Raw genomic sequence first — 55,304 nt, 5'->3', positions numbered from 1 at the left:
CACCCTGCAGGATGTGGCTGCCCGACAGCCGGACGTGGACGCCGGACATACGGAGCAGCGGCGGCGCCTGCCCGCTCACAGCGACTCGCCCAGGTAGGCCTGCTGCACGGCCGGGTCGCTGGTCACGCGCTCCGGGGTGTCCAGCGCCAGGAGCTTGCCGTGGTGCATGACCGCGACCCTGTCGGCCAGGCCCAGCAGCACGTCCATGTGGTGCTCGACCATCAGCACCGTCTTGCCCTCCTCCCGGTGCACCGAGGCGATCACCTCGGTCAGCCCGGCGACGTCCTCGATGCTCACCCCGGCCATCGGCTCGTCGAGCAGGACGACAGCGGGGTCCGTGGCCAGCAGGATGGCCAGCTCGAGCTTGCGCTTGTCCCCGTGGGAGAGGGCTCCGGCGAGGTCCTCGCCGCGGCCGCCCAGCCCGACCCGCGCCAGCGAGCGCGTGGCGATCTCCTGCGCCGCATCGCCCGGCCGCACCAGCTGCCAGGGGCGCATGCTCCCGCCCAACCGGGCCTGCGCGGCCAGCCGGACGTTCTCGCGCACGCTCAGCCCGGCGAAGACCGATGACGCCTGGAACGTCCGCCCCAGACCCCGCCGGGCCCGGGCCGAGGGCGAGGCGCCGGTGATGTCCGCCCCCGAGAGGGTCACGGTGCCGCCGGTCACGGGGAGCAGCCCGGAGAGCAAGTTGAAGAGCGACGTCTTGCCCGCGCCGTTCGGGCCGATGACGGCGACGAACTCACCGGGGGCGACGTCGAAGGTGACGTCGCCGACGATCACCGCCCCGCCGATGGCGCAGCTGAGCCCGCGCACCTGCAGCACCGGCGCGCCCCCGGCGGGGTGGGCGGCCGGTGCCGCGGTGGCACTGGTGGACACCGGGTCCCCTCGCCGCGTCAGGAGGTGGCGACCGGAGGAGCGGTGTCCTCCGGAGCCAGCGTGTCGACCAGCACCGGGACGAACTCGCCGCCCTGCTGCTCGAGACGGGCCTGGAACATCGGCTGCAGGAGGGCGTGGTCCTCCGCGCGGATGGTCGTCTCACCCTTGACCCCGTCGAAGCTCCAGCCCTCGAGGGCGGAGATCATCCCGGCGACGTCGTCGGGGCTCTCCTCGACCGCGCGCACGATCATCTGGGCGGCGTTGCAGCCGTCGGGGGTGAAGATGTCCACTTCCCCACCGGCCGCCTCGACGCGCTCGGCCACGGCCTGGCTCATCTCGTTGTCGACCGCCTCGGCGAAGAAGTGCGACAGGAAGTTGAGGTCCGCGGCCTGCTCGCCGTAGGTGGGGTAGGAGGCGCGCAGGTCCAGGCCGGTGACGACGTTCGTCGCGTCGAACACGCCCTGCTGGCCCATGGCCTGCCACATCGCGGGCGCGGTCTCCCCGGCCCAGGCGACGAAGGTCAGGTCGGCGCCGGCATCCCGGGCCTGCGCGGCGAAGGGGGTGAGGTCGGTCGCGCTGGCCGGGACGAGCAGCGGCGTCACGGTGGCGCCGGCCTCGTCGCCCAGGACGGCGGTCACCGCGGCGACGTTCGCCTGGCCGAAGGCGCTGTCCTGGGCGAAGACGAGCACCTCCTTGCCGGCCGCCTCGCCGATGAAGGACTGCGCCGTGCGCACGTCCTGGTAGGTCTGCCGGCCGGACCGGAAGGTGTTGTCGTTGACCCCGGTCACGGCGTCGGTCGCCGCCGGGCCGGAGATGAACAGGACGTCGTTCTGCTCCGCCAGCGGCGCGACCTGGACCGCGACGCCGGAGGACGCCGAGCCGGCCAGGATCTGCACCCCCTGGCCGATCAGGTCGGTGGCCTCGGCGACGGCCTTGGCCGGGTCTCCGGCATCGTCGCGCTGGATCACCTCCACCGGCCGGCCGCCCACCTCACCGGTGCCGTCGGTCAGGTGGTCCAGGCACGCCTCGAAGCCCTGGAGGTACTGCGCGCCGTACGAGGCGAGCGGCCCGGACGTCGACGTGATCACGCCCACCTGGACCGGGGCCCCGTCCTCGCCGGCGCCGCCTCCGCTGCCCGCCCCGCCACCAGGGGCACCGGGGCTGCCGCACGCGGCCGTGAGCGCGAGGACACCTGCGGCCGCCGCGGTGCAAGCGGTCCGGGAACGGGTGCGGGACATGGCGATCTCCTCGGTGTGCGGGTGCACGAGTGGTCTGCACCACACCGTAGGGACGAGCTGATCACGTGCCCATGTGGACCGGACCCATACCGCCGGGTTGCATTGTGGGGCAGCGCACCACCCTTGCGGGGTCCGGTGCCCAGAGGCCACCGGCCGGGCTCAGGACGTACCGTCCCAGGCGTGACCTCCACGAACACCGACCGCTGGATCCGGCTCGACGGCACCACCAACATGCGGGACCTCGGGGGCCTGCCCACCACCGACGGCGGGCGAACGGCGGCCGGGCGGATCCTGCGCAGCGACAACCTGCAGACCCTCAGCGACGCCGACGTCCGGCGGTTGGTGCACGAGATCGGCCTGCGCCAGGTGATCGACCTGCGGACCACCGCGGAGATCGTGCTCGAGGGGCGCGGCCCGCTGCGCGGCGTCCCCGAGGTCACCCACCGGCACTTCACCCTGCTGCCGGAGCGCGGGCACTACACCGACGTCTTCGCGGTGGAGGAGGAGGAGCCGCAGCTGGAGCTCGGGGCCGGGTGGGCCGAGTCGCTGCTGCCCCGGCAGGTCGCGGCCCACGACGAGGTGGAGCCGCCGGCGGTGCGGTCCTACCTGGGCTACCTCGGCCAGCGGTCGGAGAACGTCGTCGGGGCGCTGCGCGCGCTCACCTCCGCCCCGGACGGCGCGTCGGTGGTGCACTGCGCAGCCGGCAAGGACCGCACCGGCGTGGTCTGCGCCCTCGCGCTGGCGGTCGCCGGGGTGCCGCACGAGGAGATCGTGGCCGACTACGCGCTGACCGCGGAGGTCATCGACGCGCTGGTGGCGAAGCTGGCCACCTCGCCCACGTACGCCGAGGACATGGTCACGCGCGACGTGGCCAGCCACACGCCGCGGGCCGAGACGATGGACCGGCTGCTGACCCTGCTCGACGAACGGTTCGACGGTCCGGCGGGATGGCTGGACGCCCACGGGTTCGGTGCCGACGAGCAGGCGGCGCTGCGCGCCCGGCTGCGCGACTGACGGTCAGCGGACGGCGCGGGCCGACCGGCTCCGCCGCTCCTTCTCCCGGTACATCGCCGCGTCCGCCTCGCGGAGCAGGGCGTCGGCGGTGCGCGCCCGCTCCGCGCCGAGCACGGCGACCCCGACGCTGGTCCCCACCCGCACCGGGGTGCCGTCGAGGCGGAACGGTTCCTCGAAGCAGGCCGTGATGCGGTCGGCGAGGGTCCGCGCCTGGTCGGCGTCAGCCAGGGCCGGCAGCACGATGGCGAACTCGTCGCCGCTGAGCCGACCCACCGTGTCGCCGGGGCGGACGGCGGCGCGCAGCCGTGCCGACACCTGCCGCAGGAGCTCGTCCCCGGCCGCGTGACCGAGCGAGTCGTTGACGTCCTTGAACCGGTCGAGGTCGCAGAAGAGCACCCCGAGCTGGCCGTCGGGGCCCGTCCCGGCGAGCGTCGCCTCCAGCCGCTCCAGGAAGAGCACGCGGTTGGGCAGCCCGGTCAGCGCGTCGTGCGTGGCCTGGTGGCGCACGGTCTCCAGCAGCCGGGCCTTCTGCAGCGCGGTGGCCGCCTGGTCACCGACACCCCGCAGCCGGGCGAGCACGTCGCCACCGAGCTCCTCGGGCGCCGTCCCGGACTCCCAGCTCGCCGTCGCGACGCCGAGGAAGGTGGCGCCGGCCAGGAGCGGCACCGCGACGACGTCGGAGACGCCGATGTCGGTCATGAACCGGCGCAGCACCGGGCTGCTGGTGGCGAGGCTGAGGATCCGGGGTTCGCGGTCGGTGAGCATGCCGACCAGCTCCGGGGTGTCCTCCGGCCGCAGCGGCGTCCTCAGGAAGTGCTCCCGCCGGAGCGGCTGGCTCCGGGCGGAGCTGCGGCCCTGCAGCTGCCCCGTCGCCGGATCCCAGAGCATCACCGAGGCACTGCTGCAGCCGATGACGCGCGGCAGGGCCTCCGCGACGACCTGGCTGACCGCCGTCGCGTCGCCGGCGCCGGCCAGCTCGTGGGCCAGCGCCAGCAGGGCGCCCGCCCGGTCGGCCTCCCGGCGCGCGTCCTCCAGGGCGATGAGCAGGTCCAGCGCCGCCGCCGCGTGCCCGGCGTAGGCGGCGAGCATCGCGTGCTCGTCGGCCATCTCGCCGTCACCGGAGGGGTAGATCGCGGCGAGCCGGCCGTGCCGGCGGCGGGCGGAGGCGACGTCGACGACCACGGCGGTGCGGCCCAGGTCGTCCCCGGACAGGATCCGCGCGGCCAGCTCCGGCAACTGGTCGTCGGGGATGCCGGCGCCGTGGACCAGGGGCGGACCGCCGTCCGGGTTGCCGACGACCAGCAGGTGCGCCGGGGCCAGCACGGCCTCACCGGCCCGCGCCACGATGCGGTGGAGGACGGTGTCGAGGTCGTCGCTGGCGACGAGGTCCCCGGCCGCGGACTGCAGCGTGCGCAACTGCCCCCGCAGCGCCGTCAGCTCAGGGTCGGCCGCGGCCCCGTCGGGCCGCCGGCGGCGGAATCGCGACCGCCGCTCCCAGGTGAGGCGGTAGACGCAGGTGCCGGTGCCGTCGACGCAGCACTCGGTGTGCGTGAGGACGCCGGGAGGCAGACCGAAGATGGCCGGGATCATCACCGCCAGCCCGCGGGCGTACGCGCAGTCCAGCGCCGAGTGGGTGTAGCCGTCGGCCAGGTGCAGGGCGACCGTCGCCGACGTCGCGGTGGTCTCGCGGACCTCCATGCGGGAGACGGTGGTGAACTTGGCCGCCGCCCGCGGCAGCTGGCGGAACACCTGGCGGGGCGTGCCCAGGGCGCGCAGGACCAGGAGCAGGGAGTGTCCCAGGCCGCTGCGCATCGCGGCCGTGCCCACGTGGAACATCGTGTCGGGGTCGCCCAGCACATCCGTCGCCGCGGCGAACAGCCGGATCCGGGTGGCGTAGCTCCACCAGCGGGCCTGGTCGGCGACCTGGTCGGCGACCTCGCCGAGCCCGGCCCGGTCGAGCACCGCGGCGACGGCGTCGTCCCCACCCGCGCGGCGGACGTAGGCGAGCACCCCGGCCATCGTGATGCCCGGGGTCTCCCGCGCCTCGGCCGGCGGCACGGCGGTCGCGCCGCCGCTGCCAGGTGATCCTGTGCCCACGGTCCGGTGATCGGCGCGCCACCACCCCCGCTTGAGCGGAACCGACCGGATCGGGTGAGGAACCCGCAGGTCGGACCGCGCCCTGCGGGACGAGCCCCCGGACGCACGCGACCCCGGTCTCGAGGGAGACCGGGGTCGGGGTGTTCCGGGGCCGCGCGCGCCGCGCGGCCAGGGCTCAGCGGCCGAGGAAGTGGCTGCCGTTCGCCATCGTCAGGAGCTCGTCGCGCATCGCCGGGCTGCTGCTGCGGGCCAGCGCCTTGTTCAGCGCCCGCCGGGTACGCGCCACCTGCCGACGCTGCCGCCAGCTGGTCGTCACGCTGCTCATCGTTACTGCCTCTTTCGTCGGAGTGATCTGCCTGCAGCCGTAGTAACGCAGGCGTGCACCACTCTAATCCGACGAAACGTCGGCAAACGTGAGACATGGCCGAAGGTTCCTCATTCTTTCGGGTGAGTCGCGCCACGTCGGAGCCCGAACGCACGACGGCGCCCACCCCGAGTGGGGTGGGCGCCGTCGTCGTGGCGGGGCGGGGGCTCAGCTCGGGCGCTGCACGTCACCCCGCCAGGCACCGGTCTCGGTGCCGCGGCTCTCGATGAACTCCTTGAACTTCTTCGCGTCGGCCTTGATCTGCCGGTCGTCGAAGCCGAGGACGGCACCGGCCTTCTCGACCAGCCCCTCGGGCTCCCAGTCGATCTGGATCATCACCCGGGTCTTGGCGTCGTCCAACCGGTGGAAGGTCACCACACCGGCGTGCTTGGCCTCACCGCTGGTGCTGGTCCAGGCCACGCGCTCCTCGGGGTGCTGCTCGGTGATCTCCGCATCGAACTCGCGCTTCACGCCGTCGATGTTGGTGACCCAGTGGGTGTGGGTGTCGTCGATCTGCGTGATCTTCTCGACGCCGCCCATGAACTGCGGGAAAGTCTCGAACTGCGTCCACTGGTCGTAGGCGACGCGGATCGGGACGTCGACGTCGACGGACTCCTGCACGCTGGCCACGTTCTCAGCTCCTCGTGTCGCTTGTTCGGTCGTGCGCCACCTACCCCGGGAGCGCCGGACCGACACGTGGAAGGAGCAGGTCAGCGCAGCGCGGCCGCGATGCTGCCGCGCACCGGCCGGTCCGTCACCAGCAGCATCTGCGCCAGGTGGTAGGCGTCGGGCTGCCCGGCCCAGGTGCCCTCGGCGACCTCCCCCGACGGCGTGAGCTCGTGGTGCCAGCTGCCGGTGGTGGGGTCGGCGAACCGCTCCTCGCCGTGCGCGCGCCAGCGGTCGGTCAGCGCCCGGTAGGCCGGCTCCCCGGTCACGCGGGCGAGCACCGCCGCCGCCGCCACCGCCTCGCACAGCACCCAGTGCATACGCGCACCGACCACGGGCCGGTCGTCCCAGTCGAGGGTGTACGGGAAGCCGTCCGCGCCGTCGGCCGCCCACCCGCGGGTCGCCGCGGCGTCGAACAGCGCGACGGCGTCGTCGAGCAGCCAGCGCGGCGGGTCGGGGAGGGCGGCGCGCAGGTGCACCGCGAGCCGCGCCCACTCGAACTGGTGCCCGATCGTGACCCCGTAGGGGCGGAACGGGTCGGCCGGGTGCGCCGCGTTGTGCTCGGGCAGCGGTTCCCAGTGGGACGTGAAGTGCTCGGGCAGCCGCCAGCCGCGCTCGCGGGCGAAACCGTGCACCACGCGCTCGACACTGCGCAGCGCCTGCCCGCGCAGCCTGGCGGCCAGGGCCGCGTCGTCGACCGCGTCGGCGGCGGCGAGCACCGCCTCGACGCCGTGCATGTTGGCGTTGGCACCGCGGTAAGGGTCCAGCCGCGACCAGGTGCGGTCCCACTCCTCCACCGCCAGGCCCGCGTCCTCGTCCCAGAACCGGTCCTGCCACACGTCGAGGGCGTCGTCGAGCAGCGCGCGCCCGCCCTCGATCCCGGCCGCGGTCGCCGTGGCACCGGCCAGGAGGACGAAGGCGTGCACGTAGGCGGCCTTCGTGCCGTCGGCGGCCGTCGCGCACCAGCCCCCGTGCACCGGGTCGTGGAGGGGCCCGCTGCGCAGCGCCTCGACGCCGTGCCCGGCCAGCTCGTCCGCCCCTGGCCGCCCCAGCAGGGCGGCCAGCCCGAAGACGTGGGTCATCCGCGCGACGATCCAGCCCTCCTGCGGCCGGTCCGCGAGCAGGTCACCGTCCGGGCCCAGGTACCCGAAGCCGTCCGGCAGCCGGGATCGGGCGGCGAAGTCCAGCAGCCGGTCGAGATCGATCACCCGGTCACGCTAGTGCGCGGCCCGCCGGTCGCCCACCACGCCGACGGCCAACCGGGCCGTCGCCACCCCGAGGACCGCGAGGCAGAGCACCCGGACGAACCCCGCGCCGATGTTCGCCCCGGCGTCACCCGTGGTCATCGCGTCGACGAGCACCATGACCACCGTCGCGGCGAGCACGACAAACCCGAGCCGCCGGCCGGCCGGGACTCCGGCCGCCAGGAGGACCCCGCCGGCGATCGCGCACACGTACCCGAGCACCTGGAGCAGCCACGGGGCCGTGCCCTGGTCCAGGTGCGGCCGCGAGCCGCCGATCCCGATCGAGACGCCGGTGAGCGCGACGAACAGCAGCAGGGCGACCAGCGCCTGGGCACGGCGGTCCACGACGGGCTCCCTCTCGAGCGACGAACCGGGCGGCTCGCCGTCAGTAGGCCAGCGCGCTCCCCGGATCGTGCAGCAACGCGCCGACGTCGGCCAAGAACCGTGACCCGAGTTCGCCGTCGATGATCCGGTGGTCGAAGGAGAGCGCCAGCTGGGTGACCAGGCGGGGCTTCACCTTCCCCTTGTGCACCCACGGCATCTCCCGGACGGCGCCGAAGGCCAGGATCGCCGACTCCCCCGGGTTGAGGATCGGGGTACCGGTGTCCACGCCGAACACGCCGACGTTGGTGATCGTCATCGTCCCGCCGGTCATGTCCGCCGGTGCCGTGCGCCCGGCCCGGGCGGTCTCGGTGAGCTCGCCGAGGGCCGCGGCCAGCGCGGGCAGGGACAGCCGCCCGGCGTCCTTGATGTTGGGCACGATCAGCCCGCGCGGGGTCGCCGCGGCGATGCCGAGGTTCACCTGCCCGTGGACGACGATCTCCTGCGCCGCCTCGTCCCACGAGCTGTTGACCATCGGGTGCCGCCGCGCCGCGAGCAGCAGCGCCTTGGCCACGAACAGCAGCGGGCTCACCTTGACCTCGGCGAATTCTGGCCGTGCGGCCAGCCTGCTGCGCAGCTTCATCATCCGGGTGACGTCGACGGTGAGGAACTCGGTGACGTGCGGCGCGGTGAAGGCGCTGGCCACCATCGCGGCCGCGGTGGCCTTGCGGACCCCCTTGACCGGGATGCGCTGCTCCCCGCCGGTGGTCGCCACGGACGCCGGGGCCCCGGCGCCGTCGGAGCGCGCGGCCCCGGCGCCGTCGGAGCGCGCGGCGACGGCGGCGTCGGAGCGCGCGGCGACGGCGGCGTCGACGTCGGCCCGGGTGATGCAGCCACCCGCGCCGGAGCCGGAGATGGTCGCCAGATCCACGCCGAGGTCCTTGGCGTACTTGCGCACCGGCGGCTTGGCCAGCGGGCGGGGCCCCCGCCGGCCGGGCGCGGAGCCCTGGGCCGGGGCGGCGTCCTCGCGTCGCGCCGCGGCCTCGGCCTGCCGGCCGACCTCCAGCCCGCCGTGGCGCACCGGCTTGCTGCGCATGTCGGGGGCGGTGGCCAGCAGCGGCGGGCCGTCGTCGGAGGGCAGCGGGGGACGGTCGGCCCCGCCGGAGCCGTAGTCCGCGCCGGGCAGCCCGGTCGCCCGAGCGGCGGCCGGGGCGCCCGACCGGCGCGGGCGGCGGCGCGCCTCGGTGGTGCGGGGCCCGTAGCCGACCAGGACGGCGGTCCGCCCACCGGGGGCCGCCCCGCCGATCAGCCCGGCGGCCGGCTCCTCGCCGGCCGCCGATCCCTCGTCGGCGGGCGCCGCCGCTGGGGCGCTCCCGGCGGCGTCTCCCCCACCCACCCCGCCGACGTCGATGGTGATGATCGGCGCACCGACGTCGACCATCGTGCCGGCCTCGTGGAGCAGCTCGACAACGGTGCCGGCCCACGGCGAGGGCAGCTCGACGGCGGCCTTCGCCGTCTCCACCTCGCACAGCGGCTGGTTGACCGTGATGGTGTCGCCGACCTGCACCAGCCACTGCAGGATCTCGCCCTCGGTGAGCCCCTCACCGACGTCGGGGAGCTTGAACTGACGCTGCGCCATCTCAGAACTCCATCGCGCGGTCGACGGCGTCCAGCACCCGGTCGAGGTCGGGGAGGTACTCCTCCTCGAGCTTCGACGGCGGGTAGGGGGTGTCGAAGCCCCCGACCCGCAGCACCGGCGCCTCCAGGGAGTGGAAGCAGGCCTCGGTCACCCGCGCGGCGATCTCCGCGCCGAGACCGAGGGTGACCGGCGCCTCGTGCACGACGACGCAGCGACCGGTCCGCCGCACGCTCTCGAACACCGGCTCCAGGTCCAGCGGCGACACCGTGCGCAGGTCGACGACCTCCAGCGACCGCCCCTCCTCCTCGACGGCCTTCGCCGCCTGCAGCGCCGTCTTCACCATCGGGCCGTAGGCCAGCACGGTGACGTCGTCGCCGCCACGGACGACGCGGGAGGCGAACAGCGGGTCCGGGGCGGCGTCGGTGTCGACCTCCGCCTTCTCCCAGTACCGCCGCTTGGGCTCGAGGAAGACGATCGGGTCGGGGTGGGCGATCGCCTGCTGGATGCCCCAGTAGGCGTCGACCGGGTTGCTGACCGCGACCACCTTGAGCCCCGCGGTGTGCGCGAAGTAGGCCTCGGGGCTCTCGCTGTGGTGCTCGACCGCCCCGATGCCGCCACCGAAGGGGATGCGGATGACGATCGGCATCGGCAGCCGGCCCTTCGAGCGGGCGTGCATCTTGGCGACCTGGGTGACGATCTGGTTGTAGGCGGGGAAGACGAAGCCGTCGAACTGGATCTCGCAGACCGGCCGGTAGCCGCGCATGGCCAGGCCGACCGCGGTGCCGAGGATCCCGGCCTCGGCGAGCGGCGTGTCGACGACGCGGGCCTCGCCGAAGTCCTTCTGCAGGCCGTCGGTGATGCGGAAGACCCCGCCGAGCTTGCCGATGTCCTCGCCCATGAGCACGACCTTGGCGTCGTCCTCCATGGCGCGGCGCAGGCCGAGGTTGAGCGCCTTGCCGATCGTGAGCGTCTCGGTGGCCATCAGTGCTCGCTCCCCTCGAAGCTCGCCTGGTACGCGACGAACTCCTCGCGCTGGGTGGCCAGCCACGGGGTCTGCTCGGCGTAGACGGAGTCGAACATCGCCGTCGGCTCGGGATCGGGCATGTCGACGGTGCCGCTGCGGATCCGCTCGGCCAGCTCGTCGGCCTCGCGCTCGACGGAGTCGAAGAACGCCGCGTCGGCCTTCTCCGAGCGGGACAGGTGCGCCTTCAGCCGCGCGATCGGGTCGCGCAGCTTCCACTCCTCCAGCTCGCTGGCCAGCCGGTAGCGGGTGGGGTCGTCGGAGGTGGTGTGCGCGCCCATGCGGTAGGTGAACGCCTCGATGAAGGTCGGGCCCTGCCCTTCGCGGGCGGCCTGCAGCGCCTGCCGGGTCACGGCCAGGACGGCGAGGACGTCGTTGCCGTCGACCCGGACGCCGGGGAAGCCGAAGCCGGCCGCGCGCTGGTACAGCGGCACCCGCGACTGCCGTTCCAGCGGGACGCTGATGGCGTACTGGTTGTTCTGGCAGAAGAAGACGACGGGGGCGGAGAAGCTGGCCGCCCAGATCATCGCCTCGTTGACCTCCCCCTGGCTGGTGGCGCCGTCACCGAGGAAGGCCAGCGCCGCGCTCTCGGCACCGTCGCGCTGCAGGCCCATGGCGTAGCCGGTGGCGTGCAGGGTCTGCGCGCCGATGACCACGGTGTAGAGGTTGAAGCCGGTGGCCACGGGGTCCCAGCCGCCGTTGTCGACGCCCCGGAACAGGCTGATGACGTGCAGCGGGTCGACACCGCGGGTCCAGGCGACGCCGTGCTCGCGGTAGGTCGGGAACGCCATGTCGGTGGCGGCCAGCGCGCGGCCGGCGCCGATCTGCGCGGCCTCCTGACCGAGCAGCGAGGCCCAGATGCCGAGCTCGCCCTGCCGCTGCAGCGCGGTGGCCTCGACGTCCCACCGGCGCACCAGGGCGAGATCGCGGTAGAGGTCCCGCAGCTCCTCGTCGGTGATCTCCAGGGAGTAGCCGGGGTGCTCGACCCGGTCGCCCTCCGGTGTGAGCAGCTGGACCAGCTCGGACCGCTGCGGCAGGTGGGGCGCGGCGGCCCCCGGGACGGGGTCGACCATCTCCGTGGTCTCTGGCAACGCTGTCACCGGTCGCACTCCTCGCCGTCGGCCACCGCCGCCGGGGTCACCGGCGACGCGGTGGTGCTGGACGTTCCAGCCGCCGGATGTGGCGGCCCTCACACATCCTGGCACGACCTGCCCGCCGATGACCAGCCCTGATGCGCATCGATCTGCGCAGGCGCAGTGAAGTAGATTGCGCAGAAAGCTCGCCCAGGGTGGCGTCCAGCTGTCAGACTGCGCAGCGTGCCCGAGATCGATGCCACCGATGCTCGGCTGCTGCTCGCGCTGACCGAGGACCCGCGGGCGAGCGTCATGGCGTTGTCGCAACGGCTGGGCCTGGCCCGGAACACGGTGCAGGCCCGGCTGGCCCGGCTGGAGAGCAACGGGGTGCTCGGCCCGCTGGACCAGCGGGTCCGCCCGGAGGCGCTGGGCCACCGGCTGGCCGCCTACATGTCGGTGCAGGTGGCGCAGCGCGGGCTGGCCGAGGTCAGCGACGCACTGGCCGCCCTGCCGGAGGTCCTCGAGGTGACCGGCCTGTCGGGCGCCACGGACCTGCTGGTGCACGTGGTGGCGACCGACGCCGACCACCTGTGGCGGATCACCGAGGCGGTCCTGGCCATCCCCGGCGTCCAGCGGGTGGACACCGCGCTCGCCATGCGCCGGTTCCTGGAGCGGCGCGTGGGCCCGCTGCTGCGCCGCGCCGCCGGCCCCCCGCCCGGCTGATCCGCCCGTACCGGCGGCCCGCCGGTGTGCCGCCGGGACGTGCGGGTACCGGGCGGCACATGACGAAGAAGACCCCGTTCGGCGTGGCGGGCAAGGGCAAGCGCGGCATCAGCACGCTGGGCTGGGCGCTGCGGGGAGCGGCCGCCGGCGCGGCGGGCACCACCGCGCTGAACGCCGTCACGTACCTGGACATGGTGGTGCGCGGCCGCGGCAGCAGCTCCACCCCCGAGCAGACCGTCGAGAAGCTCGCGGAGACGGCGCACGTGCTCATTCCCGGCGACGACCAGACCCGGCAGAACCGCCTCCAGGGACTCGGCCCGATGACGGGCATCGTGGCCGGCGTCGGGGTGGGCGTGGTCGGCGGGCTGGCCCGGGCGTCGGGCCTGCTGTCGTCGAAGCCGGTCGGCACGCTGCTGACCGGGCTGGGCGCGATGGTCGCGGGGAACGGGCCGATGACGGTGCTCGGCGTCACCGACCCCCGCACGTGGTCGACGACGGACTGGCTCAGCGACCTGGTGCCGCACCTGGCGTACGGCCTCGTCGTCAAGAACACCATCGACGCCTTCGACCGCCCGTGACAGGGTCCGGTCGTGGAGGAGATCACGACCGAGGCAGAGCTGCGCGCCCTCCTCGGGGAGCCGGCCCCCGCCGCCGTGGCCAAGGAACGCACGGCGCTGCACGAGTTCGACCGGCAGTGGCTGGCCGCCTCCCCCTTCTGCCTGGTCGCGACCAGCGCGGCGGACGGCACGTGCGACGTCTCGCCGAAGGGTGACCCGCCCGGCTTCACGCTCGTCCTCGACGACCGGACCATCGCGATCCCCGAGCGGGCCGGCAACCGCCGCGCGGACGGCTTCCGCAACATCCTGGCCAACCCGCACGTCGGCCTGGTCTACCTGCTGCCGGGGCGGGGCGACACCCTCCGGATCAACGGACGGGCCCGCCTCGTCCGCGACGACGTCCTGCTCGGGCGCATGGTGGTGCAGGGGCACCGCCCGGTGCTGGCCATGGTCGTCGAGGTCGAGCAGGTGTTCCACCACTGCGCCAAGGCGTTCCTCCGCTCCGGGCTCTGGGAACCGGACACCTGGGGAGCCCACGACGTGCCGTCCCGGCCCCGGATCGCGCAGGCCCTCGAGCGCCGCGGCGAGCGGCTGGAGGACATCGAGCGCTACTACGGGGAGCAGTACACGGCGGGCCTCTACCCGACCGGCTGATCCCCCCGGGCATAGGAAGCTCTACCTACGAATTCAGGACCAGAACCGTAGGCATAGCTTCCTTTGCCCGGTCAGCGCCAGCCGCGCTCGTCGACGCCCCCCGGCACCGGGGCGGCCGGGTCGTAGGGCGTGCGGGTGAAGACGAACGTGTCCAGGTCCAGGTGGTCGGCGGCGATGCGCAGCGTCTCCCCGGCGAAGTAGCCGTCCAGCCCGCGCCAGGTGCCGTCGGCCGCCGGGGCGAACCGGCTCGCCCGGCCGGACCGCCCGGGCAGCGGGCCCAGGTGCAGCAGGCCGCCGGCGACCGACCGGAGGACGTAGGGGGCAGGGCCCCAGAACCAGACGCCGAGGTCCTCAAGCGGCACCGGCGACGGCGCGGGTGCCCACGGCTCGACGATGCGCGGCTCGGCGGCACGCAGGTCGGCCAGGAGCCCGAACACCAGCGGATCGAGGCCGCTGGTGGTGTTGGCCAGCGACACCGCGCCCGCCTGCTCCTCCCGGTCGACGAACACCCCGGCGAGGAAGCCGGGCATCGAGCCGCCGTGCCCGACCAGCGTCCGCCCGTCCACGCGCAGCACCTGCACGCCCAGCCCGTAGGCCGACCAGCCCGGCGCGGAGGAGTCCACGCCGGCGGGCACCGTCATCTCCTCCAGCGTTGCCGGGTCGAGCACGTCGCCGGTGTCGCCGAGCAGGAACGCGGCGAACCGGCCCAGATCGGTCAGCGTCGCCCACAGCTGCCCCGCGGCGGCCATCACGCCGGCGTGGTGCTCGGGCTCGGGCAGCACGACGTCGGCCCACGGATGCACCGCACGGCCCTCGGCGGCCGGCGCGACCGGTCGCGGCGTGGTGCGGGCCATGCCGAGCGGGGCGAGCACCTCGGCGGTGACGGCGTCGTCCCAGCTGCGGCCGCGCAGCCGCGTGACGAGCTCACCGAGCAGGCCGAAACCGAGGTTGGAGTAGTGGAACCGCCGCGCGGCGCCGAGGACGACGTCGGTCTCCGCCAGGCCCAGGTCGTCGAGGGAGCCACCCGGGGTGCGCTCCCACCAGCCGCCGGGGCTCTCGGCCGAGGCGCCGGCGAGGTGGGAGAGCAGCTGGCCGACCGTGCGGTCGCCGAGCGGCGTCCCGGGCAGGTGCCGCTCCAGCGGGTCGTCCAGCCCCAGCCGGCCCTCGTCGCGCAGCCGCATGACCACGACCGCCGTCACCGTCTTGCTGATCGACCCGAGCCGGTACTGGACGTCGGTGTGCGGGCCGGGCACCTCGCCGCGGCCGGCCGACCAGGCCAGGCCGCCGTCGCGGACGACGCCCGCGACCAGGCCGGGGGCCCGGCCGTCGCGCTGGACCCGAGCGGTGCGGGCGAGCAGGAGTCGGGCGGTGCCGGGGAGGACGGGCTCGGGCATGCCGGCGACCGTAGCGACCGGCACCCGGCGCGGGATCAGGCGGTCAGTGCGTCCCGCGTGGGCAGCACACCGGAGCGGGTGGCCCACCGCTCGAACCAGACCGTGGCCAGCGGCGGCACCGACGCGGCGAGGGCCAGGACCGTGGTGGGCAGCGACCAGCGCAGCACCCGGGCCGTGACGAGCGCGACGAGGACGTAGACGACGAAGACCCCGCCGTGGATGGGCCCGAACACCTGCACGCCGACCTCGGAGGTCTGCAGCACCCACTTGACGAACATCCCGGCCAGCAGGCCGACCCAGGTGATCGCCTCGGCGATGGCGACGAGGCGGAAGGCGGTGGTGACGGTGCACGGGTTCAACGGACGTCCTCGGGTCGGCGGGCTCTGCGGTCGTCAACGACCGGGCGGGGCGCGGGGTCCCCGCGCCGGGTGTGACGTACGCGGCACCGGCCGCGGTGGCAGGGTCGGCGTCGTGCGCGGACTGGCCCGGCGGGAGTTCTGCCTGGTGCTGCTGCGCCGGATGGCCGATCTCCGCCCCGATCTCACCGCCGCGGCGCTGCCACGGCTGGGCGCGACCCGGGCGGAGGCGCACGCGGCGCACACCCGCTGGCAGGCGCTGCAGCACTCGCGCCGGGCACCCCGCGGGCTGGCCCTGCGCTCCGCGGTCCTCGGCCCGCCCGAGGAGCTGGAGGACCGCCGCGTCGGCGACCTCGACATCCAGGTGCGGCGCTGGCCGCTGCCGCTGTGGCCGCACCTGTGGTGGGAGGTGGTCAGCGGGCCCGGTGGCGCGGTGCTCCACGAGCAGCTCGCCCGCGCGCCGGGCTCACCGGTGCCGGCGGCCCGCCCGCACCGGCTGCTGGTGTGGGAGCACGTGCTCGACGACGTCGTCGGGCTGCCGGGTGCGCGCGGCCTCGACCCGGGGGTGCCGACCCGCGCGGAGGTGCGCCTCCCCGGCGGGGTGCGCGCGGTCTTCGTGTGGGGCCTGCTGCAGCAGGTCACCCGGCACGATCAGCCGGCGATGCGCCGGGCCCCGCTGTAGCCGCCCATCGAGTCGATGCTCGCCACCTTGACGACGTCGCCCGACGTGGGCGCATGCACCATCTGGCCGTCACCGATGTAGATACCCACGTGGCTGACCGGGCTGTAGAAGAACACGAGGTCACCCGGGCGCAGCTGGTCGCGGGAGACCGACTGGCCGGTGGCTGCCTGGTTCCGGCTGGCGCGCGGTAGCGAGATGCCGGCCGCCCGGTAGGCGTAGGAGGTGAGCCCCGAGCAGTCGAAGGCGCTGGGCCCCGTGGCCGCCCACACGTAGGGCTTCCCACGCTGGGCCATGGCGGTGTCCACGGCGATCTGCGCCGCCTCGCTGTCGGCCACCACGGGCGCGGACGGCGCCGGCGCAGCGGGCTCCCGGTCGTCGCGGCTGGCCCGCTGCGACTCGGTGCCGCGCTCCTCGGCGTGGTGCGCCTGGGCCACCGCCTGGCGCTCCTGGGCGCTGAGCTGGTCGAACTGCGCGCGGAACTCGTCGACCTGCGCCTGCAGGTCGGCCTGCTGCCCGGCGACGGCGTCGTAGGCGGCCTGCGCCTGGACCGCGGCCTCGTGCGCGGTGGCCTGGGCCTGCGCGGCGGCCACGTTGGCCTCGGCGGCGCGGGCGAGGACGACACCCTGGTGGCCGGAGATCGTCTCCAGCGTGGCCACGCGGGTGACGAACTCGTCGGCCGAGCTGCTGGTGAGCAGCGCCTGGAAGGAGCCCAGCCCCTCACCGGTCCAGGCGCTGCGCGCGATGCCGCGGACCGCCTCCTGGGCGCGGGCCAGGTCGGCGGTGGCCTGCGCCAGCTGTGCGGCAGCGGCCTCCGCGGCCGCCTGCTGGCCCGTCAGCGCGTCGCGCGCCTCGTTGAACCGCTCGGTGACGACCTCGAGCTGGTGGCCGCGCTCGGCGACCAGCCGGGCGGCCTCGGCCGAGGTTGCGGGGGAGCCGGGATCCGCGGCCGCCGGGACCGTGGCGAGGAGGATGCCGACGGTGCCGGCCAGGGCCAGCCCCACCCGTCCGGCGGTGCGGCGGCGAGCGGGCGTGCGCAGGGGGGTCGCCATGGTGCGGCGGCTCTCCGATCTCATCCACGGCCGCCTGCCGGGGGCCCGGCCGGGCACGCGCGGGCACGCCGGGACGGAGGGGTCCGTCCCACCTGCGTGCCGCAGCGTTGCCTGCCGGCACCCGCGCCTGTGCGGGTGCCCGGTTCGCTCGACGGCGCCCGGCGGAGGTCACTCGGTAGTGACAGAAAGCCCCGACGGACACACTCACCGTAGGCGGCGTGACCCGGTCGTGACAATGCCCGTAACGACATTCGTGTAGTTCTCCTGCGCGTCCTGTCACAACCGTCCCAGCCACCTGCGCGTTCGCTCCGCAGGGGCGGTGGACGCCCCGCCGGGTCCGTTTCGGCACGGCTCCGCGGGACCACTACCGGTGGATGGACATCCGGAAGCCCCTCCTACTGCTCGCGCTCGCCGGGTCGCTGGTCGCCTGCGGCGACAACACCGACATCCAGCGCGGGGAGACGAACTGCGACGCCAGCGGTGAGCAGGCGGACAACCCGCACGACGCCAGCTGCGAGGAGACCGGCTCCAACACCGGCACCGACTGACCCGCACGCGTGGGCTGGTTCTCCCGGGCCGTCGCCTGGCTGCGCGACCTGGCCCGGGGCGTACGCGCCCGGCTGCGGGGACGCGACCTCATGCTGATCGCCGCGGGGCTCACCTTCTACGCCGGCATCGCCGTCGTGCCGCTGCTGCTGCTGGCGTTCGGTCTGACCTCCTGGCTCACCTCCCCCGAGCGGGTGCACGCCCTCGGCGAGCGGCTGGCCGAGCTGCTGCCCGGCGCGCTCGACGCACCGACCGCCGTGACCCGCCTGGTCGACGCCGGCACGGGCCTGGACCCGCTCGGCGCGCTGCTGGCGCTGCTGCCCATGTCCTTCTACGGCGAGGGTCTCCGGCGCGCGCTGCTGCGCTTCGGCTCCCGGCACGAGGGGATGACCGGCTGGCGCGGCAGGCTGGCCGCTCTGCCGCTGCTGCTGATCACCCCGGTGCTGCTGTACCCGCTGCTGCTGGCGGCCGGGCAGATGGCCGACCTCGCCGACCGCGGCGGGGTGGCCGCCGTCGTCGGGCAGGTGGCCCTCGGCTACTACGCGGTACTGGCCGCCCTCACCCTGCCGCTGGCCTGGGGGTTCCGGGTCGTCGGGGGAGGTCGCGTGCGGTGGCCGGCGCTGATGGTGGGCGCGCTGTTCACCGCCGCCTGCCTGTCCGGCTTCCTGCAGGGCTTCGTGCTGTTCCTGGCGCTGCCGCTGGACCTGGGCGCGCCGTTCGGCGACATCGACGTCGTCGGTGGGGTCGCGGCGCTCGGCGTGTGGCTGTTCCTCCTGCACCTGGTGGTGCTGCTCGGCTGGCTGGCCACCCAGGAGCTCGACGAGCGGCTGAAGCGGCGGTCAGCGCCGCGGCGGGGACCGGTAGGGGGACCGGTCGAGCCAGGTCCCGGTCTCGCCTAGCGTCGGCTCGTCCGGGGTCGGGGATCCGCCGGTCCCGGTGTCCGGCTCCGCCACGACCGGCGGCGTGGACGGCGGGGGCGTGGACGGCGGGGACGTGGACGGCGGGGGCGTGGACGGCGGGGGCGCCGGCACCGGCTCGGGAGCGGGCGGGGGCGGGGGCGGCGGCACGTAGCGGGAGCCGTTGCTCACCAGGATCGAGACGACCTGCCCCCGCACCGCCCGGCCGCCGGCCGGCGGACTCGTGCTCACGAGCTCCCCGTCGGCCAGGTCGCTGTCCACCCGCACCACGACGTCGAGGAAACCGGCGTCGCCGAGCACCTCCTGGCAGGCGAACGGATCACCGCAGGACGGCACCCGGATCGTGTTGCCCCGCACCACCGCGGGATCCGCGGGCGGGAAGTCGCTGCTGCCCCGGGCGCCGAGCACCGGCGCCATGGCGTCGTGCCAGATGGTGGCGCCCTTGCCGCCCCCGAAGCCCCCGACGTCCTCGGCCTCCTTGGGGTTGAACACCATCACGCTGGCGGCGATCTCCGGGGTGTACCCGACGAACGCCACCGAGACGTTGTCCTGGGTGGTGCCGGTCTTCCCCGCGATCTGGTGGCCCGGCACGTACGCCCGCCGGCCGGTCTGGCCGCCGTAGCCCGGCTCGACGTCCTTGCGCAGCATCTGGTTGAGCGTGTTCGCCACCCCGGACGGGATCGCCTCGGGGGTGCAGCGGTCGCCGTCCACGAGCGGCTCGCCGTCCGCACCCAGGACGGGCTCCCCGTTCCGGTCGAGCAGCCCGGTGACCGGGACGACGTCGCACCGGGTGCCCGAGGCCGCGAGCGTCGAGTAGGCGCTGGCCAGCCCCAGCGGGCTCGTCGCGTCGGGCCCGAAGGCGAACGAGCCGTTGTTCTCGTCGATCGTGCGCTGCGCCAGGCCCCGGGGGCCGTGGGCGTAGAGACCCATGCGCTCGGCCATGCGCACCGGCTCCTCGACGCTGCCGAGGGCGTCCTCGAGGGCCAGGAAGTAGGTGTTGGAGGACTGGTAGAGCGCGGTCGTGAGGTCCAGCGAGGCCCGGTAGCTCCCGGCGTTCCGAACCCGGTAGGGCCCGCCGTCGGCCTGGTAGACGCGCGAGTAGTACGGGTTGGGGGCGGTCAGCGTGTACTCGGTCGAGTAGCCGCGGGCCAGCGCGGCGGCCGCCACGAACACCTTGTACGTGGACCCGGCGCCCCGACTGGGCAGCGCGTTGAGGTTGACCGACTCCTGCCGCTCGTCGTGCTCGTCGTGGCCGAAGATGCGGTTGACGCTCATCGCCAGCAGGTGGCCGGTGCCCGGCTCCACCGCGGTGAAGGTGGCCGCCAGCGAGCTCTCCAGCGGCTGGTTGGCCAGCACGGCGGCGTCGCCGGCGCGCTGCAGGTCGGCGTCCAGCGTGGTCTGGACGACGTAGCCGTTGCGCTCGAGATCGTCCTGGGTGAGCCCGAGCTCCTCGATCAGGTACCGCTGGACGAAGTCGCAGACGTAGGCGCCCACGGACGCCTCGACGCAGCCGCGGCGCGGCGCGGGAGCGGGAGCCAGGTCGAGCGGGGCGGCCTCGGCCTCGGCCTGCTGCTCCGGACTGATGTAGCCCTGCTCGGCCATACGGGCCAGCACCTGGTTGCGCCGGACGGTCGCGCCCTCGGGGTCGGTGAACGGGTCGTGGTCGGACGGGCTCTGCACCAGGCCGGCCAACAGGGCCGCCTGGGGCAGGGTCAGCTCGGCGGCGTCGACGCCGAAGAAGGCCTGGGCCGCGGGCTGCACGCCGTAGGCGTTGCGCCCGAAGTAGACGATGTTCAGGTAGCGGGTGAGCAGCTCGTCCTTGCTGTAGGTGGACTCCATCGCCAGCGCCAGCCGGGCCTCGCGCAGCTTGCGGCCGAAGGTCTTCTCGATGGCGGCGTCGCGGTCGGCCGGGGTCCGCGCGGACTGCAGCAGGGTCTGCTTCACCAGCTGCTGGGTGAGCGTGGACCCGCCTTCCTCCACCTCCCCGGCGGCGATGTTGGTGACCAGAGCACGCGCTGTGCCCTGCACGTCCAGACCGCCGTGGTCGTAGAAGCGCGCGTCCTCCACGGCCACCAGCGCCTGCCGCATCACCTCGGCGATCCGGTCGAACGTCACCGGGTCGCGGTTCTCCCGGTAGAACGAGGTGATCACCTCGCCGTTGGCCGCGAGCATCACGCTGTTGCGGGCCGGCACCTCGACGGAGAACTCCTCCGGCGGCTCGCCCAGCAGAGCCGAGGAGCTCTGCGCGGCCAGGGCAGGCCCGCCGACCCACGGCAGCAGCAACCCGGCCAGCAGCACCCCGGCCAGCAGGATGGCGCCCGCCAGCGTGAGCAGGGTGCGACCGGTCCCCGTGCGCGACTCCATGACCCTCCCCACGACAGAAAGCCCAGCTCAGCAGGGAAGATCACCGATGACAACCACCCGCGCGGGGGTACGGCCACCGGAACCGTCCCGTCCGTCACCGGGGACCCGCCCGCCCCACCGGCTCCTCCGGTCGCGGGGCGGGCCCGGTTCGTCGGCGCGGTGCCCACGGCGTTGGATGGGGGCATGCCTGATTCGATGCTGGCCGGCCGGCTGAACGTGCGCACCCGTGACTTCGTGGTCAAGGAGGTGCCCAAGCCGACGCCCGGCCCCGGCGAGGTGCTCATCCGGGTCGCCGCGGCCGGCATCTGCCTCTCCGACGTCCACCTCATCGAGGGGCAGCTGTCCCCGCTGTTCCTCGCCGGCGACGAGGTGACCCTCGGCCACGAGGTGGCCGGCACCGTCGCCGACCTGGGTGACGGGGTGAGCGGACTGGCCGAGGGCCAGCGGGTGCTGCTGCAGGCCGGGGAGGAGAAGGACGGCTGGGTGCACACCCGCGGCGTCGACTACGACGGCGGCTGGGCGCAGTACGCCCTGGCCACCGCCGGAACGGTCGTACCCATCCCGGACGACCTGCCGCTGGAGCAGGCGTGCATCGTGCCCGACGCGGTCTCCACCCCGTGGGCCTCGATCGTGCGGACGGCGCAGGTGCGGCCGGCCCAGCCCGTCGGCGTCTGGGGCATCGGCGGGCTGGGCGCGCACGCGGTGCAGCTGCTCCGCCTGGCCGGGGCCGCGCCGATCGTCGCCGTCGACCCCGTCCCGGCCGCCCGGCAGCGGGCCCTGGACTTCGGCGCTGACCTCGCGCTCTCCCCCGAGGACGACATCGCCGGCCGCGTCCGCGAACTCACCGGCGGGCCCGGCCTGGCGTACGCGTTCGACTTCGCCGGGGTGGAGGCGGTGCGCGAACAGGCGGTGCGCTGCCTCGAGCGCGACGGCGGCCTGGTGCTGGTGGGCCTCACCGACCAGCCGCTGTCCATCCGCAACGGCACCCAGTTCAGCTACTTCGGCCAGCGGATCCTCGGCCACTACGGCTCCGAGCCCGGTCACGTCGTCGAGCTGGTGAACCTGATCCGCCACCACCGGCTGGACCTGTCGCGGTCGATCTCCGGCACGCTGTCCCTCGCCGACGCCGCTGAGGGCGTGGAGCGGCTGGCGCACAAGCAGGGCGACCCCATCCGGCTGGTCATCACGCCCTGAGCACGGCTCAGCAGTCGGACGGACGAGTCCACCTGTCAGCGGCCGGGGAGCCGGCCCATGAGCTCGGGCACGTGCACCAGCCGGGTCCAGCCGCTCCGACGCACGTCCAGCCGGGTCACGGCGCGGCCAGACGTCCGGCGGTCCGGCTCAACCCAGGGGCGGAGACGGCTCGCGGATGACCACCTGCAACGCGCGGAACTGCTTGGGTGTCTCCAGCAGCACCGCCTTGGTCGGCTCCCCCACCTCCAGGGCGGGCTCCCGGCGCAGCGCGGCCAGCGGGCGCAGCCGGGGGTCGGCGAGCACGTCGTCGACGAGCCCCCGGTCGCCCCCGGTGAACAGCGCCGCCAGCCCGTCGGCGTGCGGCAGCAGGACCCGGGCGGCGGTTTCGACCGCGTGGTCGACGACGGCGTCGGTCTGGTGGGCGCGGCGGCGGGCGAACCGCTGCTGCGACCAGCCGCCGGCCGCCGTCCGGCCCTGAACCTGCCGCGCGTCGACCTTGGAGACGACCAGCTGGTCGCCGTCGAAGACGCCGACCGCCCACCGGCCGCGGCGCACCAGCAGCACCGCGGCGCGCCGGGGCCGACCGGCGGCGGCGGTGAAGCTGCCCAGCAGCGGCGGCTCGGGCACCCAGCCGAACGGGGCGCGCAGGACCACGCTCGTCGTGTCGGCGCAGGTGATCCGCAGCCCGTCGTCGGCCGGCTCGACCGCGGTGAAGGCGCCGTGCCGGGTGGCGACGCCGTCCAGCCAGCGGCCCAGCCGCTCGGGCGCCACCCCCAGCCGCCGGCCGCCCCCGGCGGCGGGCCGCGGGCGGGTCACCGGGACCGCAGGGTGAGCAGCCGGTCGAGCACGTCGCCCACGCGCAGGCCGTCGTGCTCGTGCTCGTTGGTCACCCAGGTGCGCACGTTGCCGACCGCCCCGGCCGTCTCCAGCGACAGGCCGGCGTCGACGTACATGTCGTCGAAGTAGACGGCGGCGTCGACCGGCACCTCGTTGGCGGCCAGCCGCGCCGGGTCGTAGAGGGCGGGGAACTCCTCCAGCTCGGCCAGCGCGTGCACGGCCGGCGCGAACGGCCGCAGCGCGGCGATCTCCTCGAACATCCACGGGTAGACCATCTCGCCGGTGAAGGGCAGCGGGCGGCGGCCGCCGTCGAACTCCGGCCCCCGCTCGTGCTGCGCCGCCCAGCCGACCGGGCCGGGCCCCTGCGCGTAGATGCTCTCGTGCAGCGCCGCGTAGAGCGGGTCGTCCCGGTAGGAGGTCCGCCGGGCCACCTGGTCGAGGAAGGTGTCGGACAGCTCGCCGTCGCCGTCGAACGCCTCCTCGAACAGCCAGTGCAGCTCCGTGGCGCCGTCCCGCATGCCCAGCGCCTGACCGACGGTCTGCAGGCGGCGCACGGTGAGCCGGTCGCCGTCGGGCAGGACTGCGGGTGCGGCGGCCAGCCGGTCGGCGACGGCGGCGACCTGCGCGACGTCGTCGGGGAACCGCTCGTAGAACCGTCGGGTGCGCGCGGCGACGCGGGGATAGGTGCGCCGGTAGACCTCGCGGGCGTCGGCGCGCAGGCCCGGCAGCCCTCCGGTGACCAGGCAGCGGGTGAGGCCCTCGGGCGCGCGCGAGAGATAGGTCAGGGTGACGAAGCCGCCGTAGCTCTGGCCCAGGGTGGTCCACGGCCGGCCGCCGTAGAGGGTGGCCCGCACGTGCTCGGCATCGGCCACGATCGAGTCCGCCCGGAACGCCAGCAGGTGGCGGGCGGCCGCGCCGGCGTCGGGGAACCGGCCGATCGTCGCGCCGGTGATGCGCGAGCTGCGCCCGGTGCCGCGCTGGTCGAGGAGGACGACCCGGAAGTCGCGGAGCGCGCGCTCGATCCAGCCACCACGGGTCGGTCGCGGCGACTTGCCGCCCGGGCCGCCCTGCAGGAAGAGCAGGAGGGGCAGGTCGTCGGCGCGCCTGTCGGGGTGGACGAGCTCGCGGACGAACACCGAGATCGTCGCGCCGTCGTCGCCGCCCCACCGCAGCGGCACCGTCACCGCCCGGTCGCGCACGTGCGCGCCGGGGAGCGTGTACTCCGGCACGGCGGGCCCGGTCAGCCGGCGAGCGCGGGCTCGGCGACGTGCTCGGCGGGGACGTGCAGCAGCCGCTGGAAGAGCGCGACGACGACGGCCGCGACCGCGGCCGCGACGATGGCCACCAGGAACGCCGTGTTCGCGCCCGCGACGTCGACGAGCTTGCCCGCCACCGACGCACCGAGGGCCACGCCCAGGCCCAGCGCGGTCCCGATCCAGGTGAACGCCTCGGTGACCGCGGCGCGCGGCACCAGCAGTTCGGCGAGGGTGAAGGAGCTGATCAGCGACGGCGAGACCGCGACGCCGGCGACGATCACGAACGGGACCATCAGCCACACGTCCTGGATCAGCGTGAGCGGGACGACGAGCACCGTCAGCACCGCGAGGGCCACGACCAGCCGCCGCCGCAGCGGGACGCGCCAGTGGACCATGCCCCAGCCGATGCCGCTGGCCATCGAGCCGAGCGCCAGCCCCGCGATGAGGACGCCGGACATCGACATGGCGCCCCGCTCGTCGGCGAACGCCACCAGCGCGATCTCCAGGGTGCCGAGGATCGCCCCCACCGCCGCGCCGACCACGAAGAGCACGCGCAGGCCGGTGGTGCGGATCGCCGAGGGCCCCTGCCGGCTGGCGTGCCCGTGCGGTTCGGGCTCGGTGCGGCGCTGCGCGGCGAACAGCAGGCTGCCCACGGTGGCGAGGGTGAACGCCGTGACGACACCGGAGGTGGCGTGGCCCGTCGTCGAGAGGAACGTGACCAGCACCGGGCCGATGATGAAGACGAACTCGTCGACGACGGACTCCATCGCCAGCGCCGTGGGCAGCCGGTGGCTCCCGCGCAGCAGATGGGTCCAGCGGACACGGATCATCGAGGAGACCGGCGGGATGCAGGCACCGGCCAGCCCCGCGGAGGTGAAGACGATCCAGAGCGGCCAGGCCTCCCGCACGGAGAACAGGAAGACCAGGCCGGAGAGGACGAAGACGACCAGCACCGGCAGCAGCACCCGGCGCTGACCGTGGGTGTCGGCCCAGCGGCCGAGCAGCGGACCGGCGATGGCCGTCGTCACCGCGCCCACCGCGGCGACCGCGCCGCCCAGGCCGTAGGAGCCGGTCTCCGACGCCACGAGCAGGACGCTGCCCAGCCCCACCATCGACAGCGGCAACCGGCCGATGAAGGCCGACAGGACCATGGGCAGGGCATGCGGGGTCCGGAGCACCTGCAGGTACGGATTCGCCACGGGCGGGGATGCCTCCGGGAGCAGGAAGGGGGCCACGCCACGCTAACCGACCGTGGCACACGGTGCCGCGACGACGCCCCAGACGCAGACGACCGGGGCCTGGGCCCGCTGGGCGGGAACGGCGAGGGCCCGGAACCGCGACGCTGCGGTTCCGGGCCCTGCCTCTGCCGGGCTTACGCCAGGCGGCTCTTGAGGATCTCCAGCTCGTCCCACATGGTGCTGGGGAGCTTGTCGCCGAACTTCTCGAACCACTCGGTGATCTGCGGGATCTCCTCGCGCCACTCCTCCGGCTTCACCGCGAGGGCCTGCTCGACCTGCTCGGTGGTCATGTCCAGGCCGGAGACGTCGAGGGAGTCCGCCGTCGGCACGTGGCCGACGGGGGTCTCGACGGCGGCCGCGGTGCCCTCGAGGCGCTCGATGACCCACTTGAGCACGCGGCTGTTCTCGCCGAAGCCCGGCCACAGGAAGCCGCCGTCGGCGTCCCGGCGGAACCAGTTGACGTAGAAGATCTTCGGCAGCTTGCTGGCGTCGTGCTGCTTGCCGGTCTCGACCCAGTGGCCGAAGTAGTCACCGGCGTTGTAGCCGATGAACGGCAGCATGGCGAACGGGTCGCGGCGGACGACGCCGACGGCGCCGGTCGCGGCGGCGGTGGTCTCCGAGGAGAGCGTCGCGCCCATGAACACGCCGTGGTTCCAGTCCCGGGCCTCGGTGACCAGCGGGATCGTGGTCTTGCGGCGGCCACCGAAGAGGATCGCCGAGATCGGCACACCCTTGGGGTCGTCGTACTCCGGCGCCAGGATCGGGCACTGGGTGATCGGGGTGCAGAACCGCGAGTTGGGGTGCGACGAGAGCTCGTCGGACTCCGGCGTCCAGTCCCGGCCCTTCCAGTCGGTCAGGTGGGCCGGCGGCTCGTCGGTCATCCCCTCCCACCAGATGTCGCCGTCGTCGGTGAGGGCGACGTTGGTGAAGACCGAGTTGCCCTTGTCGATCGTGCGCATGGCGTTGGGGTTGGTGTCCCAGCCGGTGCCGGGCGCGACGCCGAAGAGGCCGAACTCGGGGTTGAGGGCGTAGAGGCGCCCGTCCTCGCCGAAGCGCATCCAGGCGATGTCGTCGCCCAGGGTCTCGACCTTCCAGCCGGGGATGGTCGGCTCGAGCATCGCCAGGTTGGTCTTCCCGCAGGCCGAGGGGAAGGCGGCGGCGATGTAGTAGGTCTTCTGCTGCGGGTTGGTGAGCTTGAGGATCAGCATGTGCTCGGCCAGCCAGCCCTCGTCGCGGGCCATGACCGAGGCGATCCGCAGCGAGTAGCACTTCTTGCCCAGCAGCGCGTTGCCGCCGTAGCCGGAGCCGTAGGACCAGATGGCCCGCTCCTCGGGGAAGTGCACGATGTACTTGGTGTCGCTGCACGGCCACGGCACGTCGGCCTGGCCGGGCTCCAGCGGGGCGCCGAGGGAGTGCATCGCCGGCACGAACGGCCGGTCGGAGCCCATCGCCTCGAGGATGCGACTGCCGATGCGGGCCATCACCCGCATGGAGACGACGACGTACTCGGAGTCGGTGAGCTCGACGCCGAACATCGGGTTCTCGGCCTCGACCGGGCCCATGCAGAAGGGGATCACGTACATCGTCCGACCGCGCATGCACCCGCGGTACAGCTCGGTCATGATCGACTTCATCTCGTCCGGGGCCATCCAGTTGTTGGTGGGCCCCGCGTCGGCCTCGTCGACCGAGCAGATGAAGGTGCGGTCCTCGACGCGCGCGACGTCGCTGGGGTCGCTGGCGCACCAGAACGAGTTGGGCTTCTTCTCCAGCGGCGTGAAGGTGCCGGCGTCGACGAGCTTGCGGGTGAGCCGCTCCCACTCCTCGTCGGTGCCGTCGACCCAGACCACCTGGTCCGGCGTCGTCAGCTCCGCCATCTCGCGCACCCAGGCCAGCAGCCGGGCGTGCGTCGTGGGGGCGTTCTCCAGACCTGGGGTGGCCACGGTGGTCACGGCGTCTCCATCCTCTGCGTCGCCGGGGCGGACTCCCGCTCCGACGGTGGTGCCCTACGAGCCGCGGCCGCGGGACGGCCGTGCGGATCGGGTCAGCGTACAAGCGCAGACATGCGCCCGTAACGAGACAAATGTTACGTATAGGACGTCTACCGCTCAGCTCGGAACAGGCTGGTGGGAGGCGGTGTTCGCCACACTTCGTGAGTTCTCCCGCGCTTCTCTCGCCGCTCCGTCTCCGCGACGTTACGCTCCGCAATCGCCTCGCCGTGGCCCCGATGTGCCAGTACTCGGTGACCGACGGCCGGGTCGGCGACTACCACCTCGTGCACCTCGGGCGGTTCGCCCTGGGCGGCTTCGGGCTGGTGGTCGTGGAGGCCACCGCGGTGACCCCGGAGGGGCGGATCAGCCACGGCGACGTCGGCCTGTGGTCCGACGACCACGTACCCGGGCTGGCCCGGGTGGTCGACTTCCTGCACGCCGAGGGGACGGCGGCAGGCATCCAGCTGGCGCACGCCGGCGCCAAGGCCAGCAGCCGTCGGCCGTGGGAGGGCTCGGGGCCGGTGACCGAGGACGACGCCCGCCCGGGCGAGGCCCCGTGGCCGACCGTCTCGGCGTCCCCCGTGCCGGCCGGGGACGGGTGGCCGGTGCCGCACGCGCTCTCCGTCGCGGAGCTGGCGGGGGTGCGCGAGGCGTTCGCCGCCGCCGCCCGACGGGCCGACGCCGCCGGGTTCGACGTCGTGGAGGTGCACGCCGCGCACGGCTACCTGCTGCACCAGTTCCTCTCCCCGCTCACCAACCGGCGCGACGACTCGTACGGGGGCTCCCGCGAGGCGCGGATGCGGTTCCCGCTCGAGGTGGTGGACGCGGTGCGCGCCGCCTGGCCCGCCGGCAAGCCGCTGCTGGTGCGGGTCTCCGCCGTCGACGGCTCCGGCGACGGGCTCACGATCGAGGACACGGTCGCCTTCGCCCGGGAGCTGCGCACCCGCGGGGTGGACGCCGTCGACGTCTCCGGCGGCGGCATCGGCGGGGGCTGGGAGCACCCGATCGGCTACGGCTACCAGGTGCCCTACGCCGCGGCGATCCGTGAGCAGGCCGACATCCCGACCATGGCCGTGGGGCTGGTCGTCGACGCCCGGCAGGCCGAGGCGATCGTCGCCGGCGGGGCCGCCGACCTGGTCGCGGTGGCGCGCGAGGCGCAGGACGACCCGAACTTCGCCGTGCACGCCGCCCGGGACCTCACCGCCGGCTACGACGCCTACCCGGTGCAGGCAGGCCCCCGGCTCGCCTCGCGGGAGCGCCTGCTGGGCCGGCTCGGCCCGTGGACCGGCCCGGACCCGGTCCAGGTGACCGATCAGGCCCCGGCGGGTCGCCCGTAGCCCGGACCGGTCTCGGCGAGGAAGGCCGCCCAGTCGCCCGGCGCCGGGCGGCCGCCGAGTTCGGCATCGAGCTTGTCGAGGTACCAGTGCCAGCCCATCGCGAAGTCGGTGACGTCGAGGCCGGCGGCGAAGAACTGCACGAAGCGCAGGACGGTCCGCTCGCCCTCCACGAACAGGTCCAGGTCGATGCGCCAGACGCCGAGGCCGTCCTGCTCCTGGGTCCACTGCACGACCAGCCGGCGCGGCGGGTCGCACTCGACGATCGCCATCGGCTCCCCGACCGGTTCGTCCTCGTGCGTCATCGTGAAGGTGCCCGTGCCACCGGGGCCGCGCTCGCCCTCGTAGGTGCCGATCCAGCGGGCCAGGCGGTCGGGCTCGGTGAGCGCTGCCCAGACGTCCTCGATCGGGTCGGGCCAGCTGCGGCGGAACTCCAGCCGCTGCCGGCCGTCCGGCTCGGTGGTGACGACGCCGCGCCGGGTCTCCAGGTCGCTGCCTCGTGGGGTCATGTCGGTCCTCCGTCCCTGCGCGCCCGCCGGCCGCGGGCGATCTCGGTGTCCAGGGCGTCCAGTCGGTGCGCCCACAGGTCGCGGTAGGGCTCCAGCCACTCGTCGAGCTCGCGCAGCGGCTTCGGGTCGAGCGCGTAGCGGCGCTCCCGCCCCTCGGCCCGCACCCGGACCAGCCCGCTCTCGCGGAGGACGCGCAGGTGCCGGCTGATCGCGGGGCGGCTGACCGGGAACGGCGCCGCCAGCTCGCCCGCCGTCCGCTCCCCGCCGGCCAGCAGCGCGATCAGCTCGCGCCGCGTCGGGTCCGCCAGTGCCTGGAGCGCCTCCACGCCGGATGCGTAACACATGTGTTACGTATCCGTCGAGGGGTTGGCGCACGGCGCCCCGGGAAAGGAGGCGTCCATGACCGTCACCGATCCCGACAACCCCGATCCGCTCAACGACCCCCGGACCCTGCAGGCCGACCCGGGCGCCTACGGCGAGGGCGCCGACCTCGCCTCAGCCGGGGACGACGCCACGTCGAGCGGCGAGGACGAGCTGCCCACCAGCCAGAACCTGGAGGACGAGGCGGGCGGCAGCGACGTCACCGGCGGCGCGTTCGGTGAGACCCCGCCGGCCTGACCGTGTGACGAACCGGTTCTTCCGGGGTAGGGCGGCCTCGTCCCACACACCTGAACCGAGGAGGACCGATGGCCACCGGTGAGACCGGCTTCGAGGACGTCTTCTACGACCTCGTCTCCGTCCAGTACCACTCGCTCAAGGCCGGGCACGACTACGGCCAGTACGTCCGGGACGCCGAGAACGCCGGCCTGGACGACGTCGCGGCGTTCTTCCGCGAGGTCATGGAGCAGGACTCCCAGCGCGCGAAGCGCTGCCACGAGTTCCTCGGCCGCCTGCAGGGCACCGAGCAGGGCGGCCCCGCCACCCAGTGACTCCGCTGTGGGTCAGCGAGACGATGGGCAGGTGCTCACGACCGCATTGACCCGCCGCTTCTCCCTCACCACGCCGGTCATCGGGGCCCCGATGGCCGGCGTGGCCGGTGGGGGGCTCGCTGCCGCGGTGTCCCGCGCCGGCGGGCTCGGGATGATCGGGATCGGCGCGAAGCACAGCGCCGACTTCCTCGCCGAGCAGTGCGCGATCCCGCGCGCCGACGGGCTGCCCTTCGGCGTCGGGCTGATGGCGTGGACGCTCGCCGACCGGCCCGACCTGCTCGAGGCGACGGTCGCCGCGCGGCCGGCCCTGGTGTCAGTCTCCTTCGGCGACCCGGCCCCCTACGTGCCGGCGCTGCACGATGCCGGGATCGCCGTCTGCGCCCAGGTCAACACCGTCGCCGACGCGCGGGGCGCGCTCGACGCCGGCGTGGACGTCCTGATCGCGCAGGGCACCGAGGCCGGCGGGCACACCGGGCACCGCGGCCTGCTCCCGCTGCTGCAGGAGGTACTCCCCCTCACCGATCGCCCGGTCGTCGCCGCCGGCGGCATCGCGACCGACCGCGGGATGGCCGCCGCCCTTGCCGCCGGCGCGGCGGGCGTGTGGATCGGGACGGCGCTGCTGTCGTGCACCGAGGGGCTGAACTCCGCCGCCGCGCGGGCGCGGGTGCGGCAGGCGACCGGCGAGGAGACGGTGCTGACCCGCGCCTTCGACGTCGCGGAGGGGCTCGCCTGGCCGGAGCGCTGGCCCGGGCGGGCGCTGGTCAACGACTTCTCCCGGGTCTGGCACGGCCGCGAGGGGGAACTGGTGCACGACGCCGAGGCCCGGCAGTCCGTGGTGGACGGCCGGCGCACCGGGGACCCGGCGACCGCGCCGGTCTACGCCGGGGAGGCCGTCGGCCTGGTCACCGCCGAGCGCTCGGCCACCGACGTCGTCCGTGAGCTGGACACCGGAGCCGAGCAGGCGCTGCGCGCGGTCGGTCAGCTACTGGGCTGAACGGCGCAGCCGTCGTCGGTGCAGCCCTCGGCGGCCGGAACGGTGACCAGCGGGTGGGCGTCGGCCCAGGCCCGCTCCAGCACCTGCAGCAGCAGCTCGGCCGGCTGGGCGCCCGCGGCCCCGTACTTCCGGTCGACGACGAAGAACGGCACGCCCGTGGCCCCCAGCGCCTGCGCGGTGGCGCCCTCCTGCCGGACCGCGGCCAGGTAGCGGCGGTCGGTCAGCGCCTCCCGGATCTCGGCCTCGTCCAGCCCGACCTGCACCCCGAACGGGACGAGCGAGTCGACGTCGAAGACCGGCCGGCCCTCCTCGAAGTAGGCGTGCAGCAGGAGCTCCTTGAGCTCGTTGCGCTTGCCGTGCTCGGCGGCCAGGTGCAGCAGCTCGTGGGCCAGCAGGGTGTTGCCGCTGACGGCGTCGGCGAGGTGGTACTCCAGCCCCTCACCGGCGGCGACCTGCTCGACCTGCGCCATGTTCTCGCGCATCTGCTCGACGGTCGTGCCGTACTTGCGCGCCAGGGCCGGCAGCGTGGGGTGCGTCTCCCCCTCGGGGACGCTCGGGTCGAGCTGGAAGGAGCGCCACACGACCTCGACCTGGTCGCGGTGCGGGAACTTCTCCAGCGCGGACTCCAGCCGGCGCTTGCCGATGTAGCACCACGGGCACACGACGTCGGACCAGACCTCTACCTGCATGCCCGGACCAACGTCGTTGCCTCTTCAACCATTCCGTGGCCGCGTCGGCCGCGAGATCAGCCGCCGGTGAAGGAGCGGATGCCGACGAGGTCGACGACGAAGACCAGCGTGGCGCCGGGCTTGATCACGCCGCCGGCGCCGCGGTCGCCGTAGGCCTTGTGCGGCGGGATGGTGAGCCGGCGGCGGCCGCCGACCTTCATGCCGACGATGCCCTCGTCCCAGCCCTGGATGACCATGCCGACGCCCACGCGGAACTCCAGCGGGTCGCCCCGGTCCCAGGAGGCGTCGAACTGCTCGCCACCCTCGTGGGTGACGCCGACGTAGTGGCAGCTCACCAGGTCGCCGGCCTTGGCCTCGGGGCCGTCGCCGACGACGAGGTCCTCGATCACCAGGTCGTCGGGCGCCGGCCCGGTGGGCGGCTCGACGTCCGGTCGGGTCAGCTCGGCCACGGTTCTCCCTCCCGCGCCGGGGCTGTCCCGGCGTCGTCGTCCCCCATCCAAGCAGCGGCCGGGCCGGGCGGCTCCTCCACGGCCGCCGGGGCGCCGACGTCGAGGGGGTGGGCGATCTCGTCGGCGGGGAGGCGCGCGGCCCAGATCGCGATGACGGCGAACACCGGCGGGGCGAGACCCGCCACCAGGAAGGCGCCGGAGCGCCCGACCAGCTCGGCCAGCGGCGCCGCGAGCGCCATGGACAGCGGCATGAGGCTCAGCGAGACGAAGAAGTCGAGGCTGGAGACCCGCCCCAGCAGCTCGCCCGGGACCCGGCGCTGCAGCAGCGTGCCCCAGATGACCATGCCGGCCTGCGAGGTGCCGCCGACCACGGCCGCCGCGGCGAGCATGACGACGAGGTCGGTGGTGAAGCCGAACGCGACCAGCGGGATGCACCCCAGGCCCCACAGCAGGGTCATCACCGTGAGGTAGCGGCGCGGCAGCCGCCACGAGGCGACCAGGAGCGAGCCCAGCGCCCCGCCGAAGCCGAAGGCGACCAGCACCCAGGCGTGCTGGCGGGCCCCGCCGCCGGCGTCGGCGATGGCGAACGGGACGAGCACCTCGAACGGGCCGATGAAGGCCAGCAGCATGAAAGCGGCGAACAGCAGCGTCGCGAGCAGCCACGGGGTGGCGACCATGTAGCGCACGCCCTCGCGGACGTCGGCGAGCAGGCCGGGCCGCGGGTCGCCGTCCTCGGCCGGTCGGCGGCGCACCGCGGTGCTGGGCAGGGCCCACAGGAAGGCGGCGGCGAGGAAGGCGGTCGCGGCGGTGACCGCCAGCGCCGCGCCCGGGGACCACGCGGCGACGAGGAAGCCGGCCGCCGCGGGCCCGGCCGCCTGGCCCAGCACGGGGCGGACCGCGCCCTCCAACCCGTTGACCGCGAGCAGGTCCTCCGCGGGTACGAGGGCGGGCACCAGCGCCGAGTAGGCGGGGTAGAACATCCCCAGGGCGACGCCGTCGACGAGCGAGACCAGCGCGAGCTGCCACAGCTCGAGCACGCCGGTGAGCGACAGCGCGGCCGCCACGGAGACCGCGCCGCCCTGCAGCAGCGCGACGACCAGCAGCAGCCGCCGCTGGGGTACCCGGTCGGCCAGCGCCCCGCCGAGCAGCGTCGTCACCAGCATGCCGCCGGAGCTGAGCGCAGCGACCAGGGACAACGCCCCCGGGCCACCGTCGAGGCCGAGGACCTGCCAGACCATGGCGATCGACCACAGCCCCTGGGTGAGCAGCGACAGCGCCATCGCAGCCGCCAGCAACCGGTAGGAGGTGTGCCGGAGCGGCGCCAGGGCGCGCGGCAGCGTCACAGGTCACCTCCCGGGGTCGGGGCCCATCCTGGACGACGGGTGCGACGGATCCCCACCCGGTTTCCGGCCGGCGCGACGGACCGGTGCCCGAGGGGCGCCCGCGCCGCTACGGTCGGCGGGCATGATCGACCATCTGGGCCTGCAGTGCGCCGACGCCGAGGCGGCGGCCTCCTTCTACCAGCGCGTCTTCGCGACCTGCGGCGTCCGCGAGGCGATGCGCATCGACACCCCGCACGGGCCGGTGATCGGCCTGGCCGGGCCCGACGGGCAGCCGCAGCTGTGGACGAGCCCCGCCGAGGACACCGGCCACCGCCCGGTGCACCTGGCGCTGGCGGCACCCTCGCGCGCAGCCGTCGACGAGGTGTTCGCCGCGGCGCGGGCGGCGGGCGCGGAGATCCTGCACGAGCCGCGGGAGTGGCCCGAGTACCACCCGGGCTACTACGGCGTCTTCTTCCGGGATCCCGACGGCAACAACGTGGAGGCCGTGCACCACGGGTTCCCGGCGCCCTGACCGTGCGGCGGGCCGCCCGGCGTGCTGGGCTGGGCACATGCCCGTCGAGCAGCCCCCGTGGTGGACCCGTGCCGTCGTCTACCAGGTCTACCCGCGCTCGTTCGCCGACTCCGACGGCGACGGCATCGGCGACCTCGGCGGGATCCTGCTGCACGTCGACCACCTGGCCGACCTCGGCGTCGACGTCCTGTGGCTCTCGCCGGTCTACCCCTCGCCGCAGGCCGACAACGGCTACGACATCAGCGACTACCAGGACATCGATCCGCTCTTCGGCACCTTGGAGCAGCTCGACGAGCTGATCCAGGCACTCCACGCCCGCGGCATGAAGCTGGTGATGGACCTGGTGGTCAACCACACCAGCGACCAGCACCCGTGGTTCATCGAGTCCCGCTCGTCGAAGGACTCGCCCAAGCGTGACTGGTACTGGTGGCGGCCGGCGCGGCACGGCATGGCGCCCGGCGCGCCGGGCGCGGAGCCGACGAACTGGCAGTCGTTCTTCTCCGGCCCGACGTGGGAGCTCGACGAGGCCAGCGACGAGTACTACCTGCACCTGTTCGACCGCCGGCAGCCCGACCTCAACTGGGAGAACCCGGAGGTGCGGCAGGCGGTGTACGAGATGATGCGGTGGTGGCTCGACCGCGGGGTCGACGGCTTCCGCATGGACGTCATCAACATGATCAGCAAGGACGTCGGACCGGCCGGCGAGCTGCACGACGGGCCGCCGCTGCCCGGCTCGTCGCTGGGTGACGGCTCGGCGTCCTACCTGTGCGGGCCGCGGATCCACGAGTTCCTGCAGGAGATGCACCGGGAGGTATTCGCCGGGCGCTCCGAGAAGCTGCTGACCGTCGGCGAGATGCCCGGCGTGACCGTCGAGCAGGCCCGGCTGTTCACCGACCCGGCCCGCGGCGAGGTGGACATGGTCTTCCAGTTCGAGCACGTGGGGCTGGACCACGGGACGTCGAAGTGGGACGTCCACCCGCTGCGGATGCGCGACCTCAAGGCCTCGTTCGGCCGCTGGCAGGCCGGCCTGGCCGAGGTGGGGTGGAACTCCCTCTACTGGGACAACCACGACCAGCCGCGGGCGGTGTCCCGGTTCGGCGACGACTCACCGCAGTACCGCCGCGACTCGGCGACCTGCCTCGCCACCCTGCTGCACCTGCACCGGGGGACGCCGTACGTCTACCAGGGCCAGGAGATCGGGATGGCGAACTACCCGTTCACCTCGCTGGAGGAGTTCGCCGACGTCGAGTCGCTCAACCACCACGTGCACGCCGTCTCCGCCGGCCACGACCCGGCGGAGGTGCTGGCCGCGCTGCGGTGCATGAGCCGGGACAACGCCCGCACGCCGGTGCAGTGGGACGCCTCGCCGCACGCCGGCTTCACCACCGGGACGCCGTGGCTGGCGGTGAACCCCGACCACGTGGAGTGGAACGTGGCGGCACAGCGGGACGACGACACCTCGGTGCTCGCCCACTACCGGCGGCTCATCGCGCTGCGCCACACCGACGACGTCGTCGCCCTGGGCGACTTCACCATGCTGCTGCCCGACCACGACGAGGTGTACGCGTTCACCCGCTCGCTGGGTGGCGTCGAGCTGCTCGTCGTCTGCAACCTGTCGCGGACGCCGTACCGGTTGGCCGAGTTGCTGCCCGAGGCGCCGGCCGCCGAGCTGGTGCTGGGCAACATGGCCGACGACGACCCCGCCGAGCTGCGCCCCTGGGAGGCCCGCGTCCTGCGCCTGCCGTGAGCCACCAACCGCCCGGCGCTCCTTACGGTGTACGGGTCGATCCCCCGCGGACAGGTGGTCCATGGCACCCCGTACCGACGCTCCCGCCCGCTCGGCGCTGACCCGCCGGCGGGTGCTGCAGGCTGCCGTCGACCTCGCCGACCGCGAGGGCCTCGCCGCGCTGACCATGCGGCGGCTGGCCCAGGAGCTCGGGGTCGAGGCCATGTCGCTGTACCACCACGTCGCCAACAAGGAGGCCGTCCTCGACGGCGTCGTCGAGGTGGTGATCGGCGAGATCGTCGCCGCCGTGGACGGCGTGGGCCCGGACCCGGCGGAGGACTGGCGGGCGGCGCTGCGGGCCCGCGTCCTCACGGCCCGCCAGGTACTGCTGCGGCATCCCTGGGCGCCGCCGGTCATCGAGACGCGGACCGCCATGAACGCCGAGATCGTCGGCTACTACGACGGGCTGCTCGGCATCCTGCGGGCGGGCGGCTTCTCCTACGACCTGGCCCACCACGCCATGCACGCGCTCGGTTCCCGGGCCCTGGGCTTCACCCGCGAGCTGTTCACCCCGGCGAATCCGGAGACCGGTGGGCAGGAGGCGATGGCGATGCTCGAGCAGCTGGCCGACCGGTACCCGCACCTGGCCGGCATGCTCGCCGACACCGTCCACGAGGCCGAGGGGGTCCTCGGCTGGTGCGACGACCAGGCCGAGTTCGAGTTCGCCCTGGATCTCCTCCTCGACGGGCTCGACCGGCGCGTCGGCCACAGCTGAGGTCGGTGGCCGACGGCCTGGACACGTCCGCGCCGGCTCGCTACCTTACGACGTAAGGGATCCTTACACCGTAAGGGAGATGCCATGGGTGCCATCCGGATCGGCGCAGCGCTGCTCCTGCTGCTGACCGCGCTGTTCGTGGAGTCCTTCCGCGCGAAGTGGGGGCCCGTCCAACGCGCCGTCCGCAGGTTCAACCGCGACGTCACGAACCCCCGCCAGCTGGAGACGGCCGGGCAGCCCGGTGCGTACGCGTCGGTAGTGCACCACCGCGGCCGGGTGAGCGGTGCCGCCTACCGGACGCCGGCCGTCGCGGTGCCGACCGACGACGGCTTCCTGTTCGCCCTGCCCTACGGCCCGGGCGCCGACTGGGTGGCCAACGTGCTGGCGGCCGGCAGCGCCACCGTCGAGCACGAGGGCCGGTCGGTGCCGGTGCAGCGGCCGCGCCTGGTTCCGGCAGACGAGGGGAACCGGTTCTTCCCGCCCGGTGAGCAGCGGATGCACCGGCTCTTCGGCGTCGTCGACTTCCTCCGGGTATCGGAGGCCGGCCGGTGACGACGGCGCAGCTGCACGTCGCGCGGCGGGAGCTGGACCGCCGCGCGGACCTCGTCGCCGGCACCGCACTCCTGCTGATGGCGGCGCTGGCGGCCGTCGGCTACGGCGCCGCCGTGGAGGGTCTGGTGACGCCCGGCGATCCGGGGCGGACCGCCACCGACGTCCTCGCCGCCGAAGGTCTGTTCCGCGCCGGCATCCTGTGCCTGATCGGGGTGGCCGTCCTCGACGTCGTCGTCGCCTGGGCGCTCCACCAGGTGTTCGCGCCGGTCGACGCCCGGCTGTCCCTGCTGGCCGCGGTCTGCCGGCTGGTGTACACCGCCGTGTTCCTCGTCGCGATCGGCCACCTGGCGGCCGCGGCGAACCTGCTCGCCACCGATGCCGTCCTCGGCGCAGCGGAGATCGACCGGTTCGACGCCATCTGGAACACCGGCCTGCTGCTGTTCGGCGTCCACCTGGTGCTCGTCGGGGTGCTGGCCCACCGGTGGGGCGCCGCACCGCGGGGGCTGGGCGTGCTCCTGGTCGTGGCCGGCCTGGGCTACGCGTTCGACAGCGCCGGGGCGGTGCTCTCGGCGGGGTCCTGGCCGACCGTCGCGCAGTTCACCTTCCTCGGCGAGGTCCTGCTGGCGCTGTGGCTCCTGTCGCGGCCGACGTGCGGCCCGGGCAGCAACCGGCCCCGGGCCAGGCGCACCGCTGGTACGATGACGGCGTGGACACGTTCGCGGAGATCGCCGCGAGCTGGCCGCCCTCCTGTCGGGGCTGACCGGTGAGCAGCAGGCGACGCCGAGCCTCTGCAGCACGTGGACCGTGCACGACGTGGTCGCGCACCTGGTCGTGCCCCTGGAGGTGAGCACCCCGAAGTTCGTGCTGGCGATGCTCGCGTGCCGGGGGAACTTCGACCGGGCGAACGTCCGGGTGACCCGCGAGCCGGCGCGCCGGCCCTTCGGCGAGCTCGTCGAGGTGCTGCACCGGAAGGCCGGCTCGCGGTTCACCCCGCCCGGGGCAGGCCCCGAGGCGCCCCTCACCGACCTCCTCGTGCACGGCCTGGACATCCGCTGGCCGCTGAGCATCGCGCGCGACGTCCCCGAGGAGCGCCTGCGGACGTCCCTGACCTTGGTGGCCGACGGTGGCTTCGTCCGCAAGGGCACGCTGGACGGGCTGCGGTTCGAGGCGGACGACCTCGACTGGGCGCACGGCACCGGCCCCGCCGTCCGCGGGAACGCCGATGCGCTCCTGCTCGCGATGACCGGCCGCCCGGCCGCGCTCGACCACCTCGACGGCGACGGCGTACCGGTCCTGCGCGTCCGGCTGGGGCAACCGTCCGGGCGCCGGGACGGGGAGGAGCGCAGACCGTCCGAGCGATGACCGCAGGCCCTAGGCTGCCGGCGTCCCGGAGGAGAGGACCGCGCATGGCCTACGACGTCGCACTGGCAGACCGCGTCCGCGACGCCCTCCCCGCGGAGAAGGCCGTCCGCGAGGTGAAGATGTTCGGCGGCCTCGCGTTCATGGTCGACGAGAAGATGGTGGCCTGCGTCTCGGCCGGCGGCGGCGACCTGCTGGTGCGCGTCTCCCGCGGCCGCGATGCCGATTGCCTCGAGGTGGCCGGGGCCCGCCGGGCCGAGATGGGCGCCGGCCGGTCGATGGGCGAGGGGTGGATCGCCGTCGACGGGGCCGCCCTCGCCGCGGACGAGGACCTGCGCTTCTGGATCGACGCCGTCCTGGAGCACAACGCCGAGCAGGCTGCAGCCCGCTGACGGGGCGGGATCCCGCCCCACCCCACCCGCCTAAGCTCCTCACCTCGTGGGCCGGGTCGTCGAAGCAGTGCTCCCGGCGCGCATGGGGACGCCGTTCCGCTGGCTGGTCGGCTCCACCTGGGTGACCAACCTCGGCGACGGCATCGCGCTGGCCGCCGGGCCGCTGCTGGTGGCGTCCCAGACCAGCGACCCCTTCCTCGTCGCGCTCGCCGCCCTGCTGCAGCGGCTGCCCTGGCTGCTGTTCGGCCTCTACGCCGGGGTGCTCGCCGACCGGGTGGACCGCCGCCTGCTGGTGATCGCCGTCGACGTGGCGCGCGCCGTCGTCCTCGGCGTGCTGACGCTCGCCCTCGTCACCGGCCGAGCGGGCATCGCGGTGGTCCTCGCCGCGATGTTCCTGCTGGGCACCGCCGAGGTCTTCGCCGACACGACCTCCGGGACGCTGCTGCCGATGGTCGTCGACCGCGCCGACCTCGGCGTCGGCAACGCCCGGATGATGGCCGGTGCGCTGACCATGAACCAGATGGCCGGCCCTGCCCTGGGCGCGGTGCTGTTCGCGGCGGGCTCGGCCTGGCCGTTCCTGGTGCAGGGGCTGTGCGTGGCGCTCGGCGCGCTGCTGCTCGTGCGCATGGCGCTGCCCCCGCTCCCCCGCGCGCCGGGCGGGCGGCACGTCGGCCGGGAGATCGTCGAGGGGCTGCGCTGGACGTGGGGCAATGGCCCGGTGCGCACGCTGACGATCACGATCGTCACCTTCAACGTCACCTACGGCGCCGCGTGGTCGGTGCTGGTGCTCTACGCGACCGACCGGCTCGGGCTCGGCGCGATCGGGTTCGGGCTGCTGACCACGGTGACGGCGGTGGGGGGCCTGCTCGGCACCGCGTCCTACGACTGGCTGGCCCGGCGCGCCGACCTCGCCCTGCTCATGCGCGTCGGGCTGGTCATCGAGACCCTCACGCACCTGGGCCTGGCGCTGACCACGGTCCCGTGGGTCGCGGCGACGATCCTGTTCGTCTTCGGCGCGCACCTCTTCGTCTGGGGGACGACGTCACGGACCATCCGCATGCGGGCGGTGCCCACGGAGCTGCAGGGCCGGGTGGGCAGCCTCTACTACATCGGCGTGTTCGGCGGGATCGTCGCCGGCCAGGCGCTCGGCGGCGTCATCGCCAAGGTGTGGGGCATCACCGGGCCGTTCTGGTTCGCCTTCGTCGGCTCGGCGGTGATCCTCGCGCTCATCTGGCGCGAGCTGGCCCACGTCGCGCACGCCGACGAGGCCGCGCCCACGGGCTGACCACGAGCTCGGCCGCGGCAGCGCGTCCCCGCCCGCCGTGGTGCAATGCCAGGTCCGGGAGGACGACCTCCCGGCGACGGACGGGACGGTGATGCAGCACTCCAGCTCGCGCTCCGGCGACGGGTCCGGGCACCGCCGCTCCTGGTGGGGGTCGGCGCGCCGCACCTGGGCCCGGCACCCCCGGATCGGCCTGGCGGTGCGAGCCGCCGTCGCGGCCACGCTCGCCTGGTGGCTGGCCCTCCTGGTCCCCGGCCCCCTCTCGGACTACCCGTACTACGCCCCGCTCGGCGCGGTCATCGCCACCACCGCGTCCACCCTGGCCGGCTCGGTCCGTTCGTCGGTGCAGACGGTCGCCGCCATCGCGCTGGGTGCCGGGGTCGCCCTGGTCGGCGACGTGCTGATCGGCCAGCGGCTGGTCACCCTCGCCGTCGTCATCGCCGTCAGCGTCGTGCTCTCCGGGTGGGAGTGGCTGGGCAGCGCCAGCAGCTGGCTGTCCACGGCCGCGTTGTTCATCCTGCTCTTCGGCAACGAGAACACGACGGCGTACGTGCTCGGCTACCTCGGGCTCACCTTCATGGGGGCGCTCGTCGGCCTCGCCGTGACCGCCGCCTTCCCGCCGCTTCCCCTGGCACCGGCGGAACAGTCGCTCGCGACCCTGCGGGACGCCCTCGCCGGGCAGCTGGACGACCTGGTCGACGGGTTGCGGCAGGACCACCCACCTACGCAGGACGAGTGGCGCGGCCGGATCCGCACGCTCGACCCGCTGCTGGCCCACATGCGCGACGCCGTCCGCCAGACCGACGAGGCCCGCCGGGGCAACCGCCGCGCGACCCGGTACCGGGAGGCGGCCGACCGTCAGTACCGGCAGGCCCGGGCGCTGGAGCGCCTGACGCTGCTCGTCGAGGACCTCACCCAGTTGATCGCCGAGACCGAGCTCGCCGACCGGGAGACGGTCCCGCTGGGGCCGCGGCTGCGACCTGCGGCGTCCCGGGCCCTGGCCGCCCTGGCGGACGTGCTCCGCTCGGTCGGCGGCGCGACGGCCGACCCCGAGGCCGTCCGCCGGGCCGATGCCGCGCTTGCCGAGTTCACCACCGAGCTGCGCCGCGCCCGGGCCACCACCGACGACGACCTGCTGGACGCCGGAAACATCGCCGGGGCCGTCCGCCGGTCGCTGGAGTCCGTCCGCCCGGCGGGCGATGCTTGACCCTCGACCCGGTCGAGGCCCGAGGGTCCGGGGCGTGGAGGAACGCATGCGGGGGATCGGCCGGATGGCGCGCGACTCGGGCCTGACGGTGAGCGCCCTGCGGTTCTACGACGGCGCCGGCGTGCTCGTGCCGGCCCGCGTGGACCCGTGGAGCGGCTACCGCTGGTACAGCGACGAGCAGGTCGTCGTCGCCCGGCTCGTCGCCCGGCTGCGGCGGGTGGACATGCCGCTCGCCGAGATCCGCCGGGTGGTCGAGCACCGGGACGACCCGGCCGTCGCCGTTGTCGTCCTCGAGGCGCACCTGCGGCGCCTGGAGGACGGGCTGGCCGACGCCCGCCGCGAGCTCTTCCACGCCCGATCCCTACTGGCCCAGGAGAGCCTCATGACCAGCATCCGCAGCACGACCGCGACCTTCCTCGACGCCCTGCGGGGCGTGCGCTTCGCCGTCGGCCGCGACCCCGAACTACCGGCGCTCACCGGCGTGCTCCTCGACGCCGACGCCGACGACGTCCGCCTGGTGGCCACCGACCGCTACCGCCTGGCCGTGCGAACCCTGGCCGACGCCGCCGTGGAGGGCCAGGCCGTCAGCGCCGTCCTCCCCGTGGCGCTGGTCGACGAGGCGCTGCTGACCCTGACGCCCGACGACGGCCCCCTGACCGTCTCGGTGGACGGCGCGGACGTCGTCCTCGCGGCCGGCGACAGGTCGGTGCGCGGGCGCCGCGTGGACGCCGACTTCCCCGACTACCGCCGGATCGTGCGGGCGTCGGGCAGCTCCCGGGTCGAGGTCGACGTCGCGCGGTTCCGCGAGCAGCTGGCCGCCGCCCCGATCCGGACGGTGCGCAGCCCGGAGGACGGCGCCGAGCACGCCGCCACCGTGCTGAGCCTCGGCGACGTCGAGGTGGGCGTGAACCGCGAGTTCCTGCTCCAGGCCCTGGACGCCGAGGACGCCGGCCAGCTGGTGCTCGACCTCGACGGGCCGATCGCGCCGCTGGTCATGTGGGCACCGGGCCGGTCCGGCGACCTCAGCATGCTGATGCCGATCCGCCTGCCCGCCTGAGCGTTGCGCCCGTCGGGGCCCCGGGACACCGCGGCCCCGGCCGGCGACTCAGCCCGAGGTGCGGTCGAGCACCAGCCGGACGGTCTCCTCGGGCTGGTCCCACAGCGGGAAGTGGCCGGACCGCGCGAACCAGTGCAGCTCCGCGTCGGGGAACGCCGCGGCGGCCCGGGCCGCCTGGCGGGCCAGGGTGACCCGGTCCCGGCGACCCCAGCCGATGGTCAGGCGGCCCGGGAGCGTCCCGGCCGGGGCGCCCTGCTGCCGGGTTCCGCAGGCCAGGTCGTCGAGCACCACGTTGAAGGACGGCGAGTCGACGTAGCCCTCGAGCTCGGTGCGGACGACGTCGGCGTCCAGGGCCCAGGGGCGCGCGGAGAACTGCGCCAGCAGCGCCGTCCGGCCGGCCGGGCTGCCCAGGAGCACCGGCAGGGCGGGCCGGATACGGCGGAGGAGGGCCACCGACGCGGCGATGCTGGCGCGGAAGACCGCCGCCTCCCGGCCGGTCCAGAACCCGCCCGGATCGAGGGCGACGTTGTCCGCACCCGTCCCCCGCCGGCTGAGCTCGAGCACCGTCCGGGCGCCCAGCGAGCTCCCGACCAGCGACGCCTCGGCCAGCCCCTCGGCGCGCAGCCACTGCTCGAGGGCGTCGGTGAGGGTGTCCATGGAGGGCTCGGGCAGCGGTCGGCTGCCACCGGCGAACCCCGGCAGGTCGACGGCGACGACGGTGCGGTGCGCGCTCAGCCCTGGGAGCACGGGCTGCCAGGTGCGCCAGGACCCCCCGAGACCGTGCACCAGGACGAGCGGCGGCCCGGAGCCGGCGCGGTGCGCGGTCATCGTCACCGCTCGCCCCTACCCCGTCGCGCACCCGCGACGCGCCCCGGGCAAAGGAGGCTATGCATGCGTACCGGGCGCGAATCCTGCAGGTAGAGCTTCCTTTGCCTCTCAGCTCAACGGCGAGCGGGGGAGCAGCCGGTCGCTGATGATCCGCTTCTGGATCTCGCTGGTGCCCTCGAAGATCGTGGTCAGCCGGGCGTCCCGCCAGTGCCGCTCCACCTGCCGCTCGGTGGTGTAGCCGTTCCCGCCGTGCAGCTGCATGGCCTGGTTGGTCACCCGCACCGACATCTCGGTGGCCTCCAGCTTCACCATCGACGCCTCCTTGTGCACCGGCAGCCCCAGGTCGAGCAGGTGGGCGACCTGGCGGTAGAAGGCGCGCGACTGCTCGATCTGCGCCGCCATCTCCGCGACGGCGAAGCGCAGCGCCTGGAAGTCGCCGATCGGGTGACCGAACTGCTCGCGCTCCTGCAGGTAGCGGATGCAGTCCTCCAGCGCCGCGCGCGCCAGCCCCACGGCCCGGGCCGCGGTGTGCACGCGGGCGGTGTTGAGGAACTTCTGCGCCTCGGCGAATCCCGCCTGCTTCGCGGCGTCCCCCTCCTCGGCGCTCTCCTCCTGGGCGGCTTTCGCCTGGTCGATCACGTTCTCCCGGGGGATCCGGACGCCGTCGAAGGTGAGGTCCCAGGTGAGGAAGCCGTGGTAGCCGATCTTGTCGATCGGGGAGCCGGACAGGCCCTCGGGGAACTCCCCGCGCTCCTTCTCCAGCAGCAGGTTGATCAGCCCGGCCGAGCGGGACTCCCCCGGCTCCGGGTCGCGCTCGCGCACCAGGACCTGGATGAAGTCGGCGGCCTTGGCGTTGCCGCACCAGCGCTTGCGGCCGGTGACGACCCACTCGTCGCCGTCGAGCACCGCCCGGGTGGAGACGCCGGCGAGGTCGGAGCCGGCGTCGGGCTCCGAGAGCGCGATCGCGCCGATCCACTCCCCCCGGGCGCTGCGGCCCAGCAGCTCGTGCCGCCGGTCGGCGTCGAGGACCGCCGTCCCCAGACCCTGGGAGCGGGCCAGGATGCTCGCCGTCGACATCCAGGCGCGGGCCAGCTCCTCGCTGACCATGCAGTACTCGAAGACGCCGAGGCCCAGCCCGCCCTGCTCCGCGGGCACGGTGATGCCGAAGTAGCCCAGCTCGGCCAGCCGCGCCAGCAGGGACGCCGGGATCTCGCCCTTCTGCGGGTCGAGCTCGTTCGCGACCGGCAGCACCTCCTCCATCGCGAACCGGCGCGCCTGCTCCTGCAGCGCCTCCCGCTCCGGGGTGTGCCACGGCGGCAGCAGCACCGGCGGCTGCGGCTCGCGGATCTCGTCGGTGCTGGTCATGGCTCGTCCTCCTCGTCGAGGGCGGTGATCACTCCACCTTGGCGGCTGCCTGTTCCCCCGGCACGCCGTCGTCACCCGCGAGGTGAGCAGCCTCACGGGTGGGCCGCGTCGTGGCGGCGGCGTAGCGGGCCGCGAGAACGCGCAGCCGCTCGACGAGCTCCGGCGGCTCGAGCACCCGGAAGTCCAGGCCCAGCAGCGAGATGTACACGGCCATCGTCTCGAAGCTGTCCGCCCCCGTCACGAGCGTGCTGGTGCGTGAGTCGACCGGCTCGACGACGCCGACGGCCGGGTTGATCCGGGCACGCACCTCGGCGGCCGGCGCCAGCACGGTGATCCGGGCGTGGACGGCCCACCCCTCCGAGGCCACCGCCCGCATGACGTAGGCGCGCAGGTCCTCGGTGGGCAGGGGCTCCGGGGTGAACCGCCGGCCGGTGCGGGGGCCGAGGGCCAGGCGGTCGACCCGGAACACCCGCCAGCGGCCGCTCTCCGGCTCGCGACCCAGCAGGTACCACCGGCGCTCCCAGCTGACGAGCCGGTACGGCTCGACGAGCACGCGGACGCCGTCGTGCTCGAAGCGCAGCCACTCCACGTCCCGGATCGCCGCCGCCACCGCGGTGAGCACGGTCGGGTCGACCGGCGGATCCTCCTCGGGTGTGCCCGCGTCGTCGGCGATCTGGGTGGTGGCCGCCGTCAGGCTGCTGACCTGGCGGCGCAGGCGTGCGGGCAGCACCTGCTCGAGCTTCGCCAGTGCCCGCGCGCTGGTCTCCGCGACGCGCTCGATCGCGCTCGCCGACGCAGCCCGCAGGCCGAGCGCGAGGGCGACGGCCTCGTCGTCGTCGAGCAGCAGCGGCGGGAGCGATGCGCCGGCCCCGAGCCGGTAGCTCCCCAGCGAGCCGCGGGTGGCCTCCACGGGATAGCCGAGGGTGCGCAGTCGCTCCACGTCGTTGCGGACGGTCCGCGTCGTCACCCCCAGACGGTCCGCGAGCTCCGGCCCCGACCAGGCCGGCCGGGCCTGCAGCAGGGCGAGCAGGGCCAGCAGGCGGGCCGACGTCTCGAGCACCGGAGAATCCTCGCACCAACAGGAACAAGGTGTTCCTGTTGGCCTCCTAGGTTCGTCCCATGACCTCCACGACGGACACTCCGACCACCTCCTCCGCCGGCATCCGGCCGTTCCGGGTCGAGATCCCGCAGGCCGACCTCGACGACCTCCTCGCCCGGCTGGGGCGCACCCGCTTCCCGGCACCCGCCCCGGGCGACGACTGGACCTACGGCGTCCCGAACAGCTACCTGGTCGACGTCGTCGAGCAGTGGCGCACCGCGTACGACTGGCGCGCGGCGGAGGCGCGGATGAACGAGTTCCCGCACTTCCTCACCGAGATCGACGGGCAGACGATCCACTTCCTGCACGTTCCGTCGGTGGAGGCCGGCGCCACCCCGTTGCTGCTGCTGCACAGCTACCCGGGCTCCTTCGTCGACTTCCTCGAGCTCATCCGCTCGCTGACCGATCCGGTCGCCCACGGCGGTGCGGCCGAGGACGCCTTCTCCGTGGTGGTGCCCTCGATGCCGGGGTTCGCCTTCAGCACCCCGGTCACGGACCGCGGCTGGACCACGGCCCGCGTGGCCCGCACCTACGACTCCCTCATGCGACGGCTCGGCTACGACAGCTACGGCGCGCACGGCAGCGACACCGGGGCGATGGTCGCCCGCGAACTCGGCCTGCTCGAGCCGGCGGGCTTCCTCGGCGCCCACGTCCTGCAGCTGTTCTCGTTCCCCTCGGGCGACCCGGCCGAGTTCGAGAAGCTCGAGCCGAAGGACCACGCGGCGCTGGAGCACCTGCAGTGGTTCCAGTCGGTCGGCGGCTACAACGCGCTCAACGCCTCGCGCCCGCAGACCGTCGCCGCCGCGTTGTCGGACTCCCCCGTCGGGCAGCTCGCGTGGAACGAGCTCTTCCAGTCCTTCGGCAACGGCACGAGCCTCGTCACCACCGAGCAGATCCTCACCGAGGTCACCCTCGAGTGGCTCACGAACACCTCGGCGAGCGTCGGCCGGTACCACTACGAGGAGGCCCACGCGCAGCGCGAGCCGGCCGTCAACCACTCGCCCGTCGGCGTCGCGGTCTTCTCCGACGACTTCAAGAGCATCCGCGCCTTCGCCGAGCGGGACAACGACGCCATCGTCCACTGGAGCGAGTTCGAGGGCGGGGGGCACTACGCGGCGCTCGAACGGCCGGACGTCCTCGCCGGCGACATCCAGGCCTTCTTCGCCACGCTGGCGCGCACCGCCCGCTGACCGCCGGGCGGTCGGTGCGGCTAGCGCGTGCGGTCCCTCGCCAGCCGGATGAAGTGCTCGACCAGCGCGGCGTCGTCGACGGTGCCGGTGTTCACGGCCTTCGCCGGGTCCACGCCCTGGAACAGCCGCTTGAGCGGCACCTCCAGCCGCTTGCCGGTGCGGGTGTGCGGCACGCCGGGGACGGCGATGACCTCGTCGGGCACGTGGCGCGGGCTGGCCGTCGTCCGGATCTCCTCCCGGAGCCGCCCCACGAGCTCGTCGGTCAGCTCCTCCCCCGGGGCGAGCTGCACGAACAGCGGCATCCAGTAGCCGCCCTCGGGCAACTCGACCCCGAGCACGACGCAGTCGACGACCTCGGGGAAGGCCTCGACGGCGGCGTAGATGTCCGCGGTGCCCATGCGCACCCCGCCGCGGTTGAGCGTGGAGTCCGACCGGCCGGTGATGATGCAGGTGCCGCGCTCGGTGATCTCCAGCCAGTCGCCGTGCCGCCACACCCCGGGCCACGGCTCGAAGTACGCCGCCCGGTACCGCGCGCCGTCCGGGTCGTTCCAGAAGTACAGCGGCATCGAGGGCATCGGCTCGGTGACCACCAGCTCCCCCAGCTCGCCGACCACCGGCTCGCCCTGCTCGTTCCACGACTCCACGGCCACACCCAGCATGGGCCGCTGCAGCTCGCCCACCGTGACCGGGAGCAGCGGTGAGCTCCCGATGAAACCGGTGGCGACGTCGGTGCCACCGGACGCGGAGACCAGTTGCAGGTCCGTGCCGACGGCGTCGTAGACCCAGCGGTAGGAGGCCTCGGGCAGGGGGGAGCCGGTGCAGCCGAGCACGCGCAGCGCGGAGAGGTCGTGGTCGTCGCCGGGGCGGACGCCGGCCTTCTGGCAGGCGCCCAGGTACCCGGGGCTGGTGCCCAGCAGGGTGATCCCGACCTTCGCGGCGAGGGCGAACTGCGCGTCCACGGTCGGGTAGGCGGGCGCCCCGTCGTGGAGCACCGCCGTGGCGCCCGACAGCAGCGAGGAGGCGACGACGTTCCACATCATCCAGGCGGTGGAGGTGTACCAGTAGAAGCGGGCGCCCGGCGCCAGGTCCTGGTGCAGCAGCCCCCACTTGAGGTGCTCCAGGACCACCCCGCCGTGGCCGTGCACGATCCCCTTGGGGAGCCCGGTCGTGCCCGACGAGTAGACGATCCACAGCGGCGCGTCGAACGGCGTCGGCTCGAACGCCGGGTCCTGCCGGTCGGCGACGGCGTCGGCCCAGGGCAGGGCGCCGTCGGGCACCTCGTCGGGGAAGAGCCGGGGGACGGCGATCGTCGTCCGCACCGTGGGCAGCGCCTCGCGCAGCTGCGCCACCACCTCACGCCGGTCGTGCGCTCGCCCGTTGAACCGGTACCCGTCGACGGCGACCAGCACGGTGGGCTCGATCTGGGCGAACCGGTCGAGGACGGCGCGGGTGCCGAAGTCGGGCGCGCAGGACGACCAGACGGCCCCGACCGCGGCCGCGCCGAGGAAGGCGACGATCGTCTCGGGGACGTTGGGCAGGTAGCCGGCGACCCGGTCACCGGGACGGACGCCGAGGCGGCGCAGCGTGGCGGCGAAGGCCCCCACCTGGCCACGGAGTTCGGCCCACGGGATCTCGACGGGCTCGGTGTCCTCCGCGACGGCGATCAGCGCGGGCCGGTCGTCGGCGGCCTGGCGGAACACCTGCTCGGCGTAGTTGACCGCCGTCCCCGGGAACCAGACCGCGCCCGGCATCTCGCGGGAGGTGAGCACCTGGTCATCGGGGACGTCGAGCACGCCGGTCCAGCGGGCGAGGTCACCCCAGAACTGGTCGAGGTGCTCGATCGACCACCGCCACAGGGTGTCGTAGTCGACCGGGTCACCGAAGGAGAGGCCGCGGCGCTGCGCCACCCAGCCGGCGAAGGCGGCGCTCCGGGTGCCGGCGATCGACGCGGCGGTGGGCCGCCAGAGGATCTCGGGGATCTCGCTCACGCCCGCACCATGCCATCCTGGACGCCCGCCGACCACGTCCACCCGAGGAGGGCCCGTGCTGCCCGACCCCGCCGGCGAGCGGAACGTCCTCGGTGGGCCGCTGGAGCCCTGCGGCACGGACCCGGTCACCGGCTTCTACCGCGACGGGCACTGCCGCAGCGGCCCCGACGACCTCGGCCGGCACACGGTCTGCACCGTCGTCTCCACCGAGTTCCTGGCGGTGCAGCGGGAGCTGGGCAACGACCTCAGCACCCCGCGCCCGGAATACGGCTTCCCCGGTCTGCGGCCGGGCGATCGCTGGTGCGTGGTCGCCACCCGCTGGCTGCAGGCCTACCAGGCGGGTGCGGCGGCGGGGGTCGTCCTGGCCGCCACCAACGCCCGCGCCCTGGAGGTCGTGCCGCTGGAGGCGTTGCGCCGCTACGCCGTCGACGTCCCGGACGACGCCAGCGGTCTGGGCTGAACCGCCGGGCTCAGCCCCCGGACCCTCCACCGCCGAGCATCCAGCTGTGCTTGTTGACCGCGCCGCGCGCGTCCGGGCCGTCCGTCCGGTCGCGGTCGAGGCGGCCGTCGGGCAGCTCGTCGCGCCACTCCTCCTGCCGCGGCCCGCGCCGGAGGTAGAGGGTCGCGGCGACCACCACCAGCACCGCCGCCGTGATCAGCAGCCACTCCACGGGACCTCCTCGTGCCGGACGCCCACCACCCTAGGCGCCGCGGTGGGGGCCGGCCTGGAATGAACCCTCGGCCGGCGGCGCTGCGGCCGGGCATGAGCGACCTCCTCGACACGCCCGTGACCACGCTGCAGGGCGCCGCCACGACACTGCGGGAGCTGACCGCCGGCGGCCCGGCGCTGGTCGTCAACGTGGCCAGCCGCTGCGGCCTGACCCCGCAGTACACCGCCCTGGAGGCGCTGCATGAGGAGTACCGCGACCGCGGCTTCACCGTCGTGGGCGTGCCCTGCAACCAGTTCATGGGGCAGGAGCCCGGCACCGCCGAAGAGATCGAGCAGTTCTGCTCGGCCACCTACGGCGTCACCTTCCCGCTGACGGAGAAGGCCGAGGTGAACGGCCCGGGCGCGCACCCGCTCTTCCGGCAGCTCACCGCCGTGCCCGACGTGGACGGGCAGAACGGTGACGTCGCCTGGAACTTCGAGAAGTGGGTGCTCAGCGGCCAGGGCGAGGTGGTGGCCCGCTTCCGGCCGCGCACCGAGCCCGACGCCCCCGAGGTCCGGGCCGCGATCGAGTCGGTCCTGCCGGTCTGACGCCGGCCCCTCACCCCAGGCTCGTGGTCGCGACCCCGGCCGCACGGTGCTGGGGTCGCGGCCCCAGCACTGGGGCGGCGCGGTCGGGCGGGAGGGCCTAGGTTCGCGCCATGGCCGATCTCCGCTTCTGGTTCGACCCGGTCTGCCCGTTCGCCTGGATGACGAGCAAGTGGGTCCGGCAGGTGAGCGCGCAGCGGGAGTACGCCGTCGAGTGGCGGTTCATCTCGCTGCGGCTGCTCAACGCCCACGTCGACTACGCCAGCCACTTCCCGCCCGAGTACGAGGCCGGGCACACGTCGGGTCTGCGCCTGCTGCGGGTCGCCGCCCGCACCCGCGCCGAGCACGGCCCCGAGGCCGTCGGCCCGCTCTACGCGGCGCTCGGCGCACGCGTCTTCGAGCAGCCCGCGAACCCGGGCGACGAGGCGCGGCGCGGCACCCGGGAGTTCGCCGAGCCGGCGCTCGCCGAGGCGGGGCTGCCCACGGCGCTCGCCGAGGCCGTGGACGACGACAGCTGGGACGCGCAGATCCAGGCGGAGACCGACGAGGCGCTCGGGCTCGCCGGCAAGGACGTCGGGACGCCGATCCTGCACTTCCGCCCCCCCGAGGGTGTGGCGTTCTTCGGGCCGGTCATCAGCCGGCTGCCCGCCGAGGACGAGGCCGTCGCGCTGTGGGACCACGTCGTGGGGCTCGCCTCCTTCCCCGGCTTCGCCGAGCTGAAGCGCAGCCTGCGCGAGCGCCCCCAGCTGCCGGCCTTCGGCGTGCAGCCCGGCGAGATCGGCCGGCAGGAGGACTGGCACGGCGGGAGCCGCCGGCAGAAGCGCTGAGCTGTCGCGGCCCCATGCGGGAGTGGCGGGATCGACCGGGCGAGCTAAGGTAAGCCTTATCTGACCACGCCGTCCGTCCCGGGAGCTGCTCGTGGCCACCACGGTCGACGTCCCGGCCCGGGACTCGGCACGACCTCCGGCACCGCCGGCGCGCGGCCGACGGCTGGGCACGCTGGCCCTGCTGCTGGTGCTGGTCGTCGCCGCCGCGCTGGCCAGCATCGCGGTCGGCACGCGCTCCATCGGCCTCGCCGACGTGTGGCGGTCGCTGCTCGACTCGGCGCTGGGTTCCGAGGAGGCGGTGATCGTCCGGCAGCTGCGGGTCCCCCGCACGGTGCTGGGGCTCATGGTCGGTGCGGCGCTGGGCGTGGCCGGGGCCCTGATGCAGGGGCACACCCGCAACCCGCTGGGCGACCCCGGGCTGCTCGGCGTGACCGCCGGCGCCAGCCTCGCCGTCGTGCTGGCCATCGCCGCGCTGGGCATCCGGACGCCCGGTGGCTACGTCTGGTTCGCCTTCGCCGGCGCCCTGGTCGGCACGGTCCTGGTCTACGCGATCGGCTCGGCCGGGCGCGGCGGGGCCACACCGGTCACCCTGGCGCTCGCGGGGGCCGCGCTGTCGGCGCTGTTCTTCGCCCTGGTGCGCGCCGTCGTCGTCACCGACGAGCAGACCCTGGACAGCTTCCGGTTCTGGGTGGTCGGCTCGCTGGCCGGCCGCGGGGCCGACATCGCCTGGCAGGTGGGCCCGTTCATCGCGGCCGGGGTGGTGCTCGCCCTGGCCAACGCCCCGGCGCTGAACCTGCTCGGGCTCGGTGAGGACGTCGCCCGCGGCCTGGGCCAGCGCGTCTGGCAGGCGCGGACGATCGGCCTGGCCGCCATCACCCTGCTGGCCGGCGCCGCGACCGCCGCCTGCGGGCCGATCGCCTTCGTCGGCCTGGTCGTGCCGCACGTCGTCCGCGCGCTCACCGGCCCCGACCACCGGTGGCTGATCCCCTGCTCCGGCCTCCTGGGCGCCGCGCTGCTGCTGGCCGCCGACGTGATCGGCCGCGTCGTGGCCCGCCCGGGGGAGCTGCAGGTCGGCATCGTCCTGGCGCTCATCGGGGCGCCGTTCTTCGTCGCGCTCGTGCGACGTCGCCGGACGGTCACCCTGTGACCGCCACCGCCCCGGCCCGCCCGCGGCCCGCGCCGACCGCCCGCCCCCCGCTGCGCAGCGGCACGCCCGTGCGCGTGGGCCCGGTCTCGGCGATCGTCCGCTGGCGCGACGTCGTCGTGCCGGTGGCCGCGCTGGCCGCGCTGGTGCTGGTCTCGGCCCTGAGCATGGGGCGCGGCGACTACCCGATCGGCGTCGGCGAGGTGCTGCGGACGCTGGTCGGCCTGGGGGAGCAGACGCAGGAGTTCATCGTCCTGCAGCTGCGCGCCCCGCGGGTCGTCGTCGGCGCGCTGGTCGGGCTGGCCCTCGGGGTCTCCGGCGCGCTCTTCCAGACCTTCGCCCGCAACCCGCTCGCCTCCCCCGACACCCTGGGCATCACCAGCGGCGCCTCGGTGGGGGCGGTGGCGGCCATCGTGCTGACCAGCGGCACCTCCACCGGCGAGGTGCTGGGCGGTCTCGGCGTCCCCCTGGCCGCGCTGCTGGGCGGCCTGGTCACCGGCGTGCTGCTGTTCGTGCTGGCCTGGCGGGCGGGGATCGACGGGTACCGGCTGGTCCTCATCGGCATCGCGCTGTGGTCGGTCGGCGCCGCGCTGGTCGACTGGCTGCTCACCCGCGCCGAGATCTACGACGCCGCGTCGGCGTACGTGTGGATCACCGGCTCGCTCAACGCCCGCACCTGGAACGACGCGCTGCCCCTCGCCGTCGCCGTCGCCGTGCTGCTCCCGCCGGCGCTCGCCGCCGGCCGGGCGCTGGGGGTCATGCAGTTCGGCGACGACACCGCGCGCGGGCTCGGCGTGCGGCTGGCCGGGGCGCAGACCGCGGTCGTGCTGCTCGCGGTGGGCCTCGTCGGCTTCGCGGTCTCGGCCGCCGGGCCGATCACGTTCGTGGCCCTGGTCGTGCCGCAGATCGCGGTGCGGCTGACCCGCGGCTCGCGCCCGCCGCTGCTGACCTCGGGGCTGCTCGGTGCGCTGCTGGTCGTGGCCGCCGACCTGGTGACCCGGACGATGCTCCCCCAGGCCCTGCCGGTCGGCATCCTCACCGCCGCGATCGGCGCTCCCTACCTGCTCTGGCTCCTGGTCCGTGGAAGGCGGCGAGCGACAGCATGACGATCCACCCGGGTACCGAGGTGCTGCACCGGACGGAGCCCGCCGCCCCACCGGCACCCGTGCGGCTGGCGGCGGAGGAGCTCCGGCTGGCCTACGACGACCAGGTCGTCGTGGACGGGCTCGACCTCGCGCTGACCGAGGGCTCCTTCACCGCGATCGTGGGTCCGAACGGCTGTGGCAAGTCCACGCTGCTGCGCGCGCTCGGCCGGCTGCTGCGCCCGGCGTCGGGCCAGGTGCTGCTGGACGGCCGGTCGATCGCCCGCACGCCGACCCGCGAGGTGGCGAAGGTGCTCGGCCTCCTGCCGCAGACGCCGGTGGCCCCCGAGGGGCTCAGCGTCGGCGACCTGGTGGCCCGCGGGCGGCACCCGCACCAGACGTGGCTGCGCCAGTGGTCGCGCGACGACGAGGCCCTGGTGGCCGAGGCGCTGTCCTGGACGGGCATGGCCGAGCTCGCCGACCGCCCGGTCGACGCGCTCTCCGGCGGCCAGCGGCAGCGGGCCTGGATCTCGATGGCGCTGGCGCAGGGCACCGACCTGCTGCTGCTCGACGAGCCCACCACCTACCTCGACCTCTCCCACCAGATCGACGTCCTGGACCTGGTGGGCCGGCTGCACGCCGAGCGGGGCCGGACGGTCGTGGTCGTGCTGCACGACCTCAACCTCGCCGCCCGGTACGCCCAGCGGCTGGTGGCGATGAAGGACGGTGCGCTCGTCGCCTCGGGCACCCCGCACGAGGTGCTCACCGAGCACCTCCTCGCCGAGGTGTTCGACCTCGAGGCCCGGGTGCTCCCCGACCCGGTGACGGGGACGCCGATGGTCGTGCCGGTGCGCCGCCTGCGGTGACCCGCCTTCCCTCCGGGACTTAGGGCAGGCTAACCTTCCCTCGATCGGGATGATCATGCATCCCCGCACCCGAGGGAGTCCCCTTGCACCGCACCTCTCGCCGCCTGCTCGGCGGCTTCCTGGCCCTGGGCACGGCCGTCGGCCTCAGCGCCTGCGGGTCCGAGGACACGGACACCGACGCGGGCGCCGGTACGGAGCCGACCGCCTCCGGCGAGGCCTGGGAGTACACCGACGCCCTGGACAACACCGTCGAGCTGGACGAGACGCCGACCCGGATCGCCGGCCTCAACGACGTCATGGCCTCGCTGTGGAACTACGGCGTCGAGCCGGTGGCCACCTTCGGCCAGACCTCCGCGGCCGACGACGTCGCGTTCGAGGGGCGCGACCTCTCCGACGTCGAGATCGTGGGCGAGACCTACGGGCAGATCGACCTCGAGCAGCTGGCCGCGGCCGACCCCGACCTGATCATCACCTCGGTCTACCCGGTGGACTCGGCGGGGACGCTGGACCCGTCGTCGCCGCCGTACGGCATCGAGTCGCCCGAGCAGCTCGAGCAGCTCGAGCAGATCGCCCCCGTCGTCGCCATCGCCTACCGCGGGTCGGCCGCCGACGTCATGGAGGAGGTGGCCGACCTCGCCGAGAGCCTGGGCGCGGACTCCGGCACCATCGAGTCGGCCCGCGCCGAGTACGAGGAGGCCGCGGCGGCGCTCACCGAGGCCGGCGAGAAGGGCCTCAGCGTCCTGCCGGTCTACGCCACCCCCTCGGAGGGCTGGTGGATGGGCAAGGCCGAGGACGACCCGGCCCTGCGCCTCTACTCCGACCTCGGCGTCGACTTCGTCGACCTGGGCGAGGAGGGCTACTTCTGGAAGCCGGTGGGCTGGGAGCAGGTGCCCGACTACCCCAGCGACGTGCTCCTGTACTCGCTGCGCGGGGGGATGACCCCCGAGGAGATGGCCACCCAGCCGACCGCCGCCCGGCTGCCGGCCCTCCAGGCCGACCAGGCCTACCCGTGGAAGTACATCGGCATGGACTACGCCGCTCAGGCCGAGTACATGCAGGAGCTGGCCGACTGGCTGACCGAGGCCGAGGACGTCACGCCCTGACGCACCGTCCCACTGCCGAGATCACGTGATCTCGGCGCAGCACGGCCCCGGGGGGGGGGGGGGGGGGGGGGGGGGGGGGGGGGGGGGGGGGGGGGGGGGGGGGGGGGGGGGGGGGGGGGGGGGGGGGGGGGGGGGGGGGGGGGG

General features: G+C 74.5%; 59 protein-coding genes (1 of these 59 running past the window's edge). 30 read left to right on the top strand and 29 right to left on the bottom strand.

The features are described from left to right. The 3 genes in view from ACI8AG_RS15860 to ACI8AG_RS15850 are tightly spaced (at most 17 nt apart) and all read right to left on the bottom strand, a layout consistent with a single transcriptional unit that may run on beyond the window. Window positions 1–79, bottom strand: the start of a protein-coding gene (locus ACI8AG_RS15860) for an ABC transporter ATP-binding protein (RefSeq protein WP_456590102.1). Its footprint begins 665 nt before the window's first position; 79 of the gene's 744 nt are visible here — the first part of the coding sequence; it begins with the start codon at window positions 77–79; its stop codon lies beyond the left edge, outside the window. Then, window positions 76–873: an ABC transporter ATP-binding protein gene (locus tag ACI8AG_RS15855; RefSeq protein WP_456597805.1), complete on the bottom strand. Its 798-nt coding sequence runs from the start codon at window positions 871–873 to the stop codon at window positions 76–78. The genes ACI8AG_RS15860 and ACI8AG_RS15855 overlap by 4 nt, the downstream gene beginning before the upstream one ends. A gap of 17 nt (window positions 874–890) precedes the next feature. After that, window positions 891–2,111: a substrate-binding domain-containing protein gene (locus ACI8AG_RS15850; protein ID WP_456597804.1), complete on the bottom strand. Its 1,221-nt coding sequence runs from the start codon at window positions 2,109–2,111 to the stop codon at window positions 891–893. 180 nt (window positions 2,112–2,291) lie between these two features. Here ACI8AG_RS15850 and ACI8AG_RS15845 point away from each other — a divergent pair, with 180 nt between their 5' ends. Next, a complete protein-coding gene (locus ACI8AG_RS15845; RefSeq protein WP_456590099.1) occupies window positions 2,292–3,125 on the top strand; it encodes a tyrosine-protein phosphatase in 834 nt (277 codons plus the stop codon). A 3-nt stretch (window positions 3,126–3,128) separates the two neighbouring features. Here the strand turns inward: ACI8AG_RS15845 and ACI8AG_RS15840 are convergent, their stop codons facing one another. The 8 genes from ACI8AG_RS15840 to pdhA form a co-directional block, all read right to left on the bottom strand. Then, window positions 3,129–5,222: a diguanylate cyclase domain-containing protein gene (locus tag ACI8AG_RS15840; protein ID WP_456597803.1), complete on the bottom strand. Its 2,094-nt coding sequence runs from the start codon at window positions 5,220–5,222 to the stop codon at window positions 3,129–3,131. Between the two features lie 175 nt (window positions 5,223–5,397). Then, window positions 5,398–5,547: a hypothetical protein gene (locus ACI8AG_RS15835; RefSeq protein ID WP_456590097.1), complete on the bottom strand. Its 150-nt coding sequence runs from the start codon at window positions 5,545–5,547 to the stop codon at window positions 5,398–5,400. A gap of 207 nt (window positions 5,548–5,754) precedes the next feature. Further along, entirely contained in the window at window positions 5,755–6,216 is a 462-nt protein-coding gene (locus ACI8AG_RS15830) for an SRPBCC family protein (RefSeq protein ID WP_456597802.1), read from the bottom strand. A gap of 80 nt (window positions 6,217–6,296) precedes the next feature. Further along, on the bottom strand, window positions 6,297–7,460 hold the full coding sequence (locus ACI8AG_RS15825) for an AGE family epimerase/isomerase (protein ID WP_456597801.1): 1,164 nt from the start codon (window positions 7,458–7,460) through the stop codon (window positions 6,297–6,299). A 9-nt stretch (window positions 7,461–7,469) separates the two neighbouring features. Then, window positions 7,470–7,841 carry a hypothetical protein gene (locus ACI8AG_RS15820; RefSeq protein WP_456597800.1) on the bottom strand — a complete coding sequence of 124 codons (372 nt, stop codon included), beginning with the start codon at window positions 7,839–7,841 and terminating at the stop codon, window positions 7,470–7,472. Window positions 7,842–7,881: 40 nt separating this feature from the next. Beyond that, window positions 7,882–9,456, bottom strand: a complete 1,575-nt coding sequence (locus tag ACI8AG_RS15815) for a dihydrolipoamide acetyltransferase family protein (RefSeq protein WP_456597799.1) — start codon at window positions 9,454–9,456, stop codon at window positions 7,882–7,884. A gap of 1 nt (window position 9,457) precedes the next feature. Beyond that, window positions 9,458–10,438 carry an alpha-ketoacid dehydrogenase subunit beta gene (locus ACI8AG_RS15810; protein WP_456597798.1) on the bottom strand — a complete coding sequence of 327 codons (981 nt, stop codon included), beginning with the start codon at window positions 10,436–10,438 and terminating at the stop codon, window positions 9,458–9,460. After that, window positions 10,438–11,577, bottom strand: a complete 1,140-nt coding sequence (gene pdhA / locus ACI8AG_RS15805) for a pyruvate dehydrogenase (acetyl-transferring) E1 component subunit alpha (protein WP_456590091.1) — start codon at window positions 11,575–11,577, stop codon at window positions 10,438–10,440. Before pdhA ends, ACI8AG_RS15810 begins: the two co-directional genes overlap by 1 nt. A 216-nt stretch (window positions 11,578–11,793) precedes the next feature. On the opposite strand from pdhA, the gene ACI8AG_RS15800 reads away from it, so the two are divergent. From ACI8AG_RS15800 to ACI8AG_RS15790, 3 genes are read left to right on the top strand one after another with little or no spacing between them, the layout of a single operon-like run. Continuing rightward, the gene (locus tag ACI8AG_RS15800; RefSeq protein ID WP_456590090.1) at window positions 11,794–12,273 is read left to right on the top strand and encodes an Lrp/AsnC family transcriptional regulator; all 480 of its coding nucleotides are present in this window, start codon (window positions 11,794–11,796) and stop codon (window positions 12,271–12,273) included. A gap of 59 nt (window positions 12,274–12,332) precedes the next feature. Beyond that, entirely contained in the window at window positions 12,333–12,851 is a 519-nt protein-coding gene (locus tag ACI8AG_RS15795; protein ID WP_456597797.1) for a hypothetical protein, read from the top strand. 12 nt (window positions 12,852–12,863) lie between these two features. Beyond that, window positions 12,864–13,484: a pyridoxamine 5'-phosphate oxidase family protein gene (locus tag ACI8AG_RS15790; RefSeq protein WP_456590088.1), complete on the top strand. Its 621-nt coding sequence runs from the start codon at window positions 12,864–12,866 to the stop codon at window positions 13,482–13,484. Window positions 13,485–13,555: 71 nt separating this feature from the next. Here ACI8AG_RS15790 and ACI8AG_RS15785 read toward each other — a convergent pair whose 3' ends face one another. Together ACI8AG_RS15785 and ACI8AG_RS15780 are read right to left on the bottom strand one after the other, a co-directional pair. Then, entirely contained in the window at window positions 13,556–14,878 is a 1,323-nt protein-coding gene (locus tag ACI8AG_RS15785) for a serine hydrolase domain-containing protein (RefSeq protein WP_456597796.1), read from the bottom strand. A 35-nt stretch (window positions 14,879–14,913) separates the two neighbouring features. After that, on the bottom strand, window positions 14,914–15,237 hold the full coding sequence (locus tag ACI8AG_RS15780; RefSeq protein WP_456597795.1) for a DUF3817 domain-containing protein: 324 nt from the start codon (window positions 15,235–15,237) through the stop codon (window positions 14,914–14,916). Window positions 15,238–15,349: 112 nt separating this feature from the next. On the opposite strand from ACI8AG_RS15780, the gene ACI8AG_RS15775 reads away from it, so the two are divergent. Continuing rightward, entirely contained in the window at window positions 15,350–15,916 is a 567-nt protein-coding gene (locus tag ACI8AG_RS15775; RefSeq protein ID WP_456590085.1) for a hypothetical protein, read from the top strand. Here the strand turns inward: ACI8AG_RS15775 and ACI8AG_RS15770 are convergent. Continuing rightward, a complete protein-coding gene (locus ACI8AG_RS15770; protein ID WP_456597794.1) occupies window positions 15,886–16,965 on the bottom strand; it encodes a C40 family peptidase in 1,080 nt (359 codons plus the stop codon). The two genes, ACI8AG_RS15775 and ACI8AG_RS15770, sit on opposite strands and share 31 nt — an antisense overlap. A 374-nt stretch (window positions 16,966–17,339) precedes the next feature. On the opposite strand from ACI8AG_RS15770, the gene ACI8AG_RS15765 reads away from it, so the two are divergent. Further along, window positions 17,340–17,513 (top strand): hypothetical protein, encoded by a 174-nt coding sequence (locus ACI8AG_RS15765; RefSeq protein WP_456590083.1) that lies wholly within the window; start codon window positions 17,340–17,342, stop codon window positions 17,511–17,513. Between the two features lie 9 nt (window positions 17,514–17,522). Then, window positions 17,523–18,410 (top strand): YhjD/YihY/BrkB family envelope integrity protein, encoded by an 888-nt coding sequence (locus tag ACI8AG_RS15760; protein ID WP_456597793.1) that lies wholly within the window; start codon window positions 17,523–17,525, stop codon window positions 18,408–18,410. Here ACI8AG_RS15760 and ACI8AG_RS15755 read toward each other — a convergent pair. Further along, window positions 18,351–20,792: a transglycosylase domain-containing protein gene (locus ACI8AG_RS15755; RefSeq protein ID WP_456597792.1), complete on the bottom strand. Its 2,442-nt coding sequence runs from the start codon at window positions 20,790–20,792 to the stop codon at window positions 18,351–18,353. The genes ACI8AG_RS15760 and ACI8AG_RS15755 overlap by 60 nt on opposite strands. Before the next feature lie 183 nt (window positions 20,793–20,975). Between ACI8AG_RS15755 and ACI8AG_RS15750 the strand changes: the two genes are divergently transcribed. Next, window positions 20,976–21,986 carry a zinc-binding dehydrogenase gene (locus ACI8AG_RS15750; protein WP_456597791.1) on the top strand — a complete coding sequence of 337 codons (1,011 nt, stop codon included), beginning with the start codon at window positions 20,976–20,978 and terminating at the stop codon, window positions 21,984–21,986. Between the two features lie 147 nt (window positions 21,987–22,133). On the opposite strand, the gene ACI8AG_RS15745 is transcribed toward ACI8AG_RS15750, so the two are convergent. The 4 genes from ACI8AG_RS15745 to ACI8AG_RS15730 form a co-directional block, all read right to left on the bottom strand. After that, entirely contained in the window at window positions 22,134–22,802 is a 669-nt protein-coding gene (locus ACI8AG_RS15745) for an acVLRF1 family peptidyl-tRNA hydrolase (RefSeq protein WP_456597790.1), read from the bottom strand. Then, a complete protein-coding gene (locus tag ACI8AG_RS15740; protein ID WP_456597789.1) occupies window positions 22,799–24,052 on the bottom strand; it encodes an alpha/beta fold hydrolase in 1,254 nt (417 codons plus the stop codon). Before ACI8AG_RS15740 ends, ACI8AG_RS15745 begins: the two co-directional genes overlap by 4 nt. An 11-nt stretch (window positions 24,053–24,063) precedes the next feature. After that, window positions 24,064–25,278 carry an MFS transporter gene (locus ACI8AG_RS15735; RefSeq protein ID WP_456590077.1) on the bottom strand — a complete coding sequence of 405 codons (1,215 nt, stop codon included), beginning with the start codon at window positions 25,276–25,278 and terminating at the stop codon, window positions 24,064–24,066. Window positions 25,279–25,451: 173 nt separating this feature from the next. Then, window positions 25,452–27,266 carry a phosphoenolpyruvate carboxykinase (GTP) gene (locus ACI8AG_RS15730; RefSeq protein ID WP_456597788.1) on the bottom strand — a complete coding sequence of 605 codons (1,815 nt, stop codon included), beginning with the start codon at window positions 27,264–27,266 and terminating at the stop codon, window positions 25,452–25,454. A 200-nt stretch (window positions 27,267–27,466) separates the two neighbouring features. Here ACI8AG_RS15730 and ACI8AG_RS15725 point away from each other — a divergent pair, with 200 nt between their 5' ends. Further along, window positions 27,467–28,642, top strand: a complete 1,176-nt coding sequence (locus ACI8AG_RS15725; protein ID WP_456597787.1) for an NADH:flavin oxidoreductase/NADH oxidase — start codon at window positions 27,467–27,469, stop codon at window positions 28,640–28,642. On the opposite strand, the gene ACI8AG_RS15720 is transcribed toward ACI8AG_RS15725, so the two are convergent. Then, a complete protein-coding gene (locus tag ACI8AG_RS15720) occupies window positions 28,618–29,148 on the bottom strand; it encodes an SRPBCC family protein (RefSeq protein WP_456597786.1) in 531 nt (176 codons plus the stop codon). The genes ACI8AG_RS15725 and ACI8AG_RS15720 overlap by 25 nt on opposite strands. Further along, on the bottom strand, window positions 29,145–29,492 hold the full coding sequence (locus ACI8AG_RS15715; protein WP_456597785.1) for an ArsR/SmtB family transcription factor: 348 nt from the start codon (window positions 29,490–29,492) through the stop codon (window positions 29,145–29,147). The genes ACI8AG_RS15720 and ACI8AG_RS15715 overlap by 4 nt, the downstream gene beginning before the upstream one ends. 55 nt (window positions 29,493–29,547) lie before the next feature. On the opposite strand from ACI8AG_RS15715, the gene ACI8AG_RS15710 reads away from it, so the two are divergent. The 3 genes from ACI8AG_RS15710 to ACI8AG_RS15700 all read left to right on the top strand — a co-directional run bounded on the left by ACI8AG_RS15710 (window position 29,548) and on the right by ACI8AG_RS15700 (window position 31,071). Then, the gene (locus ACI8AG_RS15710; RefSeq protein WP_456597784.1) at window positions 29,548–29,766 is read left to right on the top strand and encodes a hypothetical protein; all 219 of its coding nucleotides are present in this window, start codon (window positions 29,548–29,550) and stop codon (window positions 29,764–29,766) included. A 68-nt stretch (window positions 29,767–29,834) separates the two neighbouring features. Further along, window positions 29,835–30,077: an acyl carrier protein gene (locus ACI8AG_RS15705; RefSeq protein WP_456590071.1), complete on the top strand. Its 243-nt coding sequence runs from the start codon at window positions 29,835–29,837 to the stop codon at window positions 30,075–30,077. A 31-nt stretch (window positions 30,078–30,108) separates the two neighbouring features. Continuing rightward, complete coding sequence (locus tag ACI8AG_RS15700; RefSeq protein ID WP_456597783.1) at window positions 30,109–31,071, top strand: NAD(P)H-dependent flavin oxidoreductase; 963 nt, start codon at window positions 30,109–30,111, stop codon at window positions 31,069–31,071. Here ACI8AG_RS15700 and ACI8AG_RS15695 read toward each other — a convergent pair. From ACI8AG_RS15695 to ACI8AG_RS15685, 3 genes are read right to left on the bottom strand one after another with little or no spacing between them, the layout of a single operon-like run. Next, the gene (locus tag ACI8AG_RS15695) at window positions 31,056–31,760 is read right to left on the bottom strand and encodes a DsbA family oxidoreductase (protein WP_456590069.1); all 705 of its coding nucleotides are present in this window, start codon (window positions 31,758–31,760) and stop codon (window positions 31,056–31,058) included. The genes ACI8AG_RS15700 and ACI8AG_RS15695 overlap by 16 nt on opposite strands. Before the next feature lie 56 nt (window positions 31,761–31,816). Continuing rightward, window positions 31,817–32,209 (bottom strand): FKBP-type peptidyl-prolyl cis-trans isomerase, encoded by a 393-nt coding sequence (locus ACI8AG_RS15690; RefSeq protein WP_456590068.1) that lies wholly within the window; start codon window positions 32,207–32,209, stop codon window positions 31,817–31,819. Next, the gene (locus ACI8AG_RS15685) at window positions 32,197–33,552 is read right to left on the bottom strand and encodes an MFS transporter (RefSeq protein WP_456597782.1); all 1,356 of its coding nucleotides are present in this window, start codon (window positions 33,550–33,552) and stop codon (window positions 32,197–32,199) included. Before ACI8AG_RS15685 ends, ACI8AG_RS15690 begins: the two co-directional genes overlap by 13 nt. A gap of 121 nt (window positions 33,553–33,673) precedes the next feature. On the opposite strand from ACI8AG_RS15685, the gene ACI8AG_RS15680 reads away from it, so the two are divergent. From ACI8AG_RS15680 to ACI8AG_RS15635, 10 genes are all read left to right on the top strand, one after another. Continuing rightward, on the top strand, window positions 33,674–34,063 hold the full coding sequence (locus ACI8AG_RS15680; protein ID WP_456590066.1) for a VOC family protein: 390 nt from the start codon (window positions 33,674–33,676) through the stop codon (window positions 34,061–34,063). 37 nt (window positions 34,064–34,100) lie between these two features. Continuing rightward, on the top strand, window positions 34,101–35,810 hold the full coding sequence (locus ACI8AG_RS15675; protein WP_456597781.1) for a glycoside hydrolase family 13 protein: 1,710 nt from the start codon (window positions 34,101–34,103) through the stop codon (window positions 35,808–35,810). A gap of 61 nt (window positions 35,811–35,871) precedes the next feature. Next, window positions 35,872–36,564 carry a TetR/AcrR family transcriptional regulator C-terminal domain-containing protein gene (locus tag ACI8AG_RS15670; protein ID WP_456597780.1) on the top strand — a complete coding sequence of 231 codons (693 nt, stop codon included), beginning with the start codon at window positions 35,872–35,874 and terminating at the stop codon, window positions 36,562–36,564. A gap of 84 nt (window positions 36,565–36,648) precedes the next feature. After that, window positions 36,649–37,116 (top strand): nitroreductase family deazaflavin-dependent oxidoreductase, encoded by a 468-nt coding sequence (locus ACI8AG_RS15665; RefSeq protein WP_456597779.1) that lies wholly within the window; start codon window positions 36,649–36,651, stop codon window positions 37,114–37,116. Then, window positions 37,113–37,883 (top strand): DUF4386 domain-containing protein, encoded by a 771-nt coding sequence (locus tag ACI8AG_RS15660; protein WP_456597778.1) that lies wholly within the window; start codon window positions 37,113–37,115, stop codon window positions 37,881–37,883. The genes ACI8AG_RS15665 and ACI8AG_RS15660 overlap by 4 nt, the downstream gene beginning before the upstream one ends. After that, window positions 37,852–38,478, top strand: coding sequence for a maleylpyruvate isomerase family mycothiol-dependent enzyme (locus tag ACI8AG_RS15655; RefSeq protein ID WP_456597831.1), 627 nt, complete (start codon window positions 37,852–37,854; stop codon window positions 38,476–38,478). The genes ACI8AG_RS15660 and ACI8AG_RS15655 overlap by 32 nt, the downstream gene beginning before the upstream one ends. 44 nt (window positions 38,479–38,522) lie before the next feature. Continuing rightward, entirely contained in the window at window positions 38,523–38,867 is a 345-nt protein-coding gene (locus tag ACI8AG_RS15650) for a TfoX/Sxy family protein (protein ID WP_456597777.1), read from the top strand. A 46-nt stretch (window positions 38,868–38,913) separates the two neighbouring features. Further along, window positions 38,914–40,152: an MFS transporter gene (locus ACI8AG_RS15645; protein WP_456597776.1), complete on the top strand. Its 1,239-nt coding sequence runs from the start codon at window positions 38,914–38,916 to the stop codon at window positions 40,150–40,152. A 91-nt stretch (window positions 40,153–40,243) separates the two neighbouring features. Next, a complete protein-coding gene (locus tag ACI8AG_RS15640; protein WP_456597775.1) occupies window positions 40,244–41,356 on the top strand; it encodes an FUSC family protein in 1,113 nt (370 codons plus the stop codon). Window positions 41,357–41,390: 34 nt separating this feature from the next. Beyond that, on the top strand, window positions 41,391–42,413 hold the full coding sequence (locus ACI8AG_RS15635; protein ID WP_456597774.1) for a DNA polymerase III subunit beta family protein: 1,023 nt from the start codon (window positions 41,391–41,393) through the stop codon (window positions 42,411–42,413). 48 nt (window positions 42,414–42,461) lie between these two features. On the opposite strand, the gene ACI8AG_RS15630 is transcribed toward ACI8AG_RS15635, so the two are convergent. From ACI8AG_RS15630 to ACI8AG_RS15620, 3 genes are all read right to left on the bottom strand, one after another. Next, window positions 42,462–43,241 (bottom strand): alpha/beta fold hydrolase, encoded by a 780-nt coding sequence (locus ACI8AG_RS15630; protein WP_456597830.1) that lies wholly within the window; start codon window positions 43,239–43,241, stop codon window positions 42,462–42,464. Window positions 43,242–43,349: 108 nt separating this feature from the next. Continuing rightward, on the bottom strand, window positions 43,350–44,606 hold the full coding sequence (locus tag ACI8AG_RS15625) for an acyl-CoA dehydrogenase family protein (protein ID WP_456597773.1): 1,257 nt from the start codon (window positions 44,604–44,606) through the stop codon (window positions 43,350–43,352). Between the two features lie 28 nt (window positions 44,607–44,634). Further along, window positions 44,635–45,666 carry a helix-turn-helix transcriptional regulator gene (locus ACI8AG_RS15620; protein WP_456597772.1) on the bottom strand — a complete coding sequence of 344 codons (1,032 nt, stop codon included), beginning with the start codon at window positions 45,664–45,666 and terminating at the stop codon, window positions 44,635–44,637. Between the two features lie 59 nt (window positions 45,667–45,725). On the opposite strand from ACI8AG_RS15620, the gene ACI8AG_RS15615 reads away from it, so the two are divergent. Continuing rightward, window positions 45,726–46,895: an epoxide hydrolase family protein gene (locus tag ACI8AG_RS15615; protein ID WP_456597771.1), complete on the top strand. Its 1,170-nt coding sequence runs from the start codon at window positions 45,726–45,728 to the stop codon at window positions 46,893–46,895. A 20-nt stretch (window positions 46,896–46,915) separates the two neighbouring features. Here the strand turns inward: ACI8AG_RS15615 and ACI8AG_RS15610 are convergent, their stop codons facing one another. Then, window positions 46,916–48,883, bottom strand: a complete 1,968-nt coding sequence (locus ACI8AG_RS15610) for an acetoacetate--CoA ligase (protein ID WP_456597770.1) — start codon at window positions 48,881–48,883, stop codon at window positions 46,916–46,918. Between the two features lie 55 nt (window positions 48,884–48,938). Here ACI8AG_RS15610 and ACI8AG_RS15605 point away from each other — a divergent pair, with 55 nt between their 5' ends. Then, on the top strand, window positions 48,939–49,343 hold the full coding sequence (locus ACI8AG_RS15605; protein ID WP_456597769.1) for a DUF2237 family protein: 405 nt from the start codon (window positions 48,939–48,941) through the stop codon (window positions 49,341–49,343). A gap of 10 nt (window positions 49,344–49,353) precedes the next feature. Here ACI8AG_RS15605 and ACI8AG_RS15600 read toward each other — a convergent pair whose 3' ends face one another. Continuing rightward, entirely contained in the window at window positions 49,354–49,554 is a 201-nt protein-coding gene (locus ACI8AG_RS15600; protein WP_456597768.1) for a hypothetical protein, read from the bottom strand. Window positions 49,555–49,646: 92 nt separating this feature from the next. Here ACI8AG_RS15600 and ACI8AG_RS15595 point away from each other — a divergent pair, with 92 nt between their 5' ends. From ACI8AG_RS15595 to ACI8AG_RS15570, 6 genes are all read left to right on the top strand, one after another. After that, complete coding sequence (locus tag ACI8AG_RS15595; protein WP_456597767.1) at window positions 49,647–50,141, top strand: glutathione peroxidase; 495 nt, start codon at window positions 49,647–49,649, stop codon at window positions 50,139–50,141. A 110-nt stretch (window positions 50,142–50,251) separates the two neighbouring features. Continuing rightward, window positions 50,252–50,965 (top strand): mycothiol-dependent nitroreductase Rv2466c family protein, encoded by a 714-nt coding sequence (locus tag ACI8AG_RS15590; protein WP_456597766.1) that lies wholly within the window; start codon window positions 50,252–50,254, stop codon window positions 50,963–50,965. 91 nt (window positions 50,966–51,056) lie between these two features. Continuing rightward, window positions 51,057–52,112 carry a FecCD family ABC transporter permease gene (locus ACI8AG_RS15585; protein ID WP_456597765.1) on the top strand — a complete coding sequence of 352 codons (1,056 nt, stop codon included), beginning with the start codon at window positions 51,057–51,059 and terminating at the stop codon, window positions 52,110–52,112. Continuing rightward, on the top strand, window positions 52,109–53,215 hold the full coding sequence (locus ACI8AG_RS15580) for a FecCD family ABC transporter permease (RefSeq protein WP_456597764.1): 1,107 nt from the start codon (window positions 52,109–52,111) through the stop codon (window positions 53,213–53,215). The genes ACI8AG_RS15585 and ACI8AG_RS15580 overlap by 4 nt, the downstream gene beginning before the upstream one ends. Next, on the top strand, window positions 53,212–54,057 hold the full coding sequence (locus tag ACI8AG_RS15575) for an ABC transporter ATP-binding protein (RefSeq protein WP_456597763.1): 846 nt from the start codon (window positions 53,212–53,214) through the stop codon (window positions 54,055–54,057). Before ACI8AG_RS15580 ends, ACI8AG_RS15575 begins: the two co-directional genes overlap by 4 nt. Before the next feature lie 83 nt (window positions 54,058–54,140). Further along, a complete protein-coding gene (locus tag ACI8AG_RS15570; protein WP_456590045.1) occupies window positions 54,141–55,160 on the top strand; it encodes an ABC transporter substrate-binding protein in 1,020 nt (339 codons plus the stop codon). Window positions 55,161–55,304 lie beyond the last annotated feature (144 nt).

It is taken from the genome of Blastococcus sp. SYSU DS0552 (assembly GCF_054050815.1).
This window is presented reverse-complemented; position numbering and strand designations above follow the sequence as displayed.

Coding starts and splice junctions, on each gene's coding strand:
- ACI8AG_RS15650 (WP_456597777.1), top strand. CDS start 38,523: ATGGCCTACGACGTCGCACTGGCAGACCGCGTCCGCGACGCCCTCCCC.
- ACI8AG_RS15680 (WP_456590066.1), top strand. CDS start 33,674: ATGATCGACCATCTGGGCCTGCAGTGCGCCGACGCCGAGGCGGCGGCC.
- ACI8AG_RS15755 (WP_456597792.1), bottom strand. CDS start 20,792: ATGGAGTCGCGCACGGGGACCGGTCGCACCCTGCTCACGCTGGCGGGC.
- ACI8AG_RS15640 (WP_456597775.1), top strand. CDS start 40,244: ATGCAGCACTCCAGCTCGCGCTCCGGCGACGGGTCCGGGCACCGCCGC.
- ACI8AG_RS15710 (WP_456597784.1), top strand. CDS start 29,548: ATGACCGTCACCGATCCCGACAACCCCGATCCGCTCAACGACCCCCGG.
- ACI8AG_RS15705 (WP_456590071.1), top strand. CDS start 29,835: ATGGCCACCGGTGAGACCGGCTTCGAGGACGTCTTCTACGACCTCGTC.
- ACI8AG_RS15815 (WP_456597799.1), bottom strand. CDS start 9,456: ATGGCGCAGCGTCAGTTCAAGCTCCCCGACGTCGGTGAGGGGCTCACC.
- ACI8AG_RS15695 (WP_456590069.1), bottom strand. CDS start 31,760: ATGCAGGTAGAGGTCTGGTCCGACGTCGTGTGCCCGTGGTGCTACATC.
- ACI8AG_RS15835 (WP_456590097.1), bottom strand. CDS start 5,547: ATGAGCAGCGTGACGACCAGCTGGCGGCAGCGTCGGCAGGTGGCGCGT.
- ACI8AG_RS15795 (WP_456597797.1), top strand. CDS start 12,333: ATGACGAAGAAGACCCCGTTCGGCGTGGCGGGCAAGGGCAAGCGCGGC.
- ACI8AG_RS15675 (WP_456597781.1), top strand. CDS start 34,101: ATGCCCGTCGAGCAGCCCCCGTGGTGGACCCGTGCCGTCGTCTACCAG.
- ACI8AG_RS15575 (WP_456597763.1), top strand. CDS start 53,212: ATGACGATCCACCCGGGTACCGAGGTGCTGCACCGGACGGAGCCCGCC.
- ACI8AG_RS15625 (WP_456597773.1), bottom strand. CDS start 44,606: ATGACCAGCACCGACGAGATCCGCGAGCCGCAGCCGCCGGTGCTGCTG.
- ACI8AG_RS15590 (WP_456597766.1), top strand. CDS start 50,252: ATGGCCGATCTCCGCTTCTGGTTCGACCCGGTCTGCCCGTTCGCCTGG.
- ACI8AG_RS15670 (WP_456597780.1), top strand. CDS start 35,872: ATGGCACCCCGTACCGACGCTCCCGCCCGCTCGGCGCTGACCCGCCGG.
- ACI8AG_RS15765 (WP_456590083.1), top strand. CDS start 17,340: ATGGACATCCGGAAGCCCCTCCTACTGCTCGCGCTCGCCGGGTCGCTG.
- ACI8AG_RS15750 (WP_456597791.1), top strand. CDS start 20,976: ATGCCTGATTCGATGCTGGCCGGCCGGCTGAACGTGCGCACCCGTGAC.
- ACI8AG_RS15850 (WP_456597804.1), bottom strand. CDS start 2,111: ATGTCCCGCACCCGTTCCCGGACCGCTTGCACCGCGGCGGCCGCAGGT.
- ACI8AG_RS15785 (WP_456597796.1), bottom strand. CDS start 14,878: ATGCCCGAGCCCGTCCTCCCCGGCACCGCCCGACTCCTGCTCGCCCGC.
- ACI8AG_RS15630 (WP_456597830.1), bottom strand. CDS start 43,241: ATGACCGCGCACCGCGCCGGCTCCGGGCCGCCGCTCGTCCTGGTGCAC.
- ACI8AG_RS15770 (WP_456597794.1), bottom strand. CDS start 16,965: ATGGCGACCCCCCTGCGCACGCCCGCTCGCCGCCGCACCGCCGGACGG.
- ACI8AG_RS15715 (WP_456597785.1), bottom strand. CDS start 29,492: ATGTGTTACGCATCCGGCGTGGAGGCGCTCCAGGCACTGGCGGACCCG.
- ACI8AG_RS15720 (WP_456597786.1), bottom strand. CDS start 29,148: ATGACCCCACGAGGCAGCGACCTGGAGACCCGGCGCGGCGTCGTCACC.
- ACI8AG_RS15810 (WP_456597798.1), bottom strand. CDS start 10,438: ATGGCCACCGAGACGCTCACGATCGGCAAGGCGCTCAACCTCGGCCTG.
- ACI8AG_RS15665 (WP_456597779.1), top strand. CDS start 36,649: ATGGGTGCCATCCGGATCGGCGCAGCGCTGCTCCTGCTGCTGACCGCG.
- ACI8AG_RS15595 (WP_456597767.1), top strand. CDS start 49,647: ATGAGCGACCTCCTCGACACGCCCGTGACCACGCTGCAGGGCGCCGCC.
- ACI8AG_RS15615 (WP_456597771.1), top strand. CDS start 45,726: ATGACCTCCACGACGGACACTCCGACCACCTCCTCCGCCGGCATCCGG.